The sequence below is a fragment of the Flavobacterium sp. WG21 genome, assembly GCF_000335775.1.
Lineage (GTDB): Bacteria > Bacteroidota > Bacteroidia > Flavobacteriales > Flavobacteriaceae > Flavobacterium > Flavobacterium tructae.
Genome location: NZ_AMYW01000034.1, coordinates 1 through 49,151, shown reverse-complemented (window position 1 = coordinate 49,151; position 49,151 = coordinate 1). Strand labels below are relative to the sequence as shown.

Sequence of the window (49,151 nt, the reverse complement as noted above, 5' to 3'; positions counted from 1 at the left end):
GGATTTTAAATGATTTAGGAAATGGAGTTAATAGTAATTTACTTTTTAATGTAAGTAGCTATCACGAACAAGGAAAATCATTTATAGATTTATTTAATAAAATATGGAGTGAAGCTAAAATTTCTAGTCTATATTAAGATGAAAATAGCTGAAAAATTTTTAATTTCATTTTTTTTACTATTTCTTAATCAATCATTTGCTAGTGATTCATTAAGATTAGATATAAAAATAAATAAAGTTTCAGATAGTAAAATTCAATGTAACTTTATCTATCATTTTGATTTAAACAAAAAAGACATTGATATTTATTTAGTGAGTCTTCCATTTAATCAAAATCCAGATTTAAAAACTTCATATATTTCAGAAAATGCCGAATTATTAGTTACTTATGGATTTAATTCGAAAGGAAAAGGGGTTATTAATATTAATTCATTTAAGCAGAAAGTTAAATTTACTATCGAATTTACTAATGTAGAAATAAATCTAAAGTCTTCAACAAGTGACGACAACGGTTTGGTTGCGAATTTAGATTTTTCTGACACTTCATCGTTTATCAATGTCAAAAATATCAAAATATTAACTTTTAATGATATATACATAAAAAATACTGTTTTGATTAACTCATCTCCTAAATTTAAATTAGTTGATGATAGTAATTACCAATTATACTCAGCACAAAAATTAGATAATGTATTTTTTATTGTACCGGAACCTAAAGAATCATATTTAAGTACTTTTTTTATATTAATGACAATCTCAATAATAATTGGATTAATTAGTTCCGTAAAATTACTAAATGGAAAAACTCAATATATTTTAGGCTTAGTTGGTGGAGCTATTTTATTCATATCGTTATTCGTTGTTGTTTTTACAAAAATGATTCCTGAAGATTTCACAAAAGACGTAGACATGATTAGTTTAATAGGAGGCGCAATTGGGTTAAGTTTAGGTTTCATTTTAAATTCAGCTTATAACTTAATTGTAATTAGAACTATAGATCGTCAACAAAGTTAAACTTAGATAATTGATTATTATTTCTACAATAGTATAGTATCTCAAGCTCCCCGCAAGCGCGAACGTCCCGCTCGTGAACACAAAGAAAGCATATTTTAAGTGGAATCGGGTACGAGCGGGACGTTCGCGCTAGCAGGGAGATTTATACCTAAAAGTATGATAATCACAGATTACAATTTTATCTTATCTTTATCAATTTTTAAAATTTAGCAAGAAAAAATACATACATTTGAAAGTAAGAAAAAGAAAAAAACTTTTATCTGTCCAAACTTAGTCCATTTATAAATAAATTTCTCTTCTACTTTAAAAACTGTAACATATTTCAAATAAAAACATGATAATAAAAAACTTAAAAAATACTATCTTTTTTTTATTATGACAACAGCATTCTCTCAAAATGACTCTGATATGATTACCACACATATAATTTCAAGAACAAATCAAATTAAATATAATGCTTCAGTTGGAACCAGCTTCATTTTCGACTATAAAAACAAACAATACTTTATAACTGCGAAGCATGTTGTGAACAATCTAAAAAACAATGATTTTGTTGAATTATTTTATAATAAACAATGGAACAAATATCTTATAAAGCTAGTTGGTCATTCCGCTAATTCCGACATTACGGTATTTTCAATTCCAGATTTTTTAGACAAGTCTGATGGAATCAAAGCTAATTCAAATGAAATGGTATATAGCCAAGAAACTTTTTTTCTAGGATATCCTTATGGAATGCAAAATATTATATCCAATTTTAATTCAGAATTTCCAGTTCCATTTGTAAAAAAGGGAATCCTCTCGAATATATTTATTGAAAAAAACTTTAAAATTTTATTCCTTGACGGAATTAATAACCCCGGATTCTCAGGCGGACCAATTATCTACTACAATAAAAAAAACAATGAATTTTTTCTAGGAGGAATAATATCAGGATATAAACCAGAAATACAAAATGCCACACAGAAAAACATGGAAATTGACATACAATATTCAACTAATACAGGAATAATAATTGGATATGGAATCGAAGAAGCATTAAAATTAATTGAATCAAACCCTATTGGAACGAAAATATAAATTTTGTTAAAACAATTATTTTTCAACCGTGAATAAAAAAAATCTTCTAGCTAACGCTAGCATCTCACTCTATGGACGAGATGAGAAGCTGATTTTAAGTGAATTCGGAACGAGTTAAACACTCACGCTATCTATAACGGTAGTAAATTTACACTCAAATACGAAACTTACATATTACCATTATCCGCAAAAGAGTAATATCCATCTGAAGTAATAATCAAATGATCTACTACTTCTATATCCAGAATTGCGCCCGCATCTTTGACTTTTTTAGTGATCAGTTTATCGGCGGTAGAAGGAAGTGCTTTTCCCGACGGATGATTGTGTAACATGATAATAGCGGTTGCTTTTGCTTTGAGTGCTGCCGTAAACAACAATCTAAGATCAACAGTAGTTGCTGTTATGCCTCCTGTAGACATTTCATAAATTCCAAGTACCCGATTTGCCTTGTTGAGCAAAAGGATTTTAAACTGCTCTAAAAACTCTATTTTGTCCGGATTCCAGGATTGCAAAGCCAGCTTGTAAGTTGCTTTGGACGAAGTAATCTGAGGTCGTTCTGATACTTTTACTTTGGTTTTGTAAATCAGTTCAATTTCTGATGCGATTCTCCAATCTTGCTTTCCTTTCTTCACTTTCATACTAATAAAGATTTACGTTTAATTTCAAACTTTGAGATAAAATCCAAAGCAGGTAATTCAAGCTTTTTAAATAAACTAGAAAAAAACCGTAATCAAATATAGCAAAAAAAACTGTTGTGGTATTATAATGCCACATTTTTATCATTTGTAATATCCAAATTGCTAAAAAATGTTTGGTTATGATAAATGCAGATATAAAAGATAACTTTCTACTACTTTTTGGTAAAAACTTAGAGACTTACAGAAAGAAAAAGAAGTTAAGCTATAGAGAACTTTCACAAAATTGCGATCTTGATCACAGCTATATTAGTAAAATTGAAAAGGGAGAGGTAAATGTGACTTTAGAAACGTTACTTGAGCTAATGAAAGGATTGAATGTTAGTGCAAAAGATCTATTTGACTTTGATTTCGATATTAATAAACTTAATCTTTAAGGCTAACATGAGTATCTCATTCATGAAAACAAAAAAATCAAATCCAACCAGAACTTTCCTAAACAAAATAACTAGAATTTATATTTGACCAGAAATTTCATTCCCGAATTAACCTTTTACATGAACCTTAAAATAATTATTGCTTTCTGTCTGCTTGTTTTGGCAATTTTAAATTACAAAAGAATCTTGTCTTTTATAGATTTTATCAAAGAAAAAAGAGCAATCGAATTTAAGAAAAGAACTAATCTGAATCTTAACACCTTAACAAGAATATCTGCTTATCCAGTCATGTTTCTTTATGGTTTAGAATATTTTTTCCTAAACCGTCCTGTTTTTTACTTTGACGAAAACTATTTCTACAAGGTGACACGAAAAGATCCTGTCGTACAACACAAACTATCGGCTGTAATTGAAGTTAGAAAAACAAATGTCATGATTAACAATAGAAGAGTCTGGAAAGTAATCATAGACGAATTGGGACAACAAACAGGATACAGAATGAGAAGTAATTTTGGAAATTTTGACCTTTTTCTGGAAAAAATAAAAGAAAATCCCAATGCGATTGTGGACGATAAATACATTTGGGGAATTTTTGAATAGTAATTTCGGCTAAAGCCATTCTATCCTATTCTAACTTGTTCCTCCGGCTAAAGCAGGAGGCCATTCTAAAAAATCACGGGCATCCCTACCCTATGTAGACCTTCCTAAAATTACCTCACCTCTCTTGAAGATTAAAAATCCTCACTTATGATTATTTTTATATCTTTAAAAATTCTAAATACAGCCACCTGTTTAGAGCATTAATTTCTATTAACACCCTATTTTTATGAAAAAAACATTACTTGTATTCCTTTTAGCCGGATCCTTAATTTCATCTGCTCAGGAATCAAAACCAAAAGCTCCCCAAGCCCCTGCAAAAGAAGAAAATTCGCCTTCTAATCTTACTTTCAATCCGGATGCTAGTGTTATCACCAATCACTCCGTTACCATAAAAGGACAAAAAGTTCCTTATAAAGCCACAACGGGTACGATGCCGGTTTGGGACGAAGACGGAAAAGCAATTGCTGGATTGTTCTACACCTATTATGAACGTTCTGATGTAAAAGATCAGGCTTCGCGTCCGTTAGTCATTTCCTTTAACGGTGGTCCGGGTTCTGCTTCGGTTTGGATGCAGATTGCTTACACAGGACCGAGTCTCTTAAACATTGATGATGAAGGATATCCTGTACAGCCTTACGGAATAAAAGAAAATCCGTATTCTATTCTGGATGTTGCCGATATCGTCTTTGTAAACCCTGTCAATACGGCTTATTCCAGACCTACCAGCAAAGACATTCCTACTACAAAATTCTTTGGCGTAAATGCCGACATTAAATACCTTGCCGATTGGATCAATGGTTTTGTAACCCGTACCAATCGCTGGGCTTCCCCTAAATACCTAATTGGTGAAAGTTATGGTACTACCCGTGTTTCGGGATTGGCGCTTCAATTGCAAAACAGCCAATGGATGTATCTTAACGGAGTGATTTTGGTTTCTCCAACTGAATTAGGAATAACACGCGGCGTAGTTTCTGATGCTGCTCTTAAATTGCCTTATTTTGCAGCTACTGCCTGGTATCACAAAATGCTTCCGCCTGATCTTCAAAACAAAGATTTAACGGATATGTTACCCGAAGTGGAAGATTTTACCGTAAACGAACTTCTTCCTGCATTGACCAAAGGAGGATCTCTGGACGAACAAAAAAGAAAAGAAATTGGTGCTAAAATAGCGCGTTATTCCGGTATTCCGGAGAAAGTGATCCAGCAAAACAATTTAGACCTTCCTTATGACTATTTTTGGAAAGAGTTATTGAGAGATAAGGGTTATACGGTAGGAAGACTTGATTCGAGATACAAAGGAATTGACCGCAAAGACTCAGGAGAAAGCCCAGATTTTAATGCCGAACTTACTTCCTGGCTGCACTCGTTTACGCCTGCCATCAATATGTACCTGCGCAACAATCTGAACTATAAAACAGATTTTAAATACAATATGTTTGGTTCTGTACATCCTTGGGACAGATCTAACGATAAAACTGGCGAAAACCTGAGACAGGCTATGGCTCAAAACCCCTATTTACATGTCATGGTACAATCCGGATATTATGATGGTGCCTGCGATTACTTTAATTCAAAATACGATTTATGGCAAATGGATCCGAGTGGAAAACTAACGGATAGAATGTCATGGAAAGGTTACAGAAGCGGTCACATGATGTACCTGAGAAAAGCCGATCTGGAAGCTGCCAACGAAGACATCAGAACTTTCATTAAGCAATCCTTGCCTAAAGCCGGACAACCTGCAAAATACTAAATCGAACCTCTTGGGTTTAATGAACAAAAATTGATTTAACACATAGAAATAAAATTTCTCTCGCAGATTTAGCAGACTACTTAGATTATTTTATAATGGTCTTAGAAAACAGTTAAATCTGCGTGAAAAAATTACAACTACAATAATTCATGATTACAAAAGCTTCCTTACAGGACATTCCGGCGTTAACCGTTTTAATCAATTCGGCCTACAGAGGTGAAACCTCCAAAAAAGGCTGGACAACCGAAGCCAATTATTGGAAGGAAAAAGAACTGACGAGCAAGAAATGACCGAAATTTTTCTGGATCCTAAAAATACCATTCTAAAATACACCGAAAAGGACCACATTATAGGTTCGGTTTTACTGGTCGAAAAAGGACACCAATTGTATTTAGGAATGTTAACCGTTTCACCGGAATTACAAAACAGTGGTATCGGGAAAAAGATGCTGGCCGAAGCTGAAAATCATGCAAAAGCTTTGGGACTATCCAGTATTATTATGACAGTGATCTCGGTTCGGGAAGAACTTATTGCGTGGTACAAACGTCACGGCTACGTTGATACTGGCGAGAGAGAAGCCTTTCCGGTAAGTGAGATTCACGTTACTATTTCTGAAGAACCTCTGGAGTTTATTTACTTAGAGAAGGTTATTTAGTTTTAGTTCTTTGATGTTTCATGTTTCATGTTTCATGTTTTACCGCAAAGTTCGCTAAGAATTACGCAAAGGCTCGCAAAGGTTTCTTTTTAATCTCGCAAAGTCGCTAAGATGCAAAGTTTTAGTTTTTACTTTCTTTGATTTTGCGAAATTATTTTTTAAGATGATAAAAAACTTAGCAACTCAGCACCTAAGGACCTTAGTACCTCAGAAAAGCCTTTGAACCTTTATCACTTTGCCTCTCTGAACCTCCAATAATAAAAAAATGATCCTACACCTTTTACCCAAAGAAAATTGTAAACCCGCAGTTTGGAGCGGTGGATTGACTTATGAATATATGATCTATCCAAAAACAGCAAACTACGCCGATAGAGATTTCGCATTCAGAATAAGCAGTGCTACCATAGAGCAGGAACCATCGGTATTTACTCAATTTAAAGGTTATCACCGATATCTGGTTATGCTTGATAACGGCCTGAATATCGAGATAAACCAAGAGAAAAAGGTATATGGTCAATATGAAATCATGGAATTTAACTCCAATGATGTCATAACTTCTTATACAAAAGGTATGGATTTTAACTGGATGGTTTCTGAAAAAATATCCCACCATCAACTGAAAGTAACGAATTCTAATCAAAATTGTAATGCTCAAATTGTACTCTTATTTTCTTTCGATGCAGCCGTTATTCAAATTAATGAGAAACCATACGATTTAAAACCTTATGATTTAATCGTCATTGAAAATCCGGAAAAGACAGATATGACACTTCGCTTTTCTAATAAATGTCTTTTTGGAGTATTGGATTTTTAATTCCGAAATGAATTTAACCGCAACGTTAGCGAAGAGTTAGGCAAAGATTCGCAAAGTTTTTTTGGCAGGTATAGTGTATGCTCGCAAAGACGCGAAGATGCAAAGTTTATGCTTCTTTGTTCTTGCCTCTATTTTTCAAAGTCACACTACTAAAAAACTCAGCCCCTTAGCCTCTTAGAATCTTAATATCCTATCACCAACTGAAAATAACAGCTGCTAGTCAAAATTGTAATGCTCAAATCGTACTTTTATTTTCTTTAGATACAACCGTTATTCAGATTAATGAGAAGCCGTACGATCTAAAACCTTATAATTTATCAGTGATTGAAAATCCGGAATGAATTTAACCGCAACGTTCGCGAAGGGTTACGCAAAGATTCGCAAAGTTTTTTTGGCAGGTATGACATATGCTCGCAAAGGCGCAAAGTTTAAGCTTCTTTCTTCTTGCCTCTTTCTTCTATTTATCAAAGCATACTACTAAAAAAACTCAGCCCCTTAGCCTCTTAGAACCTTAGCAGCTCCTCTTAATCTTTGACAAAAACTCGTGAGAAACTCCCAGATAAGAGGATAAATTCCGGTTATTGATTTTATTTGCTTTATGCGAATAGCGCTTTATAAACTCCAGATACCTTTGTTTAGAAGTTTTGTTCAGGAGATCTATAAGTCTTTGTTGAATGGCAATATTAGCCCTTTCAACCATTAAAATATGAAACTGAATCAGTTTTGGGACTTGCTCAAACAAAAGTGCTTTGTTTTTCTTACTGATCACCAGGATTTCACTTTCTTCTATTGCTTTGATATTATAAGTCGTAGGCTTTTGATGATAGAAGCTTTCAAGATCACAAATCCATTCATTTTCGAAAGAAAAAAAAATGACACTTTCGGTTCCGTTGTCATTTAAAATATAGGTTTTAAAAGTACCTTTCAAAATAAAGCCTTCATAAGAATTCTTTGAATCCTGAATCTGCAGAAATTCGTTTTTCTTAAGTTTAATAAACTTTACTTTTTCAACTACAAAATTCCATTCCTCATCTGTTAACGGAATCTTGCGCTCGATACTTAATCGTAGGTCTTTGTACATATGGTATTTACTTTTTATTCTTACTCAGGGGCGTAAGCAGGTGAATGAATGAAAAATAATGCAATCGATTACACAAAAATATACTTTTTTGTAATGTAACAGCTACCGAAAACACATTTAACAGTAAATTATTTTCAAAACATTGAACTTGTTCAACTTTTTTCATCCTAATTATAAGCAGATTTGCACTATTAACTATTTAACCAAACTTAATTATTATGAAATTTAAATCAACAATCTCAGTGTTTCTATTGACATTGATTTTCGGTTTTGCAGCCTGTAATACCGAAGAAATTGCTACCCCTCAAAGTAGTGAAAATGCTACTATCGAGACCTCTACAACAACTTCCGGCAATTTGACGGCAAAAATTGGAAACTGCGCCCAGGTTCCGGGATGGGCTTCTCAAAATGGAGGAACAACTGGTGGAGGTTCCTCTCCGGAAGAAGTAGTTTCGAATTATACACAGCTGAAATCGGCTATTGAAAACAGTGCGGTAAAAGTGATTAAAGTTACCGGTACCATTACGGTTACTACAAGATTATCACTTCAGGATCAAAGTGGCAAAACCATTTACGGTGCAAGCGGTGCAAAACTGGTTTCTACCAACCAAACGAAAGACGGCTCGGGTATCATCAATATCAAAAGATGCACGAATCTGATTATCAGAAATCTTATTTTTGAAGGTCCGGGTGCTTATGACACAGATGGCTGGGACAATGCTATTTTAGATGATTGTCAAAATGTATGGGTAGACCATTGTGAATTCAGAGATGGGGTTGACGGGAACTTCGATATCAAAAATAAATCAGATTTTGTTACGGTTTCGTATACAAAATTCGGTTATTTAAAAGCTCCTAAAGCCGGAGGTCCCGGAGGTTCTGACGATCACAGGTATTCTAATTTAATTGGTTCCAGTGATGGTGCAACTACCGATCGTGGAAAATTAAGAATCACTTTCGCTCGCTGCTGGTGGGCTCCGGGCTGCAAAGAAAGAATGCCAAGAGTGCGTTTTGGAAAAGTACATCTGGTAAACAACTTCTTTAACAGTACGGTAAGTAATAAATGTATTGCCGCAGGTTTTGAAGCGAGTCTAAATGTAGAAAGCAACGTTTTTGAAGGTGTAAAAACTCCTATCGATCTAATGAGCGGTTTTACTGCTGTTACAGCAACAGACAATGTTTTCACCAATACAACCGGAAATCAAGCCGGAAGTGGTACTGCTTTTACTCCACCCTATTCGATCGTAAAACTGAACAAAACTGCTGTTAAAGCTGATATCTCTGCCAATGCAGGAGCAACTTTAGGCGGCAATATCTGCGGATCGTTTTAATCAGTTACAAATAATAAATACAAGTTAGTTTTATTTTGGAACCATGGATTACAGTTTTGTAGTTCGTGGTTTTTTTGTTTCGGGTTATTTTGTTTCAGGTTATTTTGTTTCAAGTTATTTTGTTTCAAGTTTCAAGTTTCAAGTTTCAGGTTTTGATGCAAAAACTGCAATGATTTTAATCTGTTTTAAATTTTATGAAATATAAAAGTTCGCAAAGCTTTACCTAAAAACTTTGCGAACTTTGCGTAATTCTTTGTGTCCTTTGCGGTTAAAAAAAACTTTGCCACTTTGAACCTTTGAACCTCTGCAACTTTGAACCTCCTCTAAAGCACCAATTCTTCAAATAATCTCTGAATCGTCTTTTCTAAGTCCTGACATAAGCCCGGATGAGGTCTTGACGTTTGTATTGCAGAACTTCTAATGGCTGTGAGCCATCTAAAACGTTCCGGAATCTCAAATTCAGCGATTGGTCCGCCGTCTTTGGCTCCATTAACAATTTTCTCTAATGACGTTAAATTACATTCTAACTGTTCGATGTCAAAATCGGCAGAAAGGGCTTGTATTCTTTCTTTATTCAGATGAAAAAGAACTTTTATGAATTTCTTTTTTTTGCAAAACAAAATGATTCCGATATTCAGAAACTCTTCGCGCTCTACTCTTGGCACCACGCGGATTACGGCATACTCATATAAGTGATTATCTTGCATTTTGCGCCTGGTTTACAAAGATTTCTGAATGATTTAATCGGGTCTGCAAAAACTGCAAATACACATTTCGCAAGGTTTCCGGTTCTTCCTCGGTATCTTCCCATTGCAGCCATTCCAGTGGAATTGTATTTACAATCTCTTCTAATATTTCGTGCGCTAAAAGTGCTTTAAATTCAGCATCCACTTCCTTTAAAAGCGAAGCTTGCGGCAGTAAGACATGGTCTTTAATTAATGCAAACGGACTTTTGGCATGCTGTTCCCAATTGTTCCAGGAATGATGAAAATACAAGCACGCTCCGTGATCAATCAGCCATAGTTCTTTATGCCAAATTAGCATATTTGTATTTTTGAAAGTACGGTCGACATTAGTGATATAAGCATCCAGCCAAACAATTTGTGAAGCCAGCTTAGCATCAACGGTGGTCACAACAGGATCGAATGTAATGGCTCCCGATAAAAAATGGAGTGCCAGATTTAATCCCTGACTTCCCTGCAGTAAATCCTGAATTTCTTCATCAGCTTCGGTTCTTCCAAACGCTTCGTCAAGATTGGCGAAAACTAATTCCGGAAGCTGCAATTTTAAGGCTTTTGCGATTTGTCCACCCACCAATTCGGCAATCAAAGCTTTTACACCGTGACCGGCTCCTCTAAATTTTAAGACGTATTTAAAATCGTCATCGGCTTCTGCCAAAGCAGGTAAAGAACCTCCCTCGCGCAATGGCGTTATATAACGCATGACGTTTACTGTTCTGAGATCGAAGTTGTTTTTCATGAATACAAACTTAGTAATTTAGATTTTTAGATTGTTGGATTTTTAGAATATTAGATTTGCTTGGACTGCTTAGACTTTTTTTACCGCAAAGTTCGCGAGGGTTTTGTCTTTAAGATTTTTATAAAGCGTAAAGGTTCGCAAGGCTTTGTGTAAAATCTTTGCGAACCTTTGCGTAAACCTTTGCGAACTTAGCGGTTAAATTAAACCAAACTCAAAAAAGCTTTTCCCAAATACTTAATAATAGTAGAAGCCGTAAAAGATTCATAACCTGTTTTTGGTAACGCAATATCGGCTGTGAGTCCGTGGAGGAAAACGCCTAGTTTTGCTGCGTATTTAGGTTCGTAGCCCTGAGCCAGTAAGCCTGTAATGATTCCTGTGAGGGTATCTCCGCTTCCGGCAGTGGCTAAAGCTGCATTTCCCGTGGTGTTTTCGTAAATCTCAGTCTTAATGATGATGTAGGTTGGTGCGCCTTTCATGACAATGATTACTTTGTACTTTTCTGAAAAAGCAATCGTTTTTTGAATTTTTTCCGATTCTGAATTCCACTTACCTATTAAACGCTCAAGTTCTTTCGGATGTGGGGTCAGAATAGTATTTTCAGGAACTAATTCGAGCCAGGTTAAATTTTCTGCCAAAATATTCAGAGCATCAGCATCCAATACTAAAACAGATTTGTTCACTCTTAAAAACTCAAAAAGCGCTTTTTGAGTACCCAGTTCCACTCCTATTCCGGGTCCAATTCCGATGGCCTGTGGTACTAACGGAAGATGAATGCTAGTCAGGAAATTAGTGTTTTCATCAGTTATTACCATCACTTCCGGAATCGAGATCTGCAGAATTTGATAACCGCATTTGGGTACAAAAACCGTTACTAGTCCGCAACCCGATTTTAAACAGGATTTTGATGCTAAAACTGCCGCTCCTACTTTTCCGTAACTTCCGGCAATGATAACGGCATGCCCCTGAAGTCCCTTATGAGTTATAGGATTTACCGGTTTGAGAAATTTTAAAACCTCTTCTCTTGTAATTAGAAATGGATCTTTCATCAGACAGATTTAATTACTTAAAGTTACATAAAAAATAAAGATGTAGGCACTCCGTAAGATCCTAAAGTCAGATTCTGTTATCACTAGTATGTTCTTTCATTCCTTAGAAAACCAAAACACCAAAAAACTATTGAAACTGCGGGATATTGCTTCGTATGCATAAATCGGGCAAGAATATTGCGAATTTTAATAATTTAGTATATAAATCTTCGATATTTTTTAAATAAATTTGCGACACAATTTTATAAAACAACACAATGAAAAATACTGCGCTTACGCACATACATGAGAGTTTGGGAGCGAAAATGCTACCTTTTGCCGGATACAATATGCCTATTACCTATGAGGGCGTAAATGCTGAACACGAAACAGTTCGCAACAGTGTGGGCGTTTTTGACGTTTCGCATATGGGAGAATTTTTGTTGACAGGTCCAAATGCTTTGGCTTTGATTCAAAAAGTAACTTCAAATGATGCTTCGACTTTAACGATCGGAAGAGCACAATATTCTTGTCTGCCAAACAACGAAGGTGGAATTGTAGATGATTTGATTGTATATAAAATGAAAGAAGAAGAGTATTTACTGGTTGTAAATGCTTCAAATATCGAAAAAGACTGGAACTGGATTTCTTCACACAATGATTTGGGTGTTGAAATGAAAAACATTTCTGATGATTATTCTTTATTGGCCATTCAGGGACCAAAAGCGGTTGAAGCTATGCAGTCTTTATCTTCTATCGACTTAGGAGCTATTACGTATTATCATTTTGAGGTGGCTGATTTTGCAGGATTCAACGATGTAATTATTTCTGCGACTGGTTATACCGGTTCTGGCGGATTTGAAATTTACTGTAAAAATGCCGATGCTGAAGCTATCTGGAATAAAGTTTTCGAAGCAGGTGCTGCTTTCGGAATTAAACCTATCGGATTAGCTGCTCGTGATACATTACGTCTTGAAATGGGATTCTGTTTGTACGGAAATGATATTAACGATGCTACTTCACCTTTAGAGGCAGGATTAGGCTGGATCACTAAGTTTACTAAAGATTTTACCAATTCTGAAAATCTGAAAAAACAAAAAGAAGAAGGTGTTACCCGTAAATTAATTGCTTTCGAAATGCAGGAGCGTGCGGTACCAAGACATGACTACGAGATTGTAGATGCTTCAGGTGCTGTGATTGGTGTAGTAACTTCGGGAACTATGTCTCCTTCTATGAACAAAGGTATTGGATTAGGATATGTTACGGTAAATAATAGTGCCGTTGACAGCGATATCTTTATCAGAATCAGAAAAAATGATGTAGCTGCAAAAGTGGTTAAATTACCTTTTTATAAGAAATAATATTTTATCCTAAATATTCTAAAAATGCATTGCTTAACAAGTGATGCATTTTTTTTATAGTTTTTTTTCTGCCACAAATTCACAAATGATTGTAAAAAAAAAGGCTGCCAAATTCGCGAATTCGTGGCGAAAACTTCGCAGAATAAAATTTATCTGAATGTAAGAATTTTTAGAAAAGTATATCCTTTTATGAAAAAATAAACGTAATTTTAGTCTGAACGAAGATTTCGATTTATGAAAAAAATAGCACTGGCGTTGATTCTAACCACAAATATTCTATTTAGTCAAAGTGGCGATTCCACTTGCGAAATAGTCAACAAAATAAATGCCGTTATTCAGGAAGATCACATCCGACCAAAACCCGTTGATGATAGCTTGTCGATTTTTGTTTTTGATAATCTGATCAACGAATTAGATCCTTCCCGAAATATTTTTTTTAAAACGGAGTATGATGAAATGGCAGAGAAATACCGCAAAAACCTGGACGATTTTATTCTTAGTAATGATTGCAGTTTTTTAGCTGATATTACTTCCAAATACAAAGAAAGTCTTTTGAGAACAAAAAAGGTTCTTGAAAAAATTCAAACCGCACCTATCGATTACAGCAAAACAGATACGATCCGGTTTTATAAAAAATCATTTCCTTTTTACCTTAAAAAAGAAAACCTTGAAAAAGTATGGCTTAAAAAAATCCGCTACCAGATTTTGGATGAGATAGCCGAACTAAGTGACAATTTAGATTCAATTAAAGTCAATTTTCAATCGATAGAGTCCAAATCAAAAAAACTAATTTTATCCAATGAAATATGCCGAATCAATACGCTTTTAGAGACAAATGTCAGACAGGAAGAAAAGTTCTACAATTTCTTTTGTACCTACTTTGATCCGCATTCTGCCTATTTTAGTGACGATTCTAAAACGAGCTTTGTGGCTTCACTCTCTAAAGAACATTTATCTTTAGGGATGACTGTCAATTTAAATGAAAAGAATGAAATCATTGTAGCCGAAGTTGATCCTAATGGTCCTGCTTATCAAACTGGTCAGATCAAAAAAGGCGATCAGATCATTTCAATATCCAACCAAAAAGAAACTTTGCAGGTTTCCTGTGCTTCGCTGGAATCTATCTCCACTTTGATTTTATCGGAATCTAACAAAAGCATCACACTAACTTTAAAACGAAACTCGGGTAAAAGCTTTGACGTTTATATCGAAAAAAAGGTGATGAAAGACGAAGAGAATTCTGTTTTTAGCTTTATTGTTGGAAAGGAAAGTAAAATTGGGTACATCAAAATTCCAAGTTTCTACGCTGACTTAGAAGGCAATAGCCGAAAAGGCTGTGCTGATGATGTGGCTCGCGAAGTTATAAAACTGGAAAGAGACAATATAAAAGGACTCGTAATTGATTTGATTGACAATGGCGGCGGATCGATGGAAGAAGCAATAAAACTAGCCGGAATGTTTATTGACTATGGACCACTTTCTATAGTTGTAGATCGTAATCAGGGAAAATCGATTATCAATGATCCTTATAAAGGTTTGATTTATAAAGGTCCAATAGTCATTCTGGTCAATAGCAATACTGCCTCGGCAAGTGAATTCTTTTCCTCTATATTACAGGATTATAACCGTGCTTTATTACTAGGAAGTACTACGCTTGGAAAAGCGACCATGCAAACCATTCTTTCGCTTGACGAAACTAAAAACACTGATTTTTTAAAAATTACAATTAACAAATTTTACAGAGTTACAGGTAAAAGTCATCAATATATTGGAGTAAAACCGGATGTAATTCTTCCTGAATTCTATGAAAATGTTTATCAACGAGAAAGCAATTTTCCTACCGCCATTAAAAATGATAGTATCACACCGTCATTAAAATTTAAGCCTTATGTAAAAAGATCCCTAATCGACAAATTAGCTCAAAATAGTACAACAAGATTGGCAGACAATTACTTTTTCAATAACATAAAAGAGATCAATCAAAAAATTGATAAACTTATCAATACTCCAAAAGCCGAAATACCGATGACTATAGATGCGGTCTTCAAACAGAAAAAAGTAGTGAACTCACTTTGGACCGAAATCAATACTTTTAACGATGAAAACAACCCTCTGGATGTGTATAATTCGACAGTAAATCAGTTTCTGCTGGGTGTATACCCTAATGACAAAACAATCAACCAATACCAGATTGACAATCTAAAAACGAATCCCTATCTAAATGAAGCCGTAAATGTTATTAATGAGTTTAATGCGTGGAAATAGCTCTAGGCTATAAGCTGTAGGTATTGGACGTTAGACTTTCTACTTTACAAAAGGGAGTTCGGATAACCTTAAACCGTAAACTTTAAACTTTTTAACCTCTAAGTCCTAACTATCACTAAAAAAGAATTCAATTGATTTTGGAAAAATAAGGAATAACCGTATTTTTGCCACACAAAACTAAAAATTAGAAATGGGAAGAGCGTTCGAATTTAGAAAAGGAAGAAAAATGAAACGTTGGTCAGCAATGGCTAAAACATTTACCCGAATTGGTAAAGATATCGTTATGGCCGTTAAAGAAGGTGGTCCCAACCCGGAGGCCAATTCTAGATTAAGAGCTGTAATACAAAATGCAAAAGCCGCTAACATGCCTAAGGACAATGTCGAGCGTGCGATAAAAAATGCAAGTAATAAAGATACTGCCAACTATAAAGAGATTCTGTTTGAAGGATATGCTCCACACGGAATTGCTATTTTAATTGAAACAGCATCTGACAATAATAACAGAACGGTAGCAAACATCAGAAGCTATTTTAACAAATGTAATGGAACAATGGGAACACAAGGTTCTGTTGAGTTTATGTTTGATCATACTTGTAATTTCAGAATTACAAAAGGTGAAATTGATGCTGAAGAATTAGAGTTAGAACTAATTGATTTTGGTGCGGAGGAAGTTTTTGAAGACGAAGACGGAATTTTAATCTACGCCCCTTTTGGAAGCTTCGGAGCTTTACAAAAAGAACTGGAAAACAGAGGCTTGGAGATCTTATCTTCAGGATTTGAACGTATCCCTCAAATTACAAAAGAACTTACAGAAGCTCAAATCGCAGACGTTGAAAAACTAATCGAAAAAATCGAAGAAGATGACGACGTAATGAATGTTTATCACACCATGAAAGAAGAGTAAACACTTATATTTCAACACCATACAAAAAACTCCGGGTTTCTCCGGAGTTTTTTTTTGCCCTAATGTGGAAAGCCGTAAAGAATATTCTTAAAGATTGCTTATGTTTGGCAAAATTTTAACAAAACCAAACTTAACAAAATGACTATAAAGAAAATAAGCCTCTGTATTTTATGGCTTTCAACCTAAAACTTAATACTCCGAAAAGAAAGTATAGCACCAATAAACTTCTCCTTTCCTGTTAAAAACGATATCTGATTAAGGAATTAGAACTACTTCGGTTTGAATCCCTCATGAAATATATATTGCCTAATACCAACCAAACCTACTAAGACTTGAAAAAAACTACTCTTAAGTTATTTCCTTTTATTGCAAGTATTATTTTATTTTTAGTTAGCATAAACTGCTTTTCTAATACTTCTGATACCATTACCAATTCAAAGAAGGTTTTTATTTCTAAAAATCTTCCAAAAGACGAAATTGGGCTGTTAAACAATTCTCTTAGCTATTATCAGACTCCAAAAAGCGAATTCACAAATGACTTCTTAAAAAAGAACTTTCCGGTTTCACAAGAAACCAATAAAGATCGTGATTTGGCTATGTCTGTTTTTAAGGAAATTGCCAAAAACGATAACCTTACTGATTTATTAGAGCCGAAAAAATTATCTATGCTTCCTCTTGGTATAAAAAAGACCATTGGAGGTATACAATACATGCTTGGTATCAGCAGCGCCAAATTCACTCCTGAATATACGGAACTGACGGCTTTTGTAAAAATCGTGATCCCACAAAATGATTCACTTGGAAAACCAAAAGAATTGTTTTTTGGTGCTAACGGTATTAAGCTTTCTCATAAAGGCGGATTGGTTGGGGCAACGAATTTAGTTTTACTCGGAGATGTTCCCATTAATATAAATGGTCAAAATGCCTTACTTATTTTAAAAGGAGGTATGGAGATGTCTACAGGAGTTGTACAAAAAAAGACTTATGTAACAATTGACTGTAATGGTTTTAAGGAACTCGGAATTGCAGCGGATGTTGAATTTTCAAGAAACTTTCTCGAACCTGTCGACGATGATTATAAGCTTATCCCCGCTCCGAATCGTGTGCGAGGTTCATTTCAGACCATAGTATCCAATTGGAATGATATTCTGATTGAGATATCGCTACCCAAATTTCAGTTGACTTCTTATCAGGGCAAAGGCCCTGCTTTTGAGTTAAACAATGCTGTAATTGATTTAAGTGATATTAGAAACTCTGATAAAATCGAATGGCCGGATGCAGATTATGTAAAAGATTATTTGGTGCCTGGTAACGAAAATTTATGGAGAGGTTTTTATGTCAAATCCCTAAAAGTTGTATTACCGGAACAGTTCAATAAGAGAGACGAAAACAAGAGGGTTAAATTTGAAGCTGCCAATCTGTTAATCGACAGAATGGGGGTTTCCGGAAAATTTATAGGTGATAATGTTTTTAGCCTTAAAGAAGGAAGTGCTTCAGGATGGCAGTTTTCATTAGACCATATTGAGATGGAATTCAGGGCCAACTCATTAACAGCAGCCGCCTTCAATGGTGAAATTGTTTTACCGGTTTCTTCAGAAGAAAATACACAATGTGATCCTAAATCGAGAGGAAGATTAGCTTACAATGCCATCATCAACCCTGTCGACAACGAATACATTCTTAAAGCTGATGTAACCAACAATATTTGCTTTCAGGCTTTTAAAGCGACGGCTTCTTTAGAAAAAAACTCTTATCTGGAACTAAAGGTAAAAGGCGGGAAGTTTTTACCAAAAGCGGTTCTTTACGGAAGTTTAGCATTAAAAGGCAGCAATAAAAATACTACTGCGGCTGAACTCGCTAACTCACCTATTAAATCTTCTGAAACCACTAATGCTGATGGAGAGAAAAAGGAAGCTATTAATTTTAAAGGAATCATTTTCCAGAATTTAACCTTGCAAACTGTTGTGCCTTATCTAACGGCAGACTATTTCGGTTACAAACACATTCAGGAAAAAGATGCCGCAGTAAGTAATTTTCCTGTTACCATTAACGAAATTTCTCTCGTCGCTACAGATGTATCTGCCAGTCTGAAAGTTGATGTTGCCATTAACATCATGAAAAATCAGTTTAACGGTCAAACTAAATTTTATGTGATTGGGTCGTTCGACAGAGAAAAAGGAATTCAGAAATGGAAATACGAACGCATTAAGTTTGAGGAAATAAAAGTTGCCGCAGACTTAGGTGGTGTAAAATTTAAAGGAAGCATCGCTATAATGGATAATGATCCTGTTTATGGAAATGGTTTCAAAGGAAGTGTATCGGCCGATTTTACAGGAGGTATCAAAGTAGAAGCCAATGCTATTTTTGGATCTACTACTTTTAGATATTGGTATGTAGATGCCATGGTAGACAACTTAAATATTCCTGCCGGAGCCATTACTTTTAAAGGTTTTGGTGGTGGTGCTTATTATCAAATGAAAAAAGACGGCTTTAGTTCTTCTTTTGTAGCATCGAAATCAAATTATGTACCTGACGCAGATTCAGGATTAGGAGTTAAGGCAATGATTAAGTTTGCGGGTACTGCAACAGCAAATGCTTTTTGGGGAGGTGCCGGTTTCGAAATTGCTTTTAATAAACATGGTGGTCTTAATAGAATCAGTATTTATGGAGAAGGGCACATCATGCAGCCATTTGAAATTCCTGGGGCTGACGAACTAACAAAAGCCTTACAGACGGTTACCGAAAATGAATCGTTAATGGGTCAGATCGCAACTGAAGCACTAAAAACAAGCAATTTATCGGCCGCAGCAGAACAGCTTTATCCAAATGATGTAAAAAACAGTATGGGGATCAATGCCTTTGCTGCAATAGAATACGATTTTAGAGCCAAAACACTACACGGTACCTTCGATTTGTATATTGATACCCCGGGTGGTTTCATACAAGGTCGTGCTTCCGGTAACAGAGCGGGTTGGGCCGTTTTACACTTTGGTCCGGACAAATGGTACATCCGTGCCGGTACTCCTACGGATCGCTTGGGTATAAAACTGGCTATTGGATCTGTCGAAGTTGAAGCCGGTGGTTATTTTATGCTTGGAGATGATATTCCGGGCAGTCCTCCTCCACCCGATATTGTTGCAAAACTTTTAAGAGTTGATGTTGCTAAACTGAATTATATGCGTGACGAAAACAGCATTGCTTCAGGAAAAGGATTTGCCTTTGGTTCCGATTTTAGCATTAAAACCGGAAACTTAAGTTTCTTAATGTTCTACGCCAATTTCCAAGCTGGATTTGGATTTGATATTATGGTTAAAGATTATGGAGAAGCACAATGTAAGGGCTCAGGACAAATTGGTATAAACGGTTGGTACGCTAATGGTCAGTCGTATGCCTATATGCAAGGGGAACTTGGAATTAATATTAAACTGTTTTTTATACGAAAGAAAATATCCATTATAAAAGGTGGAGGTGCTGTTTTATTACAGGCCAAACTGCCAAATCCGGTATGGATTCGAGGCTATATGGCTGGTGAATTCAGCCTTCTTGGTGGTGCTGTAAGAGGTAGTTTCCGTTTCAAACTTGAATTTGGAGAACAGTGCGAATTCATATCTGCAAATCCGTTAGAAGGTTTAAAATCTATTGCCGATATCACTCCAGCTCAGGGAGCTAAAGATGTAGATGTCTTTACCGTACCTCAGGTTGGATTTAATATGCCTGTCGATAAAAACTTTAATATTGAAGGAGATGACGGGGTTAAAACCTATCGCCTCAAACTCGAAGAATATACCGTCAAGAAAGGCGGAGTTCCAGTCGTTGGTAACTTAAGCTGGAACAAAACAAATGATTTAGTAAGTTTTAATTCATTTGAAATATTACCTGAAAAATCAGAACTAACCTTAACGGTAAAAGTAAGTTTTCAGGAATATGCAAATGGTGCATGGAAAACCATTATGGATCAGGGTCAGGTGGCAATGGAAACAGAAACCAGAACTTTCACGACAGGTGTGGCACCAAATAACATTCCGGTAAGCAATATTGCTTATAGCTACCCTGTTTTTGATCAAAAATATGTGTATCAAAACGAGAGTAAAGAAGCGTATGTTGTGTTAAAAATTGGACAGGCATATTTGTTTGATCTGAAACCGGGACAATCACAAAAAGCAACCTATAAAACCGGAAGTAAAACGACAAATGGTACTATAGGTTACAAAGCTGATTCAAAAAAGGTAATCGTTAGTTTACCCGTTTTAGAAAACCTAAAACCATACAGTTTATCCTTAATGACACTGGAAACTACAAAAGACGCTAATGCCAACCTGAATGAAAGTTTTGACAAGCAGGATCTTGGTACCAATGCCAATGTAGAAGTTAAAAGTAATAAACTGGCAGAAACGTTAACGGGGGGTCAGGGTGTCGAATTGCTGCAATACAATTTCAATACTAGTCAATACAATACTTTTCAGGAAAAAATGACTGCTAAGAAAGCACGTAAAACACACATTGAAATTATTGAAGCCGATATTCATGCATTGCATGCCGAAAACACCGCAACTGAAGCTTTTGATGAAATCGAAATCGCCGGAACACCTCAATCAATGAACGTTCCATTGGTAAGTGTTGAGGCTGTATTAGACGACAGCTATTTTAAAAATGATATATATCCATTGATTTATCAGGGATATCCTTTAGAAGCCGATTTAACTTTAAACAGAAATACGAGCCTTTTAGGAAATCCTCCGGTTAGAGGGGTGGAAATAATCACTTCTTACCTGTCAGATTTAATAAATAATCCAAAAAGTTCTTATTTAAGAGACAGGCTGCCATATCGCTACAACCAACCTTTTTACTATAAGGACGATTTTATCAAAATTCAGTATAAAGTAGTTAATAAGTATTTGAACAGTCAGAATAGGGCTATGATCGATAAGTATAATTACATCATAACAGGAAGATTTCCAATGATAAAAGATGGCACTTACAATGTCAGATTAAATTATATACTTCCTGGTGGACAAGCTGGTACCAGTTCAATTTTTACATTCAATAAAACAAATTAGCATGAAGCTTAAATTTTTAATTCTCCTTACTTTTATAATAACCGGTACTAACTATGCGCAAGAGAAAAATGCTACGGGAGAAGCGAATCCAAACGAAATAAAATCAGAAATACAAGTTATAGCCAGAGTGCAAAAAGACAGAATTTTGTTAAGATGGGCCGTCAGCAATGCGATGGCCTGGAAAAAACTAAATACTTATGGATATACTGTAGAACGTTATACCGTTACTCGTAACAATAAAACTTTGCCAACCCCTGAAAAAGTAGTTCTAATTAATGCATTGAAACCGGAACCGCTGGAAACATGGGAAAAATTAATCGAAAAGAACGACAATGCTGCCATTGTAGCACAAGCCATTTATGGAGAAAATTTCTCCGTTACCGGTACAGATAAATTAGAAAATATCGTAAACCTGTCAGAAGAGAACGAGCAAAGGTTTACGTTTGCTCTGCTAACCGCCGACAGGGATTACGAAATTGCGAAAAAAGCAGGTCTGGGAATTGAAGATAAAACAGTTAAACCTAACGAAAAATATGCCTACAGGATAATCTCAAACGTACCTGAAAAAGAGGCTACAATTTCTTATGGTGGAATTTTCGTTGGATTAGAGGATTATCAACCTCTTCCAAAACCAATGGATTTTACGGCTCATTTTACAGACAGCAGCACCATGTTAAGCTGGAATTTTAAAATACTTTCGCATACCTATGCCAATTATTTTGTAGAACGTTCAACCGATAAAAAAACATTCGAAAGAATCACAGATAAACCTTATACTAGTTTAAATCAGGAAAACACCAGTAACAGTCAGATTTTCTATGTCGATTCTATTGCGAACAATAAACCGTACAGCTACAGAATTCAGGGAATTTCACCTTTTGGTGAATTAGGCCCCTATTCACAAGTTATAACAGGAAAAGGAACTGCGATCCTGAAATATGTTCCTCATCTTACTGTTAAAGAATTTAAAGATGAAAACACCGTTACGTTGACTTGGGAATTTCCGACAGAAGGTGATAATGAAATCACAGGATTTGAATTAAACCGATCTGATAAGGATGATGATGGCTATAAAACGGTAATAAAAAACATTCCTGCCAAGAGTCGTACGGTGACGTACAACAAACTCTTATCGACGAATTATTTTACGATTACGGCCCTTGGAAAACAAGGCAGCAACAGAACTTCATTTCCTATGCTTGTACAGCCTGTAGACTCAATACCCCCTTCTAAACCAATCGGTTTAAAAGGAGTTATAGACAGTTTAGGTGTGGTGAAATTAACATGGGATCCTAACAAAGAGAAAGATCTTCTTGGTTATCGTATTTACAGAGGAAATACCGCTGAAGAAGAACTTACACAGCTGACGGTAAGTCCTAGCGAACCCAACTCTTATCAGGACAAAGTGCTTGTTAAAAGTTTGAACAGTAAGGTTTATTACAAAGTTATTGCTGTAGATTATCATTACAATATGTCTGATTTCTCAGATGTTTTAATTATTAAAAAACCAGATGTAATCCCTCCCACCTCACCTGTTTTTACCAGCTTCAAAATCAAAGAAGGAGCTGTTTTTCTAGAATGGGTAAACAGCCAGAGTGAGGATGTGGCCGTACACCAGTTGTACCGAAAAGAAAATGATCAAAAAGACTGGACGCTGATTTTAGAAACAAAGAATAAGGAAGAAAAATTTCAGGACAAAACAGCTGTTGAAGGTAACACTTACCGTTATGCCATTTTTGCCAAAGACGAGAGTAATTTAGTTTCTAATCCTTCACCGGGATTAACTTTATTTGTTCCAAAGTATTCTGTAATGCCTGCTGTGAAAGGTTTTTTCGCTCAGCCTAATAAAACTTCCAACACTATTGATTTGTCCTGGGATTACGCGAACAATGAAGTTGATGGCTTCGAAATCTACAAAGCTTCAGATAAGGATCCGTTGCAACTGATTCAGATTGTTCCTGGAAAAACACGCTTTTTACCAGATCCTACCATTACCATTAATACGACATACCAATACGGTATCAGAGCAACATTTAAAGATGGAAGAACCTCTAAAATGGATTTTTTCACTGTAAAGTTCTAAGGACATGAAACCATTTATGACATACAAAAACATATTCCAAACCTTAAAAATAGCCTGTCTGTTTTTGACTGTTTTTGGTATGCAGTTACTCAACGGTCAGACAACGTACAAGTATAAAGTGAAGTGGGATTTAAGAAAATCACCAAGCACCAGCCGAAACGTTTACTTTTACTTAAACACTGGTGATACATATCCCTTCAACGGAACTTATGCCAATGCAAGTTCGACGGGCTCAAGCAGTTCATTTTCGTATGTTTTAAAAAATTCAGGCGCTAGTCCGATGGATGGTGTCGTAGTTTCCAATACCCCATTGCGTCTTAGTGGAGCAGTTGATAACGTATCTTCGGGATTCTTTCAGAAACATGCACCATTTATGACAGGTCCGTATTCCGGTTACTGGCAATCTAACTTTGCTTATAATTTTGATAACGTTACGGTTACACACAATACCCAGTTTGAATTCTTCTATCTGCAAACCCTTGTGGAAGCAAACAATTACAATGTTTCAAATTCAGAGCTGAAACAATGTGAAACTTTCAATTTTACGGTAGCTGTAGTTGGTGAAAGTGGCTTTATGACTTTTGCTGTTGAATATTATGATCCAAACACGGCAGGCTGGAAAGAGCTTCTTCCTTATGCCTCAAGATCGGCACAAAACATACCAATAACGTTTACATCCATCCCTAATCTGCAATTGAATCAAAACTTTCAATTGAGGGCGAGATACACCAGAACCGGAAGTGGTGGTGCAAATGATTATTCTGATATTTTAACGTACAAATTTATTCCCTGTTCTCCTAAACTCAATGGTGCACCGGTAACCGCTCAGGTTAAATGTTTTGATGAACCCACCGGCAATGTCACTTTAAATTTTTTGTCAGACATTCCAACAGGACAAAAATTACTTCTTACTTTATATCAAAACGGTGCCTATAGAAGTCACAAGTTTGCAAAAGATACAGATGTTAAGAACAGAGCTTATACCTGGGAAGGAATTGCTCCGGGTTCTTATACGATAAAGTACCAAACACAAAATGCTTCAGATCCTAATGCCACAATTGGATCAAGTCCGGTAGAAACTCCGGTTTTCAAAATAGAAAATGCAGTGGCCTTAACTTTTAAAGCAACCGCCATACAGCCTCAATGCAGTACGGATAAAGGTGGCATTGAAATTTCAGTAAGTGGCGGAACACCTCCGTACTATTATATTCTCGATAATGAGACTAAAAAAGAGCTGGTCAAAAATCCGGACATCATAGATATTACAACCGATGGTGATCATAAAGTGATTGTCCTGGACCGTTTTGACTGCATGGAAAAATAACTTTGATAAATACTATTCTATTCTAAACATTCAATAATGAATATTTTACACAAAACCACTTGCCTTCTGATTTTAGTCGCTTTTTTTGCGACTCAGCTCATTTATGGTCAAACGGGTAAAATATTAATTGAAACTCAGTTAACAAGATATGGTCCTGACCTGAAATCCAACACGTATAGTGTAAACATCACCACTAACGGATCTTCGGCTTTTGGTAAAGCCTATAACCTGAATAATAACGACGATGATGTTAAGGTTTACTATGATTTAGTACAGTATGACGAAACGAAATACCCTCTTAAAATTGTAATCAACGGTTCTTATGTTGTTAAACCAACCCAACTGGGAGGACCAGAATGCAATCAAAAAGATGAGGTGACTTTAGCTGCTCCAAAAAGTGTATCTATGGGAGCTTGTCACGGCCGAACCAACTTCCTGCTTTTAGATCTGCCGAAACCAAGTGGCTTAATTGGCAACTGTGGCAATTTTACTGTACAAAAACAGATTCAATTGTCAGGTGCCGGTTATTCATGGCAGTACAAGAAAAATACCGACACCCAATGGAAGTATTTTACCTATGGTACACAATATAACGAAAATGGGATAAACTTTAATTTCAATGATGTTCCTGATTTGAAAGATTATACAGGGAACCTGTTTGTTAAATTTGTTGTTGAATACGAAAATCTAAATACTTCTAAAATTGAAACCTATGAGTCGGATATTGCGATCTATCCGATCATACCCTGCTCTCCAAAATTAGACACTACGTCAGATCCTAATTTTACCACTTGCAGTTACAGCAATGGCGGCGTAACCTTTACTTTTAGCAGACCTCTGGAACCGGGTGAAAAATACCTTTTCAATCGCAATCCTGTAGGCAGTACATTTATTACTGATGCAACCTCAAATGATCCTGACGTAGAAAAAATTTCTGCACTTAGTTACAAGTGGAAAAATATACCCGCAGGTGTATATGAATTTAAGTACCAGACACAGTTTGGGAACAATACCCCGTCTACTTTGTCACCAGTATCGAAGTTCGAAATCAAACAAAGTACCCCCTTAACTTTTACAGCAACAGCAGTACAGCCAGTCTGTAGTGGTGGTACTAGTAGTAGTGATAAAGGTGGTATTAGCATTTCAGTAAGTGGAGGAATGCCCCCTTACTTTTACATTCTCGATAATGAGCCCAAAAAAGAGCTTACTAAAAACCCTGACATCATCGATATTACAACGGATGGAGAACATAAAGTAATAGTGGTAGACAGCTTTAATTGTATTGAAAAATAACACTATGACGAAAAAACTACTTTTATTTACTTTTTTTCTAGGAAACCTGTTTGTTCATGGACAAACGGACTATGGAATTCTTGTAATTTCTACTTTATCACCTTCTCGTGGATGGGACGGAAGTCATGCCGGTAGCTTAAGCCTCACGTTGGGGAACAAATCGATATTTAAAAGTAGCAGTACCAGCGATGAAGTTGAAATTGAATATGATTTTTTCTATGTTACAGACAACCCTTCCAAAATAGATTACAGGAGTGCAACAGCCGGAAACAAAAATGGTACCGATTGTCAGATTAAAGACTCTACTCCTTTTAATATTGCTACTTTTAGCAGAGATGCTTTTGGAGGTTGTATTGGTGATTTTGAAGTATTAAGTATGAACATACCAATTCCTGTTTATCCCGAAACCAATCAAAAATGTGTAGAAGATATTATTACCCTTAAAAATGGCTGGAATTGGCAGTATCAATTTGATGGTGCTGGTTGGGCACCATTTCCATCACAGTTTCAGGAAAAAGCGTCCATTTCATTCCAATTAAAAGATTTACCAAATTATAAAAGTACAGGCGATGTACGATTTAGAGCCGGATATCAACAACAATTTGCTAAAATCGTAACCTATAATATTATACCCTGTTCTCCAAGATTAAGCAATACGTCAGATCCGAACTATACCACTTGCAGTTACAGCAATGGCGGCGTAACCTTTACTTTTAGCAGACCTCTGGAACCGGGTGAAAAATACCTTTTCAATCGCAATCCTGTAGGCAGTACTTTTATTACTGATGCAACTTCAAATGATCCTGATGTAGAAAAAATTTCTGCACTTAGTTACAAGTGGAAAAATATACCCGCAGGTGTGTATGAATTTAAGTATCAGACACAGTTTGGAAGCAATACCCCGTCTACTTTGTCGCCAGTAACGAAGTTCGAAATCAAACAAAGTACCCCCTTAACTTTTACAGCAACAGCAGTACAGCCAGTCTGTAGTACCGACGAAAAAGGGATTCGTATAACAGCTTCCGGAGGATCAAACTCTTACTATTACCTTTTAGACGGTGAGCCATTATCGCAAAAACATGCTTTTACAAGTCCTCATACTATAAAAATAACAACAGACGGTGCTCATAAAGTGATCGTTGTAGACAGCTCTGATTGCATAGAACAATAACATTATGAAAAAAATAATATATCTTTTTTTATTCACTGTAATACTCTTATCTGGCAGTAAGACTTATTCGCAAAAACTGTACATCGTCCGTCATAGTATGGGAAGCTGTGTCAACGAATGCGCTGCATTACAGTCTTATTTCTTTATGTCCGGCAACACCTACATTGCACCAGTTGCAGAATTTGGAGATTATCATGTATTTAATGTCCCTCCAACCTATGTTGAACTAATTTCGATAGCCGATACCAGTTTTGGCTGTGCCTGGCGTGATCCTATGGCCTGTTATGAACAAAGAGCAATTAACATGAATGATTGTTTTTGGGGAATAACCAATGCCGTTTTACCCGAACCAGACGCATATACCAACTTGTTTTGTGATAAAAAAACACTTACCGCGGTAAGCTGCCCGGGACCCTATCGTTTTTCATGGGAATACAGCACTAATGGTATAAATTTCACTCCTATGAACATTACTACCACACCCAATCAAAGCTTTGAATTTGTCAAAGCCAATTATCCCGCTTTAAACAATTATACGGGAACTATAATTTTCAGGGTTTTAATTGATTCTGACCCAAATGCTCCTGATGAAAATGTTTACTCTAATGTGGCTACTTACAATATTATACCTTGTTCTCCTAAACTTTCTGCTACCTCCGACCCAAACTATACCACTTGCAGTTACAGCAATGGCAGCGTAACCTTTACTTTTAGCAGACCTCTGGAACCGGGCGAAAAATACCTTTTCAATCGCAATGCTGTAGGTAGTACTTTTATTACTGATGCAACTTCAAATGATCCTGATGTAGAAAAAATTTCTGCACTTAGTTACAAATGGAAAAATATCCCTCCGGGACAGTACCAATTTAAATTTCAAACACAGTTTGGTAACGGTACGCCTTCTACTTTGTCAGCGGTAACAAATTTCGAAATCAGACAAAATACAGCCTTAACTTTTTGGGCAACGGCAATACAACCTGAATGCAGTAACAGCCGAGGCTTCATAGAAATACATGCGGCCGGTGGAACAAGTCCGTACTTCTACATTTTAGACGATCAGACCGAAGTTGTAAACGGCCAGACAGTACCTAAAAAAGTTGGATTTTCCGGTTATCACCAAATCCCAATTACAGCAGACGGCGGGCACAAAGTAGTCGTTGTTGATGCTTCTAATTGTATTGAAAACTAACTATAAAATACTATCTAAAATGAATAGAACATTACTCTATCTGATATTATTTATGGCATCAATGACCCTGCAAGCTCAAACCGAGTACGGACTACTTATCAATACCGATTTGGAGCCTAGAACTGAACGCGAGCAAACTCAGGGATCATATGATATCTTTTTTTTGGGCAATAGTTTAAATTTATTCCCTAATGGTACGTATCAACCAATATCGCAAACTGATTTTTTCTATGCAACACCTGATCCGGTAACGAAAAGGATAGATTTTAGTTGTTTTAGTATGCATCAGGACTGCTACATTGAAAAGAATACTTTCATTGAAACAAATGGACCTCAATATGTCACTTTTTTTTCTGGATGCTTTGCTTCCTCATCAATACTTTTATTACATCTGACAAATACAAGCTCTAAAACTAGCTATTGTGTTAACGAAACAATCAATTTTGAAAATGGTTTCAATTGGCAATATAGTTATGACGGTCAAAATTGGGCTAATTTCCCCGGTGACTTTCAATCCTATCCGTCTATTTCATTCAAAATATCAGAGCTTGAGAATTATAATGGAAAAACTACAATTCATTTTAGAACTGGTTATCAGACGCATTTTACTAATATAGTTACCTACGGTATTATCGGCTGTTCGCCTGAGTTGGCAGAAAAAAAACCAACTACAACTGCTGTCGAATGTGCTAATACAGCTACCGGAAGTGCTACTCTAAAGTTTGAATCACTGCTAAAAAAAGACGATCAGTTTCTATTTAATCTGTTCCGCGTCAATCCGGTGGCACCGGATACTGGTTTTATCAAAAGTATTAAAGCATCAGAAGAAGAAACTAAAAATAAAACCTATACCTGGAATGGAATAGCGGCGGGGACATACACCATAAAATATCAGGCGCAAAGTACTGCCGATAATGGTCAACAAGTAGGATTAAGTGCTATCGTTACAGATCCTTTTACGATTGATGAAAAAGTCCCATTAACTTTTACGACTACGGCCGTACAGCCGGCTTGCAGCACAGATCTAAAAGGAATATTGATCACTGCCTCAGGGGGAACCCCTCCCTACTATTATCTTTTAGACGGAGAACCCTTGGCACAAAAACATCTTTTTACAAATCCACATACCATACCCATAACGGAAGATGGACCTCATACCATTAAAATCGTTGACAAATTCGATTGCACAGAACAATAAATTCCCGAACAACCATATTATTATGAAAAAAATCTACTTATTACTACTGCTTCTTATGAGTTTCTTGGGGCATTCTCAAGCTCCGGACCCTCAACCGGCAGTTAACGGAGCCAGAACGATTACAATCACAACACCAAAAGCAATTACAGTTTCTGCTGGTACTTTGAGTTATACCAATACAACAGAAAATGGCAGAGCCAATGGTACGTTTTCTGTTATTTTTGAAGGAGGTACAGGCGACTACGTTTATTTCTTTTTCAAAGACGGGCAGCCTTATACTCCCGTTTCATGGACTTCACTGCCAGCCGGAAGCTACGTCATGTATGCAAAAGACAAAGACAGGGTTTGTAGAAGTGCTGATGTTTCTTTCGTAATTTACGAACCTGGAAAATTAGTCGTTAGTACGCCAAAACCAACTAATATATTATGTCCGGGAGGAACAGGTAGCCTAACCGCATCAGCTGTTGGAGGTTATCCGTATAGTGCAACACCAATAGACAGAACATATAATTATACCTGGTACAGCTGTGATGCAGCCGGAAATAACTCCAGTAAAATTTCGGGACCAAGCATAACCCCTGGTATCACGGGACAAAATGCCGGTTATTATAAAGTTATTGTTACCGATAGTAAGAATAATCCAGCTTCGGGACCTGTAGTATTACTAGAGCCTAATCCCCAAATCGGATCCGCTGTGCTTTCTAAAAAAGACGTTAGCTGTTTTGATGGTAATGATGGGGAAATTAGGGTAAGTCTGAGCGGAGGAAGCGGTGCACTTACCGTACTTTGGAATGACGGTGGTACAGGTGCAACCAGAACGGGCTTAAAAAAAGGAGATTACTGGTATACCGTAACAGATGTTAATAATTGTACTTTTTCCAACGGTGTAATAACCAAAATCACGCAGCCGCCAGCGGCATTAGCCATTCCAAACATAACACAAACACAACCTACATCGACTGCTGCAACCGACGGTACCATTACCGTAACAGCAACGGGAGGAACTGCTCCCTATACTTACATATGGACTAAAAACGGTCAGCCTTTTAGTGCCAATACTAATGGCGCAGGGCTTACTACTGGCTTAGGAAACGGTATGTACAAGGTAACAGTAATAGATGCAAAAGGATGTGACATTCCAAGCGGAATCGTTGAATTAAAAGCACTGGCTGTAGTCTTGCAAGATCAGACCAACATTAAATGTAAAGGACTGCCTACTGGTAGTATAACCGTAGTAGCAAGTGGCGGAACACTAAACACTACTACGCCAAATTATAAATTTCAGTGGTTGTTAAACGGAACTGAAATGCCCGGAAAAGAATCGGCAACTCTAAGCGGAATTCTTAAAGGAAATTATACCGTAAAAGTGACCGATGCTAATAATAGTATCTTCTCTATAGTTTATACCATCTCAGAACCAGCAGACGTCCTTAGTATAACAAACTCAATTGCGCAACGCCGCAATGTTTCCTGTAATGGTGGAAATGACGGAGCCATAGACATTACTGTTTCGGGAGGAACCGGAGCTTACAGTTATTTATGGAGTAACGGCAGTACAGCCTCAAGACTGAGCAATGTTCCTGTTGGTACCTACTGGGTGGCCGTTACCGATGAAAATGGCTGTCCTGCACGATTAGACAATATCCAAATTACCCAGCCTAATCCAATTGTTGTTCCAACACCTGCCATTAAAAATGTGGCCATTTTTAATCAAAATACAGGTTCAATAATATTCCCTGCTGATCCAGCAGGAGGTACTGTGGCTTATCAATACAAATGGACCCGTGCCGGTGATCCCACTTTCCCAAGAACGACAAGAGATATAACAGCTCTGAAAGCAGGAACTTATCGCTTAGAAATTAGAGATGCTAATGCAAATGCTGCAGACAATGCGGGATGTATCGTTACAAAGGACTATACGGTAACCGAATCGGACTTATTGGAAGTTCAGATTAAAGAAACCCAATTTATTAAATGTAATGGAGATTCTAATGGAAAATTGGTCGCTCTTGCTAAAGGTGGAATTGCACCTTACAAATACGTGTGGAAGAAAAATGGAATTGTACTTCCGTCTGAAACTACATCGGAAATCACAAATTGTGGTGTTGGTCAATACAGCGTTACCGTAACCGATTCGGCAAATCCTGAACCAGCTGGTCCTTTTGCAAAAGCAGAACAACTCAACTATAAACTCAACGAGCCAGATGAATTAATAGTAAAATTAACAAAGCAAACTGATGTTTTATGTTTTGGTGCCGCAACTGGTGCTATTGATATTACTATCACAGGAGGAACCGGTCCTTATACACAACAATGGACTAAAAACGGTGTGAATTACTCCACCGCAGATGATCTGTCAAATCTTACAATAGGAAGTTATACCGTTACCGTAAAAGATCAGGCCGATCATGGTTGTACTGCAACACTTAATGTGCCTGTAGTGATCACGCAGCCTGCTGCACCTTTAAAAATTGAAAGTGCAACCCTAGTTGACCTAACCGGTTTTGAAACCAAAAACGGTAGCATAGCGGTAACCGTGTCAGGTGGAAAACCTAACTATAGTTATGAGTGGACAAAAGATGCATCGCCAACCATAATTGGTTCAGCTTCTTCCATCGGAAATTTAGCTATTGGTACTTATCATTTGATCGTTAGAGATGCAAATGGCTGTAGTCTTCCACAGGTAGATTACAAAATTACACAGCCCGACAAATTTGAGATCATCAGTATCATACAGACTCCAAATACAAATGTTGCCTGTTATGGCGATGAGCCAGGTATATTTACGGCTGTCGTACGAGGCGGTGTGAAAGCCTATACTTTTGAATGGTTAAATACAACAACCGGAGTAAAACATAAACATACCGAAAGTACCAAAGACGATTTAACCAGTTCGGAAGCTATAGAATTAGGAGCCGGAGATTATGTTATTACCGTAAAAGATCAGCAAAACAACATTCTTTTTGGAACAAACACTTTCACCATTACACAACCGGATAAACTGGCCTTTACCTACACCAAAACGGAGGTATCCTGTCATAATGGAAATAATGGTACCGTGCAGTTAAACATCGTTGGAGGAACTAAGTTCGCCGACATCTCAAAACCGTACACTATCGTAGCAAGTGGCGGAACAGTTGATACTAAAACCGGACTTATTACGGGATTGTCTAACGGAAGCTACACCATATTTATAAGTGATGCTAACGGATGTCAGACACAAGTACAAACTGTTGGTATTACTGAACCAGCAAAATCTCTTTTCATCAGCAGCGAGACGGTTATACCAACAACAGGTTTTGGTTTGTCGACCGGTAAAATTGCAATTACCGTAGAGGGTGGAACTCCGGGATATACCTACCAATGGAAAAATAATTCGAACACGGTAGTAGGGACTAATAGTCCTGCCTTAAACAATGTTCCTGCAGGAGTTTATACCGTTTTGATAACCGACTCAAAACTATGTACGATCACCAACAGTTATACAATAGAACAACCAACAAAACCTGTATTGACCGAAACTCATTTACAGGCAAAATGTAACGGTTTAGTAGGCTCTTTAGAAGCTATTGCAACCGGAGGAGCAACTTTTACACAAAACCAAATTGATAGAATTTACACTTACAAACTAAGAAATAAAACAACCGGAACTGTTGTAACTATTGTTCAAAACACAGCCAGTTTTAAAAACATAGCAGACGGAGACTACGCACTTACCGCTACCGATGTGGGCAATGTAGACTCTAATACTATTGACGTAACGTTTAAACAGCCTACTGCCGTTACGGTAAACTTAACCTCAAAAACTCCCGTGAGTTGTTTTGCGGGACAAGACGGAGCAATTCAAATAGCTGTTACTGGAGGAACACCTTTCATTGTAAATGGTGCTCCAGTTTATAACTATCAATGGAAAAAGAGAAATACCGCCACCAATACTTACGAAAACTTTACACCAGTAGCCTTAAACGCCCTTACTGAAGGTGATTATGCAGTAGAAGTTCGTGACGCCAATTACAATTCCGCTGATGCAACCCATTGTATCGGAATTCTGGAGAACATCATCATCACACAACCGGCAGATTTTGGATTTGACGTTGATAAAATTACCTATATCAACCCTACAGCCCTAAACGGAAATGACGGTGCACTGCATTTTGAAATTATAGGAGGAAAACCAAATTTTGAGTATAAACTCTACACTAAAGATGCGCAGGCTAACATAACAGTTCTAAAAACAATTTCAAATACAGCAGCCAAAATGGTCGACTTTACAGGTTTAGTCAAAGATCACTATTATGTATCCGTTCAGGATGCAACTGGCTGTACAAAATATGCTGATTTTGACTTTACTGATAATCCGTTAACCATCACAATCAGACAAACTCAGGACATGACCTGCTTTGAATCCAACAATGCGATTCTCGAAGCAACCGTAGCCGGAGGTTTTGGAACCAAAAAAATTAGTTGGTACAGAAACAATGTCTTATTGCCAAATGAAAACAGCATCAAACTCATCAATGCCAAAATAGGTACTTACTACGCTGTTGTAAAAGATTTAAAAGCAATTGAAGTAACCACTACTCCAATAATCATAACTCAGCCGGATTATATAACCTTTACATCCGTTCCCGAACCTGTAAAATGTTTAGGAGATACAAACGGAAGTATTGCTATCACAGCAGCAGGAGGAAATGGAATATTCAGATCCCGTTATTTCCAAAATGGAATACTGGTTAAAGACTGGACCAATTTCGCGAACGGAGCAAAAACCATTATTACTGATTTAGCCGATGGAGAATACACCATTCAGGTACAAGACACACAGCAATGTACAAGCACAGAGGCGACTGTAAAAATTACGTCTCCAACTGCTTTAATAATTAGCAAAATTGTATCAACTCCTGCTACAGGAAAAGGACTAAGCAACGGATCTCTGAACATAACCGCACAAGGAGCCAATGGTACCTACACCTATAACTGGTTCAAAAGCGATGGTACAGCATTGAATCAGACCACAGCCACAGCAATAAATCTGGCTGCCGGAAACTACTATGTTATCATCAAAGATGCTAAAAACTGTAGTTTAACTTCACAGCTATTACAAGTTACCGAACCGCCTCTACTAGAAACTAGTGTAGAAGTACAAAATGTTGTTTTATGTAATGGAGATAAAAACGGAAGTTTGAAACCTATTACAATTGGTGGATTCCTAAAACCAGGTGAAAGCTATACTTATCAGTGGTTTGCAGAAAACAATGCCACCGTATTGGCGACAACGACTACTCTAACAGGTATCGGAAAAGGTTCGTACTATACAATCGCAACAGATTCAAATGGAAACAAAGCTACAAGTCCAATTTTCATCGTTACTGAGCCTCAGGTTCTCAACAATACCCTCACCGCTGACTATACTCTTTGTGGAGACTTCAACGACTGGACTATTGATGCTAACCCATCAGGAGGAACACTACCGTATACCTACAGCTGGAATACAGGTGCTCAAACTGCTACCATAAAAAATGTACCACCGGGCTATTATTTTGTCAAAATCACAGACAAACACGGTTGTACCGTTACAAAAAATATTACCATTGTAGCGCCTGTTCATTTGGCAGCGGCCGAAACCATTAAAATACCAACCTGTTATGCCGGTTCTGATGCGACTATTACCTTGACCGCTTCAGGAGGAAAAGCGCCTTATACTTATTTATGGAATACCGGTGAAACCTCAAATGTGTTAAGGAATGCTTCGGCTGGAGAATATAAAGTTGCCGTTACAGACAGCAAAGGTTGTATTATCAATCATACCTACACCATTGTCAATCCACCGAAAGATGTTATTAATATCGGAGAAGATGTGACTTTATGTTTTGATCAGACCTTAACCATTAATGCCACAATTAATGACGATAAAGCCACCTATTCATGGACCTCTGATAAAGGTTTCAAGAGCAATAAAGCTATAGTTACCGTTTCTGAACCTGCAAATTATACCGTTGTTGTTACCAACAAATTGGGTTGTGAGGCTACAGATACCATCAAAATCTCAAGTCAAAATACCCCAATTAGTGCTGAATTTGCCATCTCGAGTCAGGTATTCAAAAACGAAAAATTCATAATTGTTGACATCAGTAATCCTGACGCCGATGAAATCGAATGGGTAATTCCTGCCAATGCAACCGTAATCTCGAAAAACAAAGATTTTGCCGAAATCAGTTTCAGTCAGGCCGGTGAATACGACATTACATTGAACACTAAAAAAGGAAACTGTACTGCTTTTCAAACCAAGTCAATCTTAGTGACTGAAGGAGAATATGAAGAAAACAACCCAGACGATCAGACTTTCAAGAAATTCGATCTGAAAATCTATCCAAATCCGTCAAAAGGAGCTTTTACTGTAGATGTACTGCTGGATAAAGTAATGCCGGCGCACGTTAAGGTTTATAATTTGAACAACAACTTACTGATAGATTCAAAAACACAGGAAGGCAAAGACAATTACCTGTTCAACTTTAGTTTAACCGGGCTTCCGTCAGGAATATATTTCGTGTTATTCGAGTCACAGCAAGGAAGTAAATTGAGAAAAATCATTATTCAGTAAACTCTAATTTATCCAGCAAGCAAAAATTATAAATTTCAAATACTAATGGAAATCAAGAAAACAATCTTGATTTCCATGGCCCATAAAGAATGATTTTAAAAAGAATAATTTTAATTACACTACTGCTTTTCACCGGTACCTTTGCTTTTTCGCAAAACTTTAATGTACAGGAGTTAGGCAAAGCGAAACTTATAAATGTCAGTGGTGGTGCATCTGCCAATACCGTATTCTATTCCGGTAATGCCACACGAGAGCCCTTCAGTTATTTTTTGAACGGAAACATCAATTTCAATATTGCCAATCTGTACAACATTCCGCTTTCGTTTTCCTATACCAATCAAAAATTCGGGTACAATAAACCTGTTTTAATGAATCGTCTGAGCATACATCCTTCCTATAAATGGATTACTGCCCATATTGGAGATGTCAGCATGACCTTCTCCCCTTACACGCTGAGCGGTCATCAGTTTACCGGTTTTGGAGTGGATTTAACCCCACAGGGAGAATTTAAAATCAGTGCGATGTACGGACGATTATTAAAAAGCAACGAATTTGATTCAGCCTATCCGGATATTCTGCCTGCTTACAAAAGATTTGGATACGGATTTAAAACCGCTTATTCCCTAGAGAAAATAAACCTGGGACTTACCTTATTTAAGGCAAAGGATCAGATCAATTCTTTAAACAACCCCGTACCTTTTGAACTGGATGTCGCTCCAAAGGAAAATGCTGCCATCAGTTTTGAAACTAATTTTAAACTTTTTCAAAAACTACAAGTCTCTACCGAATATGCCAGCAGTAGTATTACTGAAGATTTAAGAGTTGTGGCAGGTGGAAAAGCGAAAGGAGTTTCCTCGTTTCTATTGGGTAGAAATAGCACTACCACAAGTTATAATGCCTTTAAAGGACAATTGGCTTACCCGGCCGGAAAAGGAACTTTAGGATTAGGTTACGAACGAATTGACCCTAACTACAGAACCTTTGGAGGATACTATTTTAATAACGATTTAGAAAACGTAACCGTTAATGCAACCCAAAGTTTGTATAAAGATAAAGTGTCGCTTGCTTTAAACTTAGGACTTCAGAAAGACAATTTAGAAAAGCAGAAAGAAAGCCAGATGAAACGCTTGGTAACCTCAGCTAATGTCGATTTGAGACCCAATCAAAAATTAAACCTGAACCTGAACTACTCTAACTTTCAATCGTTCACCAACAGTCGTAATCAATTTGACTACATCAATCAGGTTTCAAATTACGAGTATTTAGACACGTTAAACTTCAGACAAGTGAACCAAAATTTAGGTCTGACTGTAAATTATCTGTTAAGAAATGACAAACAACTAAAAAAAGCAATTAGTGCCAATTTCTCTATGCAGGATGCCGTAAACCAACAACAAGGAAAGACAGTTGCAGGCGGAGCTTCTACCTATTACAACTCAGCCCTAACCTATTCTCTTGGCTATCCTCAAAAAGAGCTAAGTTTCAACGGTTCCATAAACAATACCTACGGACAAACGGATGGAGGGAAGAGTTTTATTATCGGACCAACAGTTGGCGCTTCCAAATTATTTTTTGATAAAAAACTGAATGCCAATGCCTCGACCAGTTACAACACCAGCTATAACAATGGTCGCAAGCAAAACGATATTTTCAATTTCAGATTGAACGGGTCTTACATTTATCTTGAAAAACACAATTTCAACATGAGTGTCATCACACTATTCAATAAAACAGCCACCGGTAAAAACAATGATATGACTGCTACACTGTCTTATTCATATTCTTTCGACAAAATCAAAATGCGACCGAAGAAAGAACCAAGAACAGAGGAAGACATGAACCTTACTTCTATTCTGAAAATAAATCTTAACGGAAAAGCTTTAGAAGGAACACGCGATCAGATTACAGCTCAATTAAAAGAAATGCAATTGGCACTAAACCCATTACCGGAAAAAGAAAGTACAAATTTAGAGCATTTACTCACACTGGCTTCCCTTACACCGGATGACAAACAGTTCAAAGAAAAAGTACTAGATTACCTGGAAGCTTACAACATTGAAGCTGAAAACGTAAAAAAATACAAAGATTATGTGCTCGAAGCTGCCAAAAAATTAGAAACAGAGATGAAAGACAAAGATGCAAGTCTGGAAAATGCTTATGTATCGGCTTTAGGAAGAGTAAACAGCCACAAAATGCATGGTGTGAATGAAGAAAACATTACCGATAAAACAGCTTACAAATCCTATCAGAAATTGGTGGAACGAAGTAACAAAAATCGCGATCAGCTTACACGCCACCGATGGATGCTCAAAGAAATTTCGGCATTAACCAAACTTCCCGCTGCCGAAATACAGCAAAATCCAGCTGCAGTAGTTTTTAGTGCAGAAGAAATGGAAGAAGCTTTTAAATCGATAAAAGAAAAAAAATCCGGTTCTGAAATAATAGCCGCTATCGAAGTCAAAATGATACCGTTTTATCATGATCTCGCTCTCAAAAATGCAAACATTGATGAAATCGATCTTAACCATATTCAAAAATAAAAGGAGTGAATACCTACCTGCTAACCTCACAAAAAATGGATAAAATTCAATTACCCAAAATGCTGAAAAACTTACACCTGTACCTGCTGCTGCTCTGCTCCCTAATAGGATTTGAAGGATTTGCTCAAACCTTCCCGATTTCGGTTACCACCCAAATTGCGCAGCCATCACCTATTTACCTGAGCAAGTATGCCGATGCGACTACCATAAACAGTCCCATTAAAATTCAATTGCTACTCAACGATTTAACCATCTCCAATCGTCAGGTTCGATTAAAAATATACTTTCAGGGCAATGGAGTTTCGTTCAGCAACAACGATTTTGTTGTAGGAGCAAAACCACTGTATCTCGAAGGAGGATTTCCATTGCAATTAACCAATGTTGATCTGGCTCCCTATTTTCAGTTCCAAAACCTACTGGGATTAAATCCAAATCAATATGCTCAGCCTTTACCCGAAGGAATCAGTAACTTTTATGTAGAAGTATATGATTTTGCCACAGGAAAAAAACTGTCTCGAAAAACGGGTACAACTACCGTTATTTTTCAAAACGAACCTCCCTTCCTGAACCTGCCTTTAAACAATGCTTCGATCATGCAGCAGAACCTGCAGAACATTGTTTTTAACTGGACACCGCGAAGCATCAACGTTAGTAATGTAGAATATGAATTTTCATTAGTCGAGATTTGGGACAATTACACCCCGGTGCAAAATGCATTTGCTTACTCACCACCCCTGTACACCACCACAACCAAAATGACTACCCTGCAATATGGCATGAGTGAACCTCAACTGATTCCCGGCAAAAAATACGCCTGGCGCATCAAAGCAAAAGCCATTTTAGGAGCCGAAGAAATTGGGGTATTTAAAAACAACGGTTATACCGAAATCTTTGCTTTTACTTACGAAGTATTCTGTACCTCTCCCCTTGCCATTAAAACCGAAAGCATCGGTCAGGATCAGGCCAAGATAAACTGGAGTGGTAACATCGACAACTTTGACTATCAGGTAAACTATCGCGAGAAAAATTCCGGTTCGGAATGGTACAAAGCCGTAACTCCAAGAGAAAATATTACGCTTAGCAACTTAAAGCCTAACACCACCTACGAATATACCGTAGGATCATCTTGTGATGTGGGCAAATATATTCACAGTTCAATATATGAATTCACCACCATTGCCAGAGACGAAATTGTATTTCAAGGCTGTGGTATCAAACCGGACCCAAAAGATCTGACCAACCAAACACCACTTCCGGAACTTTTCCCGAATGATGTAATTTCAGCGGGAGATTTCCCTATTGTAGTCTTGCACGCCACAGGAAGTAACGGTACCTTCTCAGGAGACGGCTATGTAACGCTGCCTTTCTTAGAAAAATTCAGAAAACTCATTGATGCCGCTGAAGCCCTAAGCCCAAAAGATGGTGAAGGCAACTCAAAATGGAACTTAAGCGAAAATACCCGTATCAAAATTACCTTTGATAATATTGGTCTTAATACTGATTTCAAATTAATTTCGGGTGAAATTGTGGCTGGTTATGATGCTAGTAACTGGGATAAATTCTTGGATGTTGATAAGCTTGTTGATGGAATTTCTAAAGAATACGATCCGATAATGGAATCCATTTTTGGACCAAAACCAGAAAAGGAAGAAGAAGTTGCAGATGCTTCCGAAGAGGAGCAAAATACTGAAATTATTAACCCGGCATCACCTTCTGAAGCTCCTGTAGAATATACTCCGATTGATATTGTAGAGGTAGACGAACCGCAACCTACACCTCAACAGCCTGTAAATGTCAATACGCCAGAGAACAATGATCCAAAAGGAGAAACCAAACCAAGTAATGGTGCAGTTACAGAAAATGGTTACTATATAGAATACAAAGGGCAAAAATACTATAATGGTGGTAAAATAAAAATCCCTTACAGACGTATTATGTTTGAGACCTTTGAAATGAAAACCGTACCAAGTGATGCCAAAGTTACTTATAGTATTTATGGACCCGGTGAACAAAGTATGCTTCGTGGTTATGATAGTAGCACTAGTAAAAGTTCTTTGCCTATCGAGGATATTACGCTAAAAAATAATTTACTTATTCATGATTTACAATCTGAAGCAACAAGTATTGAAGGTAACCCAAAAGTTAGGGTAGAAATTCAAAAAATAATAGGCAAATTCACTCAAAACGCACTAACAGCCAAAGATGTTTCAAATCCGAAAAATAAAAATAGAATTGCCGGTGCAAATCAGACTTTATACTATATTGATAAGCCTCCAAAAATAATTAAACTATCAAAAGTTGATTATAATGACACTGAAATCAAAGTTACTTTAAGTAATGATATTAATCTTATACCGGACGAAAATATAAAATGGAAAATTAATAATGTAGACAACAGTTATAAAACAGGAATAACACAATTTACTCTTCCTGTTAATGCGAGTGTCCCAAATACAACATTTACAAACATTTCTGGTTATCCTAATTTAACTACAAAAGAAGTTAAAGTAAAATGGATAAAAGAAGGCAGATCAGAACAAGCTTTTATGCCTCCGGCTGTTAGTCATCTCGTAACTCAATTTAACGACGATTTAATAAAACCGTTCAAAAAAATGACCGATAAACTTGATAAATTTACCGGTAGTCTGCCAGGCGATAAACAAAACTTTAAAGTTGAAGTAAAACCTATAAAAATAAAAGGAGAAGGTTACAATGAAGAAGATGACAATTCAAGGCATTATTTTAAAACTTTAAAGGGAAGTATAAGTGGCGGAATTAATCTAAAAGGTGAGTTTTTTGGTTATCCCCCCTTTTTAGCATTCCTCAATATAAAGGGTATCAGTGAAGTAGGTGTTTTTATTAGTCCAAAAGTTGAAGTTAACTTAGTTGGTTCAAGGTTAAGCAGAACAATTGGAGAAACAAATAAAAAAGTAAAGGATAATTTTGTGATTGAAGGAAACATAAAAGGATGCATCGAAGTTGGATTGAAAGCAGAATTAACGGTAGATCAAGATAAAAAAGATTATATCGAGTTTTCAGTTAAAGGATCAGGAGAAGGATGTGTCTCAGGTAAAAGAGTTTACAATTTCACAACCAATAAATGGGATGGAGGTTTTTATATTGATCCTGTAAAATTAGCCGTGAAAGCTAAAATTAAATCCAAAGGATATTTTAAATTTACCTTAGTTGATTATGACGCTTCCTGGGCAATTACTGATAAAGTTGATTTAACAAAAAAAGAAGACTAAATGATTATAAGAAGATTAATCAGAATAATGGGGGGAATTTGTATTCTGTTTGCATTAGTAGGCTTTTTTCCTGCTATGGGAGATATATTTACAACTTTGTACTATAGAGATGTAATTACTAACTATGCAAAGTATAGCAAAAAATATATCGAGATTGATTCCTTAACATATATGAATACGGACGGTAATGACAATCCCAGAGTAGACGGATATTCTAAGCAATTAAATAATTATAAAACCATCATTCTATTTGATAAAAGTTCAAATGAAAGTGATTATTTCGGGAATGAAAATGGACCTCTTAAAGGATTTGTATGGTATCGAAAGGGAATTGATTTTGCATTTCCCGCAAAAAAAGAAGACACTATTTTCCCCGTAAAAGAATATATCTATAAAAATTTAAAAATCCCCGTACTATGGTTATTTTCAATTATAATCGCTTTTATAATCTATAAAATTTCAAAAAAAAGTAACCTATTTAAAAAAGTAAATGAAGATGAACAAAATAATTAGAGTAGTAATATTGATATTGCTTAGTCAAAATTTTTATGCACAGGAAAAAGGCCCCCGCATTTATTCTAGTGACATAGATGAATTTATTTTTTATAGATATCAAACAGCCTATAAAATTAAAGCAACCAAAGATTTCAAAACAATAAAAAATGAGTTTCCAGAAGATTTAATGCAATCCATAATTTCTTGCTCTAATGAAGAATGGGAAATTTTTAATACTCTTGGAGGCAAAAATAATGCCCAGATAAATGATTCAGACTATTATGAAGCCATCAAAAAGATGGATGTTGAGAGAAATTATTTTGAGTTAAAACATAAAATAGAATTTGAAATAGATCAAATTCCTACTGCTATAATCAAGTTTTATTTTATAAATCAATACACCCCACAACCAGAAGCAGGTATTATTGTAATGCAAAAATATAATAACAGATGGTACAAAACATCAACAAAAATGGTTGCGAGCATTGCAATGATTATATTAAAATTTAAAACCGATGAATTAGAAAAAATTATTAATGGAAATGTTAATTCTCCGGAACTACTACAAATTCACAAAAAAGTTTTTACAAAAGACAAACTTGATTTTAATAAACTACAACAAGAAATGGATTCTTGGTATATAGAAGAAACAAAAGAAAATATTCTTAAAAAACAATATTTTAAGGATCCTAATTCAATCTTATAATACAATATGAAAAAAAATTATATTAACAATACTTGCGACATTTACTATCTGTAGTTATTCTCAAAATAATTACAAAGATTTAAAAGGGAGTAAAATTAAAGCAACAGGATCTTTTCAATTTATTGAATCTTATTATTATGATTATGTTATAAATTCTAATAATGTTAAAGATTCAATTTTTACAAAAATAGACCTGAATAATACTGTTGAAGGTCTATTAACACAAAAATTTAATGGCTTGCTAGAAGCAAATAAAGAAAAAATTATAAATAAAATTTCTTTATTATCTAAAATTACTATCCAATACAACCAAGAAACATTTTGCTTTATTAAATTCAAGACTATCGAAGACAATTCAATTTCTAAAACACAAATTTATGTTTGCAAAAAAGAAGATAACACTTGGAAAGAACATTTAGAAATTAATAAAATTATATCAAAAATAAAATTAGTTTTATTACTAAAAGAAAACGCTTTTTCACAATTTGAGATAACAGATGATGATTTAAGCTATCCCGAAATAAACAAACTAAAAGCTTTTTCAAAAGATGAAAACGGCGTTCTGAATATATCTAAACTAGCTAACGTAATAGAACAAAACAAAGCTTCGCTTTCCAAATACCTCGATCAATAACGGCTCAAAACACAAGCTAAACATTCAAAAACTAATTCATCTATAAACACCAAAAGCTCTGGAAACCCCAGAGCTTTTTCTATTCAAAAAAACAACAAATCAATCAATTCTCTTTAATCACTTTTTTTTCTGAATAATTAATGCCTAATCCTCCGGCAATATAAACCTTAATCAGCTCCTCAGTATTGATCTTTATGTTTTGATGAAGAACATTACCTTTCACTTTTTTAAGATCAAAAGGGATCGTTTTGGATAAATAATAATCACCGCTCGAGATTGTAATCATAAGTGCTTCACCATTTTTAGAAACCAGGGACGTAATCGAAAAATCACCTGTTTTCGAATCTATTTTCATAGGAGGTTGTGAGTCATTAATACTAAGGGTTAGATTCGGATAGATCTTGCCGTTTAGGGGCCTGTTTGTTTTTGCATCTAACAACTTCCCTTTGATCGTTATCGAAATTTCTTCCTGAACGGTTTGACTAATGGCTATTTTGCCCAGAATATTACTTTTAGGTACCGATTCATTTATTTCCGTTTTAACTGGAGTTTTTTCCTGTCCTGTAACATTTGAAGCCAGTAAAATAGAAGCTGCTACTGCCGCATACTTCAGATTATTCATTTTGGAAGTCTCCTGATGTACAAATTCCTCCTCTAACTGTGTTGTTTTTAATCGCGCACAAATGTTCTGATCTTTATTCTCGGCGATGAACCTGGCAACTTCAGAGTTCGTTTTTCGGCTTAAATCAATTACATTCTTGGCACAGGAACTACAAAACGAGCCCTGTGAATTAGGAATCATATTATCAAAATTTTCAGAACAAGGGTTGGCTATTTCTAAAGTGAATTTCTTTTTCATACGATACTATTTTTAGTTTAAACCGTTCAAAGACGATTATACTTATATAGAGTGCCTTTTAAATGAAAAGGTTGGGAAGAACTAAAAATATTTTTCTTTTTATCATAACTTACCCAAATTGCAAGTACACACATTAATTTTCATAGTTCTGTTTATTTCGCACAAATGATCAAAATTCTTTCAAAGAAGAAATAACAAAACTCATACAGTTTAATATATTTGCAGCTAAAAAAACAGATAATGAAAACATCAAAATATACCAAATTTGCAGTAATTCTTTTGGTTATTGTCTTTTTACTCCTTAGCATAATAAGCTGTAGTGTACATACACAAAGTACTCCTTCCGGTAAAATTCCACCAGGGCAGGCTAAAAAAATCTCCGGAAGTAAAAGTGCTAAAGCTTATGCACCGGGACAACAAAAAAAACAACACTAAAAAACAAAAAGCCTTCTTAAATATTTAAGAAGGCTTTTTATTACTCCAAACATGTTGTTTAAATACACAGGATATCGTTATTTATTCCCTGTAGTTTAGAACATTTCACAAATAAAAAGCCTCACTCGCAAAACGAATGAGGCAATATATTAGAAAAGCAGTTTACCGTACTACTTTACAAATTCAATTTTTTGAACTTCTTCTTCATTGACACTGTCAAAGAAGCCTTGTTCGTTCATCCAGTCATCGCTGAATACTTTACTCATATAACGAGAACCATGATCCGGAAAAATAGCGATAATATTACTGTCTTTAGTAAATTCTCCTTCTTCTGCGTATTGCTTAATAGCTTGCATTACAGCTCCTGAAGTATATCCTACAAATAACCCTTCTTTTCTGGTAATCTCTCTGGCAGAGTGAGCACTTTCTTCATCCGTCACTTTCATGAACTTATCGATGATATCAAAATCTGTAGCCGAAGGAATTAAATTTTTACCTAAACCTTCTATACGGTACGGATAAATCTCTTTGTTGTCGAACTCTTTCGTTTCGTGGTATTTTTTTAATACTGATCCAAAAGCATCAACACCTAAAATTCTAATATTTGGATTTTTCTCTTTTAAGAATTTTGCAGTTCCTGAGATCGTTCCTCCTGTTCCGCTGCAGGCAATAAGATGCGTAATTTTTCCTTTTGTCTGTTCCCAGATTTCTGGTCCGGTAGAGTTATAATGTGCATCAATATTCAACTGATTAAAGTATTGATTAATGTACACAGAACCTTTTGTTTCTTCGTGTAAACGTTTCGCTACATTATAGTATGATCTTTCATCATCTGCTGAAACGTGAGCCGGGCATACATAAACTTTTGCACCTAAACTCCTCAACATGTCAATTTTATCTTTCGATGACTTTGAACTTACTGCCAAAATACAATTATAACCTTTTATAATGCTTACCATAGCCAAACTAAAACCTGTATTACCGGATGTCGTTTCGATTATGGTATCACCTGGCGACAGAATACCTTTTTTTTCGGCCTCTTCAAGAATGTATAACGCTATTCTATCTTTTGAGGAATGTCCTGGATTAAAAGCTTCTACCTTTGCGTAGAAATTGCCTTCTAACTCTTCGGTGATTTTATTTAGTTTAATAAGGGGGGTATTGCCTATTAATTCTAAAACATTATTATAAGCGTTTATTTCTTCTTTCATAAAAAAATAGTTAATCAAAGGCATTTTAAAATAACCTTGATAGGTTGCAAATTTAACAAAAAAAATCTAATTAGCTTTTAATTTTTTCTAAATCTAATAAAAAACTAAATTCCTTTGCTAAGTCTTTTAAAGCCTCAAAACGTCCTGAAGCCCCGCCATGTCCGGCATCCATATTGGTGTCTAAAAACAATAAATTGCTATTTGTTTTTAAGTTTCTCAATTTGGCTACCCATTTGGCAGGCTCCCAATATTGCACCTGCGAATCATGCAATCCGGTAGAAACATACATATTTGGATAATTTTGAGCTTTTACATTATCATACGGCGAGTACGACAACATATAATCGTAATATTTTTTATTGTTGGGGTTTCCCCATTCATCATATTCTCCTGTGGTCAACGGAATACTGTCGTCCAGCATTGTGGTAATAACGTCTACAAAAGGCACCTGAGCAATCACTCCATTGTACAGTTCCGGTGCTTCGTTTGAGATAACTCCCATTAAAAGTCCTCCGGCTGATCCTCCTTCTGCATACAAATGTTTAGAAGAAGTGAATTTTTCGTTAATTACAAATTTAGAGCAATCGATGAAATCTGTAAAGGTATTTTTCTTTTTTAACAGTTTTCCATCTTCATACCATTGTCTACCTAAATCTTCTCCTCCTCTGATATGGGCAATTGCGTAAACAAAACCACGATCCAGTAATGAAAGTCTTGTGGAAGAAAAATAAGTATCCATTGTGATTCCGTAAGAACCATAAGCATAAAGAAGTAACGGATTTTTACCGTTTCTTTCCAACCCTTTTCTGTAAATCATTGAAATAGGCACTTTAACACCATCTCTGGCTGTCGCCCAAACACGCTCTTCGATATAATTTTCTTTATCAAATTTCCCTCCTAAAACCTCTTGCTCTTTTAAAACTTCTTTGGTTTTAGTCTTCATATTGAAATCGATCACAGAAGATGGTGTTGCCAGCGATTGATAACTGTAACGCAAAATATCCGTATCAAAATCAACATTTGTTGTGGTATATGCGTTATACGTTTCGCTGCCAAAAGGCAAATAATAATCAGTCTCACCATTCCACGGCATAATACGAATGTGATTCAAACCATTTGAGCGTTCTTCCACCACTAAATAGTTCTTAAAAATTTCAATATCTTCCAATAAAACATCTTCACGATGCGGAATAAGATCTACCCAATGCCTTTTTCCTGTTTTGTTTTCAGGAGTTTTCATCAGCTTGAAGTTAGTTGCCTTGTCTTTATTCGTTAAAATATAAAACGAATCTTCATAATGCGAAATACTGTACTCCAGCCCACGCACACGGGTCTGAAATACTTCAAACTCCCCGTCCGGGTTATCAGAATTCAAAATTCTGTATTCTGTAGTTAAGGTACTTCCGGAACCAATTACGATATATTTTCTTGATTTCTCTTTACTCACAGAAACATTAAAAGTGTCATCAGTTTCATTAAAAACCAAAACATCCTTTGCTGCATCTGTATGCAATTTGTGTCTGAAAATTTTATCCGCTCTTAAAGTTACCTGGTCTTGTTTGGTATAAAAAACAGTTTTATTATCATTGGCCCAAACCGATCCTCCAGTTGCATTTTCGATTTTATCTTGTAAAATTTCTCCCGTTTCTAAGTTTTTAAACTGAATTGTGTAAATTCTTCTTCCTACAAGATCAACTCCAAAACTTGCAAATTTATTATCAGGGCTTATACTTAAACCTCCTAATTTAAAATAAGCATGTCCTTTTGCCATTTCATTACAATTGAATAAAATTTCTTCGGTTGCTGAAAGGCTGCCTTTTTTTCTGGCAAAAATTGGATAATCCTGACCTGTTTCAAAACGAGTAATGTAAAAATATCCGTTGTAAAAATAAGGAACAGAGGAATCATCTTCTTTAATTCTTCCTTTCATTTCTTCATACAAATCTCTCTGAAGCCCTTTTGTATGTGAAGTCATACTCTCGTAATAGGCATTTTCCTGATTCAGATAATCAATTACCTCAGGGTTTTCGCGATCATTTAACCAGAAATAATTATCGACTCTGGTTTCTTTATGTTTTTTTAGTGATTTTGGAACTTCTTTGGCTATTGGGGCCACTATATCGTTTTGCATTGATTGAGCATTAGTTTTTAAATACGAAGCAGCAAAAATACTATAAACGCAACAGAACCAAATTAATTTTTTCATAAAATATATGTTGCTTTCATACAGCAATATACTAATTTTGTACGGAATAATTTAAAAATCAACAAAAATGGATTTAATGGGAATGATGGGTAAACTTAAAGAAACCCAGCAAAAAATTGAAGATACAAAAAAACGTTTAGACACCGTTTTGATTGATGAACAAAGCGCTGACGGATTATTAAAAATAACATTAACAGCAAATAGAAAAGTAAAATCAATCAGTATTGATGATTCTTTATTAGAAGATAAAGAACAACTTGAAGACTACCTTATTGTAACTCTGAATAAAGCAATAGAAAAAGCAACAAGCGTAAACGAAAGAGAATTGGATGCCGTTGCCAAAATGGATATGCCAATGATTCCGGGAATGGATAATCTTTTTAAATAAAGGCACTAAGACACTAAGGTTCTGAGATACTAAATAACCAAGGTTTGATTTTAAATGCTACTTGTAAAAAAAATGCTGT

At 36.0% G+C, this 49,151-nt stretch carries 35 protein-coding genes; 27 read left to right on the top strand and 8 right to left on the bottom strand.

All coding sequences use genetic code 11. The features are described from left to right. Nucleotides 1–138 precede the first annotated feature (138 nt). Nucleotides 139–1,014, top strand: coding sequence for a hypothetical protein (locus tag C245_RS0119235; protein ID WP_017498248.1), 876 nt, complete (start codon nt 139–141; stop codon nt 1,012–1,014). Nucleotides 1,015–1,422: 408 nt separating this feature from the next. After that, nucleotides 1,423–2,094 (top strand): serine protease, encoded by a 672-nt coding sequence (locus C245_RS0119230; protein ID WP_157495920.1) that lies wholly within the window; start codon nt 1,423–1,425, stop codon nt 2,092–2,094. Between the two features lie 167 nt (nt 2,095–2,261). Here C245_RS0119230 and C245_RS0119225 read toward each other — a convergent pair whose 3' ends face one another. Continuing rightward, a complete protein-coding gene (locus tag C245_RS0119225; protein ID WP_017498246.1) occupies nt 2,262–2,732 on the bottom strand; it encodes a RadC family protein in 471 nt (156 codons plus the stop codon). A gap of 179 nt (nt 2,733–2,911) precedes the next feature. On the opposite strand from C245_RS0119225, the gene C245_RS0119215 reads away from it, so the two are divergent. The 6 genes from C245_RS0119215 (at nt 2,912) to C245_RS0119195 (ending at nt 6,988) form a co-directional block, all read left to right on the top strand. Further along, the gene (locus tag C245_RS0119215; RefSeq protein ID WP_017498244.1) at nt 2,912–3,166 is read left to right on the top strand and encodes a helix-turn-helix domain-containing protein; all 255 of its coding nucleotides are present in this window, start codon (nt 2,912–2,914) and stop codon (nt 3,164–3,166) included. A gap of 120 nt (nt 3,167–3,286) precedes the next feature. After that, complete coding sequence (locus C245_RS0119210) at nt 3,287–3,766, top strand: hypothetical protein (RefSeq protein WP_017498243.1); 480 nt, start codon at nt 3,287–3,289, stop codon at nt 3,764–3,766. Between the two features lie 226 nt (nt 3,767–3,992). Further along, nucleotides 3,993–5,519, top strand: a complete 1,527-nt coding sequence (locus tag C245_RS0119205; protein ID WP_017498242.1) for a S10 family peptidase — start codon at nt 3,993–3,995, stop codon at nt 5,517–5,519. Between the two features lie 149 nt (nt 5,520–5,668). Continuing rightward, entirely contained in the window at nt 5,669–5,809 is a 141-nt protein-coding gene (locus tag C245_RS24660) for a hypothetical protein (protein WP_232424388.1), read from the top strand. Then, complete coding sequence (locus tag C245_RS23300; protein ID WP_232424387.1) at nt 5,806–6,174, top strand: N-acetyltransferase; 369 nt, start codon at nt 5,806–5,808, stop codon at nt 6,172–6,174. The genes C245_RS24660 and C245_RS23300 overlap by 4 nt, the downstream gene beginning before the upstream one ends. 265 nt (nt 6,175–6,439) lie before the next feature. Continuing rightward, nucleotides 6,440–6,988, top strand: a complete 549-nt coding sequence (locus C245_RS0119195) for a HutD family protein (RefSeq protein ID WP_017498241.1) — start codon at nt 6,440–6,442, stop codon at nt 6,986–6,988. A gap of 511 nt (nt 6,989–7,499) precedes the next feature. On the opposite strand, the gene C245_RS0119190 is transcribed toward C245_RS0119195, so the two are convergent. Next, nucleotides 7,500–8,069 (bottom strand): Crp/Fnr family transcriptional regulator, encoded by a 570-nt coding sequence (locus C245_RS0119190; RefSeq protein ID WP_017498240.1) that lies wholly within the window; start codon nt 8,067–8,069, stop codon nt 7,500–7,502. Between the two features lie 218 nt (nt 8,070–8,287). Here C245_RS0119190 and C245_RS0119185 point away from each other — a divergent pair, with 218 nt between their 5' ends. Further along, nucleotides 8,288–9,400 carry a polysaccharide lyase family 1 protein gene (locus C245_RS0119185; protein WP_017498239.1) on the top strand — a complete coding sequence of 371 codons (1,113 nt, stop codon included), beginning with the start codon at nt 8,288–8,290 and terminating at the stop codon, nt 9,398–9,400. Between the two features lie 323 nt (nt 9,401–9,723). On the opposite strand, the gene C245_RS0119175 is transcribed toward C245_RS0119185, so the two are convergent. The 3 genes from C245_RS0119175 to C245_RS0119165 all read right to left on the bottom strand — a co-directional run bounded on the left by C245_RS0119175 (nt 9,724) and on the right by C245_RS0119165 (nt 11,925). Beyond that, nucleotides 9,724–10,107: a DUF3037 domain-containing protein gene (locus tag C245_RS0119175; RefSeq protein WP_017498237.1), complete on the bottom strand. Its 384-nt coding sequence runs from the start codon at nt 10,105–10,107 to the stop codon at nt 9,724–9,726. Beyond that, on the bottom strand, nt 10,097–10,879 hold the full coding sequence (locus C245_RS0119170) for a HipA family kinase (RefSeq protein ID WP_017498236.1): 783 nt from the start codon (nt 10,877–10,879) through the stop codon (nt 10,097–10,099). Before C245_RS0119170 ends, C245_RS0119175 begins: the two co-directional genes overlap by 11 nt. A gap of 200 nt (nt 10,880–11,079) precedes the next feature. Further along, nucleotides 11,080–11,925 (bottom strand): NAD(P)H-hydrate dehydratase, encoded by an 846-nt coding sequence (locus C245_RS0119165; protein WP_017498235.1) that lies wholly within the window; start codon nt 11,923–11,925, stop codon nt 11,080–11,082. A gap of 257 nt (nt 11,926–12,182) precedes the next feature. On the opposite strand from C245_RS0119165, the gene gcvT reads away from it, so the two are divergent. The 16 genes from gcvT (at nt 12,183) to C245_RS0119085 (ending at nt 43,973) form a co-directional block, all read left to right on the top strand. Next, a complete protein-coding gene (gene gcvT, locus C245_RS0119160) occupies nt 12,183–13,265 on the top strand; it encodes a glycine cleavage system aminomethyltransferase GcvT (RefSeq protein ID WP_017498234.1) in 1,083 nt (360 codons plus the stop codon). A 234-nt stretch (nt 13,266–13,499) separates the two neighbouring features. Further along, complete coding sequence (locus tag C245_RS0119155; RefSeq protein ID WP_017498233.1) at nt 13,500–15,530, top strand: S41 family peptidase; 2,031 nt, start codon at nt 13,500–13,502, stop codon at nt 15,528–15,530. Nucleotides 15,531–15,720: 190 nt separating this feature from the next. Then, a complete protein-coding gene (locus tag C245_RS0119150; RefSeq protein ID WP_017498232.1) occupies nt 15,721–16,434 on the top strand; it encodes a YebC/PmpR family DNA-binding transcriptional regulator in 714 nt (237 codons plus the stop codon). A 332-nt stretch (nt 16,435–16,766) separates the two neighbouring features. Then, nucleotides 16,767–21,491 carry a hypothetical protein gene (locus tag C245_RS23295; RefSeq protein WP_017498231.1) on the top strand — a complete coding sequence of 1,575 codons (4,725 nt, stop codon included), beginning with the start codon at nt 16,767–16,769 and terminating at the stop codon, nt 21,489–21,491. A gap of 1 nt (nt 21,492) precedes the next feature. Further along, nucleotides 21,493–23,574, top strand: coding sequence for a hypothetical protein (locus C245_RS23290; RefSeq protein ID WP_017498230.1), 2,082 nt, complete (start codon nt 21,493–21,495; stop codon nt 23,572–23,574). 4 nt (nt 23,575–23,578) lie between these two features. Further along, nucleotides 23,579–24,898 (top strand): hypothetical protein, encoded by a 1,320-nt coding sequence (locus C245_RS0119135; RefSeq protein ID WP_157495919.1) that lies wholly within the window; start codon nt 23,579–23,581, stop codon nt 24,896–24,898. 36 nt (nt 24,899–24,934) lie between these two features. Further along, complete coding sequence (locus tag C245_RS0119130) at nt 24,935–26,191, top strand: hypothetical protein (protein WP_017498228.1); 1,257 nt, start codon at nt 24,935–24,937, stop codon at nt 26,189–26,191. A 4-nt stretch (nt 26,192–26,195) separates the two neighbouring features. Then, complete coding sequence (locus C245_RS0119125; RefSeq protein WP_157495918.1) at nt 26,196–27,362, top strand: hypothetical protein; 1,167 nt, start codon at nt 26,196–26,198, stop codon at nt 27,360–27,362. A gap of 4 nt (nt 27,363–27,366) precedes the next feature. Then, on the top strand, nt 27,367–28,551 hold the full coding sequence (locus C245_RS0119120; protein WP_157495917.1) for a hypothetical protein: 1,185 nt from the start codon (nt 27,367–27,369) through the stop codon (nt 28,549–28,551). 19 nt (nt 28,552–28,570) lie between these two features. Next, complete coding sequence (locus C245_RS0119115) at nt 28,571–29,749, top strand: hypothetical protein (RefSeq protein WP_157495916.1); 1,179 nt, start codon at nt 28,571–28,573, stop codon at nt 29,747–29,749. Between the two features lie 22 nt (nt 29,750–29,771). Next, complete coding sequence (locus C245_RS0119110; RefSeq protein ID WP_198288062.1) at nt 29,772–36,350, top strand: T9SS type A sorting domain-containing protein; 6,579 nt, start codon at nt 29,772–29,774, stop codon at nt 36,348–36,350. An 89-nt stretch (nt 36,351–36,439) separates the two neighbouring features. Continuing rightward, nucleotides 36,440–38,890 carry a hypothetical protein gene (locus C245_RS23285; protein ID WP_017498223.1) on the top strand — a complete coding sequence of 817 codons (2,451 nt, stop codon included), beginning with the start codon at nt 36,440–36,442 and terminating at the stop codon, nt 38,888–38,890. A 35-nt stretch (nt 38,891–38,925) separates the two neighbouring features. Then, entirely contained in the window at nt 38,926–42,138 is a 3,213-nt protein-coding gene (locus C245_RS0119100) for a fibronectin type III domain-containing protein (protein WP_017498222.1), read from the top strand. Next, nucleotides 42,139–42,651, top strand: a complete 513-nt coding sequence (locus C245_RS0119095) for a hypothetical protein (protein WP_017498221.1) — start codon at nt 42,139–42,141, stop codon at nt 42,649–42,651. Then, nucleotides 42,635–43,339, top strand: a complete 705-nt coding sequence (locus C245_RS0119090) for a hypothetical protein (RefSeq protein WP_017498220.1) — start codon at nt 42,635–42,637, stop codon at nt 43,337–43,339. Before C245_RS0119095 ends, C245_RS0119090 begins: the two co-directional genes overlap by 17 nt. A gap of 238 nt (nt 43,340–43,577) precedes the next feature. Next, nucleotides 43,578–43,973: a hypothetical protein gene (locus tag C245_RS0119085; protein WP_017498219.1), complete on the top strand. Its 396-nt coding sequence runs from the start codon at nt 43,578–43,580 to the stop codon at nt 43,971–43,973. A gap of 103 nt (nt 43,974–44,076) precedes the next feature. Here C245_RS0119085 and C245_RS0119080 read toward each other — a convergent pair whose 3' ends face one another. Continuing rightward, nucleotides 44,077–44,832, bottom strand: coding sequence for a hypothetical protein (locus tag C245_RS0119080; protein ID WP_017498218.1), 756 nt, complete (start codon nt 44,830–44,832; stop codon nt 44,077–44,079). Nucleotides 44,833–45,072: 240 nt separating this feature from the next. Between C245_RS0119080 and C245_RS0119075 the strand changes: the two genes are divergently transcribed. Continuing rightward, the gene (locus tag C245_RS0119075; protein WP_017498217.1) at nt 45,073–45,267 is read left to right on the top strand and encodes a hypothetical protein; all 195 of its coding nucleotides are present in this window, start codon (nt 45,073–45,075) and stop codon (nt 45,265–45,267) included. 170 nt (nt 45,268–45,437) lie between these two features. Here C245_RS0119075 and C245_RS0119070 read toward each other — a convergent pair whose 3' ends face one another. Further along, on the bottom strand, nt 45,438–46,478 hold the full coding sequence (locus tag C245_RS0119070) for a PLP-dependent cysteine synthase family protein (RefSeq protein WP_026110163.1): 1,041 nt from the start codon (nt 46,476–46,478) through the stop codon (nt 45,438–45,440). A 70-nt stretch (nt 46,479–46,548) separates the two neighbouring features. Beyond that, nucleotides 46,549–48,684 carry an oligopeptidase B gene (locus C245_RS0119065; RefSeq protein WP_017498215.1) on the bottom strand — a complete coding sequence of 712 codons (2,136 nt, stop codon included), beginning with the start codon at nt 48,682–48,684 and terminating at the stop codon, nt 46,549–46,551. A 67-nt stretch (nt 48,685–48,751) separates the two neighbouring features. Here C245_RS0119065 and C245_RS0119060 point away from each other — a divergent pair, with 67 nt between their 5' ends. Further along, on the top strand, nt 48,752–49,072 hold the full coding sequence (locus C245_RS0119060; RefSeq protein ID WP_017498214.1) for a YbaB/EbfC family nucleoid-associated protein: 321 nt from the start codon (nt 48,752–48,754) through the stop codon (nt 49,070–49,072). The last annotated feature ends 79 nt before the right edge of the window (nt 49,073–49,151 follow it).

Excerpts from the sequence above, each read along its gene's own strand:
- C245_RS0119150 (WP_017498232.1), top strand. The coding sequence starts at position 15,721 with ATGGGAAGAGCGTTCGAATTTAGAAAAGGAAGAAAAATGAAACGTTGG.
- C245_RS0119065 (WP_017498215.1), bottom strand. The coding sequence starts at position 48,684 with ATGAAAAAATTAATTTGGTTCTGTTGCGTTTATAGTATTTTTGCTGCT.
- C245_RS0119195 (WP_017498241.1), top strand. The coding sequence starts at position 6,440 with ATGATCCTACACCTTTTACCCAAAGAAAATTGTAAACCCGCAGTTTGG.
- C245_RS0119075 (WP_017498217.1), top strand. The coding sequence starts at position 45,073 with ATGAAAACATCAAAATATACCAAATTTGCAGTAATTCTTTTGGTTATT.
- C245_RS23300 (WP_232424387.1), top strand. The coding sequence starts at position 5,806 with ATGACCGAAATTTTTCTGGATCCTAAAAATACCATTCTAAAATACACC.
- C245_RS0119125 (WP_157495918.1), top strand. The coding sequence starts at position 26,196 with ATGACGAAAAAACTACTTTTATTTACTTTTTTTCTAGGAAACCTGTTT.
- C245_RS0119130 (WP_017498228.1), top strand. The coding sequence starts at position 24,935 with ATGAATATTTTACACAAAACCACTTGCCTTCTGATTTTAGTCGCTTTT.
- C245_RS0119175 (WP_017498237.1), bottom strand. The coding sequence starts at position 10,107 with ATGCAAGATAATCACTTATATGAGTATGCCGTAATCCGCGTGGTGCCA.
- C245_RS0119235 (WP_017498248.1), top strand. The coding sequence starts at position 139 with ATGAAAATAGCTGAAAAATTTTTAATTTCATTTTTTTTACTATTTCTT.
- C245_RS0119060 (WP_017498214.1), top strand. The coding sequence starts at position 48,752 with ATGGATTTAATGGGAATGATGGGTAAACTTAAAGAAACCCAGCAAAAA.
- C245_RS0119170 (WP_017498236.1), bottom strand. The coding sequence starts at position 10,879 with ATGAAAAACAACTTCGATCTCAGAACAGTAAACGTCATGCGTTATATA.
- C245_RS0119070 (WP_026110163.1), bottom strand. The coding sequence starts at position 46,478 with ATGAAAGAAGAAATAAACGCTTATAATAATGTTTTAGAATTAATAGGC.
- C245_RS24660 (WP_232424388.1), top strand. The coding sequence starts at position 5,669 with ATGATTACAAAAGCTTCCTTACAGGACATTCCGGCGTTAACCGTTTTA.
- C245_RS0119135 (WP_157495919.1), top strand. The coding sequence starts at position 23,579 with ATGAAACCATTTATGACATACAAAAACATATTCCAAACCTTAAAAATA.
- C245_RS0119155 (WP_017498233.1), top strand. The coding sequence starts at position 13,500 with ATGAAAAAAATAGCACTGGCGTTGATTCTAACCACAAATATTCTATTT.
- C245_RS0119115 (WP_157495916.1), top strand. The coding sequence starts at position 28,571 with ATGAATAGAACATTACTCTATCTGATATTATTTATGGCATCAATGACC.
- C245_RS23290 (WP_017498230.1), top strand. The coding sequence starts at position 21,493 with ATGAAGCTTAAATTTTTAATTCTCCTTACTTTTATAATAACCGGTACT.
- C245_RS23285 (WP_017498223.1), top strand. The coding sequence starts at position 36,440 with ATGATTTTAAAAAGAATAATTTTAATTACACTACTGCTTTTCACCGGT.
- C245_RS0119185 (WP_017498239.1), top strand. The coding sequence starts at position 8,288 with ATGAAATTTAAATCAACAATCTCAGTGTTTCTATTGACATTGATTTTC.
- C245_RS0119110 (WP_198288062.1), top strand. The coding sequence starts at position 29,772 with ATGAAAAAAATCTACTTATTACTACTGCTTCTTATGAGTTTCTTGGGG.
- C245_RS0119205 (WP_017498242.1), top strand. The coding sequence starts at position 3,993 with ATGAAAAAAACATTACTTGTATTCCTTTTAGCCGGATCCTTAATTTCA.
- C245_RS0119215 (WP_017498244.1), top strand. The coding sequence starts at position 2,912 with ATGATAAATGCAGATATAAAAGATAACTTTCTACTACTTTTTGGTAAA.
- C245_RS0119210 (WP_017498243.1), top strand. The coding sequence starts at position 3,287 with ATGAACCTTAAAATAATTATTGCTTTCTGTCTGCTTGTTTTGGCAATT.
- gcvT (WP_017498234.1), top strand. The coding sequence starts at position 12,183 with ATGAAAAATACTGCGCTTACGCACATACATGAGAGTTTGGGAGCGAAA.
- C245_RS0119190 (WP_017498240.1), bottom strand. The coding sequence starts at position 8,069 with ATGTACAAAGACCTACGATTAAGTATCGAGCGCAAGATTCCGTTAACA.
- C245_RS0119100 (WP_017498222.1), top strand. The coding sequence starts at position 38,926 with ATGGATAAAATTCAATTACCCAAAATGCTGAAAAACTTACACCTGTAC.
- C245_RS0119230 (WP_157495920.1), top strand. The coding sequence starts at position 1,423 with ATGATTACCACACATATAATTTCAAGAACAAATCAAATTAAATATAAT.
- C245_RS0119225 (WP_017498246.1), bottom strand. The coding sequence starts at position 2,732 with ATGAAAGTGAAGAAAGGAAAGCAAGATTGGAGAATCGCATCAGAAATT.
- C245_RS0119080 (WP_017498218.1), bottom strand. The coding sequence starts at position 44,832 with ATGAAAAAGAAATTCACTTTAGAAATAGCCAACCCTTGTTCTGAAAAT.
- C245_RS0119120 (WP_157495917.1), top strand. The coding sequence starts at position 27,367 with ATGAAAAAAATAATATATCTTTTTTTATTCACTGTAATACTCTTATCT.
- C245_RS0119165 (WP_017498235.1), bottom strand. The coding sequence starts at position 11,925 with ATGAAAGATCCATTTCTAATTACAAGAGAAGAGGTTTTAAAATTTCTC.
- C245_RS0119090 (WP_017498220.1), top strand. The coding sequence starts at position 42,635 with ATGAACAAAATAATTAGAGTAGTAATATTGATATTGCTTAGTCAAAAT.
- C245_RS0119095 (WP_017498221.1), top strand. The coding sequence starts at position 42,139 with ATGATTATAAGAAGATTAATCAGAATAATGGGGGGAATTTGTATTCTG.